General features: G+C 70.9%; 52 protein-coding genes, 1 pseudogene and 1 riboswitch (1 of these 54 running past the window's edge). Of the genes and pseudogenes, 40 read left to right on the forward strand and 13 right to left on the reverse strand.

What is annotated here, in order from left to right; translation table 11 throughout:
- Positions 1 to 779 (reverse strand): maltotransferase domain-containing protein (locus ASC99_RS16075; protein WP_157531570.1); only part of this gene is annotated, 779 nt, incomplete at its 3' end.
- A 789-nt stretch (positions 780 to 1568) separates the two neighbouring features.
- Between ASC99_RS16075 and glgP the strand changes: the two genes are divergently transcribed.
- The gene (gene glgP, locus ASC99_RS16080; RefSeq protein ID WP_057232632.1) at positions 1569 to 4232 is read left to right on the forward strand and encodes an alpha-glucan family phosphorylase; all 2664 of its coding nucleotides are present in this window, start codon (positions 1569 to 1571) and stop codon (positions 4230 to 4232) included.
- A gap of 167 nt (positions 4233 to 4399) precedes the next feature.
- Positions 4400 to 4900, forward strand: a complete 501-nt coding sequence (locus ASC99_RS16085; protein ID WP_157531571.1) for a hypothetical protein — start codon at positions 4400 to 4402, stop codon at positions 4898 to 4900.
- A gap of 66 nt (positions 4901 to 4966) precedes the next feature.
- On the opposite strand, the gene ASC99_RS16090 is transcribed toward ASC99_RS16085, so the two are convergent.
- The 3 genes from ASC99_RS16090 to glgX form a co-directional block, all read right to left on the reverse strand.
- On the reverse strand, positions 4967 to 6796 hold the full coding sequence (locus ASC99_RS16090; protein WP_057232637.1) for an ABC transporter ATP-binding protein: 1830 nt from the start codon (positions 6794 to 6796) through the stop codon (positions 4967 to 4969).
- Positions 6793 to 8562: an ABC transporter ATP-binding protein gene (locus ASC99_RS16095; protein WP_235583041.1), complete on the reverse strand. Its 1770-nt coding sequence runs from the start codon at positions 8560 to 8562 to the stop codon at positions 6793 to 6795. Before ASC99_RS16095 ends, ASC99_RS16090 begins: the two co-directional genes overlap by 4 nt.
- 172 nt (positions 8563 to 8734) lie before the next feature.
- Positions 8735 to 10930 carry a glycogen debranching protein GlgX gene (glgX, locus tag ASC99_RS16100; protein WP_157531572.1) on the reverse strand — a complete coding sequence of 732 codons (2196 nt, stop codon included), beginning with the start codon at positions 10928 to 10930 and terminating at the stop codon, positions 8735 to 8737.
- 232 nt (positions 10931 to 11162) lie between these two features.
- Between glgX and ASC99_RS16105 the strand changes: the two genes are divergently transcribed.
- The 6 genes from ASC99_RS16105 (at position 11163) to ASC99_RS16130 (ending at position 16748) form a co-directional block, all read left to right on the forward strand.
- Entirely contained in the window at positions 11163 to 12356 is a 1194-nt protein-coding gene (locus tag ASC99_RS16105; RefSeq protein WP_057232639.1) for an Ig-like domain-containing protein, read from the forward strand.
- A gap of 187 nt (positions 12357 to 12543) precedes the next feature.
- Positions 12544 to 13818 (forward strand): Ig-like domain-containing protein, encoded by a 1275-nt coding sequence (locus tag ASC99_RS16110; protein WP_235502806.1) that lies wholly within the window; start codon positions 12544 to 12546, stop codon positions 13816 to 13818.
- Positions 13819 to 14090: 272 nt separating this feature from the next.
- Complete coding sequence (locus ASC99_RS16115) at positions 14091 to 14561, forward strand: ATP-binding protein (protein ID WP_235502805.1); 471 nt, start codon at positions 14091 to 14093, stop codon at positions 14559 to 14561.
- Positions 14562 to 14894: 333 nt separating this feature from the next.
- Positions 14895 to 15611, forward strand: a complete 717-nt coding sequence (locus tag ASC99_RS16120) for an excalibur calcium-binding domain-containing protein (protein WP_082598377.1) — start codon at positions 14895 to 14897, stop codon at positions 15609 to 15611.
- Between the two features lie 61 nt (positions 15612 to 15672).
- Entirely contained in the window at positions 15673 to 16176 is a 504-nt protein-coding gene (locus ASC99_RS16125) for a DinB family protein (protein ID WP_057232643.1), read from the forward strand.
- A gap of 38 nt (positions 16177 to 16214) precedes the next feature.
- Positions 16215 to 16748 carry an NADPH-dependent FMN reductase gene (locus ASC99_RS16130; RefSeq protein ID WP_057232645.1) on the forward strand — a complete coding sequence of 178 codons (534 nt, stop codon included), beginning with the start codon at positions 16215 to 16217 and terminating at the stop codon, positions 16746 to 16748.
- A gap of 1 nt (position 16749) precedes the next feature.
- Here the strand turns inward: ASC99_RS16130 and ASC99_RS16135 are convergent, their stop codons facing one another.
- From ASC99_RS16135 to ASC99_RS16145, 3 genes are read right to left on the reverse strand one after another with little or no spacing between them, the layout of a single operon-like run.
- Positions 16750 to 17205, reverse strand: a complete 456-nt coding sequence (locus ASC99_RS16135) for a type II toxin-antitoxin system VapC family toxin (protein ID WP_057232647.1) — start codon at positions 17203 to 17205, stop codon at positions 16750 to 16752.
- Positions 17195 to 17464 (reverse strand): type II toxin-antitoxin system Phd/YefM family antitoxin, encoded by a 270-nt coding sequence (locus ASC99_RS16140; protein WP_057232649.1) that lies wholly within the window; start codon positions 17462 to 17464, stop codon positions 17195 to 17197. The genes ASC99_RS16135 and ASC99_RS16140 overlap by 11 nt, the downstream gene beginning before the upstream one ends.
- A complete protein-coding gene (locus ASC99_RS16145) occupies positions 17461 to 17985 on the reverse strand; it encodes a hypothetical protein (protein ID WP_057232650.1) in 525 nt (174 codons plus the stop codon). The genes ASC99_RS16140 and ASC99_RS16145 overlap by 4 nt, the downstream gene beginning before the upstream one ends.
- 760 nt (positions 17986 to 18745) lie before the next feature.
- Between ASC99_RS16145 and ASC99_RS16150 the strand changes: the two genes are divergently transcribed.
- Positions 18746 to 19408, forward strand: coding sequence for an HAD family hydrolase (locus ASC99_RS16150; RefSeq protein ID WP_057232652.1), 663 nt, complete (start codon positions 18746 to 18748; stop codon positions 19406 to 19408).
- On the opposite strand, the gene ASC99_RS16155 is transcribed toward ASC99_RS16150, so the two are convergent.
- The gene (locus ASC99_RS16155) at positions 19389 to 20666 is read right to left on the reverse strand and encodes a hypothetical protein (protein ID WP_057232654.1); all 1278 of its coding nucleotides are present in this window, start codon (positions 20664 to 20666) and stop codon (positions 19389 to 19391) included. The genes ASC99_RS16150 and ASC99_RS16155 overlap by 20 nt on opposite strands.
- A 199-nt stretch (positions 20667 to 20865) precedes the next feature.
- Here ASC99_RS16155 and ASC99_RS38590 point away from each other — a divergent pair, with 199 nt between their 5' ends.
- The 5 genes from ASC99_RS38590 to ASC99_RS16175 all read left to right on the forward strand — a co-directional run bounded on the left by ASC99_RS38590 (position 20866) and on the right by ASC99_RS16175 (position 22193).
- Entirely contained in the window at positions 20866 to 21042 is a 177-nt protein-coding gene (locus ASC99_RS38590) for a hypothetical protein (protein ID WP_157531574.1), read from the forward strand.
- Positions 21039 to 21266 (forward strand): hypothetical protein, encoded by a 228-nt coding sequence (locus tag ASC99_RS16160; RefSeq protein ID WP_057232656.1) that lies wholly within the window; start codon positions 21039 to 21041, stop codon positions 21264 to 21266. Before ASC99_RS38590 ends, ASC99_RS16160 begins: the two co-directional genes overlap by 4 nt.
- Positions 21259 to 21468 (forward strand): hypothetical protein, encoded by a 210-nt coding sequence (locus ASC99_RS16165; protein ID WP_057232658.1) that lies wholly within the window; start codon positions 21259 to 21261, stop codon positions 21466 to 21468. Before ASC99_RS16160 ends, ASC99_RS16165 begins: the two co-directional genes overlap by 8 nt.
- A gap of 129 nt (positions 21469 to 21597) precedes the next feature.
- Entirely contained in the window at positions 21598 to 21867 is a 270-nt protein-coding gene (locus tag ASC99_RS16170) for a hypothetical protein (RefSeq protein WP_157531575.1), read from the forward strand.
- Positions 21864 to 22193, forward strand: coding sequence for a hypothetical protein (locus ASC99_RS16175; RefSeq protein WP_057232662.1), 330 nt, complete (start codon positions 21864 to 21866; stop codon positions 22191 to 22193). The genes ASC99_RS16170 and ASC99_RS16175 overlap by 4 nt, the downstream gene beginning before the upstream one ends.
- Positions 22194 to 22254: 61 nt before the next feature.
- Here the strand turns inward: ASC99_RS16175 and ASC99_RS16180 are convergent, their stop codons facing one another.
- From ASC99_RS16180 to gcvT, 4 genes are all read right to left on the reverse strand, one after another.
- Positions 22255 to 23622: an L-serine ammonia-lyase gene (locus tag ASC99_RS16180; RefSeq protein WP_057232664.1), complete on the reverse strand. Its 1368-nt coding sequence runs from the start codon at positions 23620 to 23622 to the stop codon at positions 22255 to 22257.
- Between the two features lie 175 nt (positions 23623 to 23797).
- Positions 23798 to 25063, reverse strand: coding sequence for a serine hydroxymethyltransferase (gene glyA / locus ASC99_RS16185; protein WP_057232667.1), 1266 nt, complete (start codon positions 25061 to 25063; stop codon positions 23798 to 23800).
- 90 nt (positions 25064 to 25153) lie between these two features.
- Positions 25154 to 25528 (reverse strand): glycine cleavage system protein GcvH, encoded by a 375-nt coding sequence (gene gcvH, locus ASC99_RS16190; RefSeq protein WP_057232669.1) that lies wholly within the window; start codon positions 25526 to 25528, stop codon positions 25154 to 25156.
- A 76-nt stretch (positions 25529 to 25604) separates the two neighbouring features.
- Positions 25605 to 26723 (reverse strand): glycine cleavage system aminomethyltransferase GcvT, encoded by a 1119-nt coding sequence (gene gcvT, locus ASC99_RS16195; protein WP_057232671.1) that lies wholly within the window; start codon positions 26721 to 26723, stop codon positions 25605 to 25607.
- A 151-nt stretch (positions 26724 to 26874) separates the two neighbouring features.
- Positions 26875 to 26977: riboswitch (glycine riboswitch) on the reverse strand.
- Positions 26978 to 27094: 117 nt separating this feature from the next.
- Here gcvT and ASC99_RS16200 point away from each other — a divergent pair.
- From ASC99_RS16200 to ASC99_RS16240, 9 genes are all read left to right on the forward strand, one after another.
- Positions 27095 to 27904, forward strand: coding sequence for an enhanced serine sensitivity protein SseB (locus ASC99_RS16200; RefSeq protein ID WP_082598378.1), 810 nt, complete (start codon positions 27095 to 27097; stop codon positions 27902 to 27904).
- A gap of 111 nt (positions 27905 to 28015) precedes the next feature.
- Complete coding sequence (locus ASC99_RS16205) at positions 28016 to 28783, forward strand: enhanced serine sensitivity protein SseB C-terminal domain-containing protein (protein ID WP_057232673.1); 768 nt, start codon at positions 28016 to 28018, stop codon at positions 28781 to 28783.
- 422 nt (positions 28784 to 29205) lie between these two features.
- Complete coding sequence (locus ASC99_RS16210; RefSeq protein WP_057232675.1) at positions 29206 to 30186, forward strand: ABC transporter permease; 981 nt, start codon at positions 29206 to 29208, stop codon at positions 30184 to 30186.
- Between the two features lie 147 nt (positions 30187 to 30333).
- Complete coding sequence (locus ASC99_RS16215) at positions 30334 to 32106, forward strand: ABC transporter substrate-binding protein (protein WP_057232677.1); 1773 nt, start codon at positions 30334 to 30336, stop codon at positions 32104 to 32106.
- A gap of 119 nt (positions 32107 to 32225) precedes the next feature.
- Positions 32226 to 33224: an ABC transporter permease gene (locus ASC99_RS16220; protein WP_057232679.1), complete on the forward strand. Its 999-nt coding sequence runs from the start codon at positions 32226 to 32228 to the stop codon at positions 33222 to 33224.
- Positions 33221 to 34300 carry an ABC transporter ATP-binding protein gene (locus ASC99_RS16225; protein WP_057232681.1) on the forward strand — a complete coding sequence of 360 codons (1080 nt, stop codon included), beginning with the start codon at positions 33221 to 33223 and terminating at the stop codon, positions 34298 to 34300. The genes ASC99_RS16220 and ASC99_RS16225 overlap by 4 nt, the downstream gene beginning before the upstream one ends.
- A 29-nt stretch (positions 34301 to 34329) precedes the next feature.
- Entirely contained in the window at positions 34330 to 35361 is a 1032-nt protein-coding gene (locus ASC99_RS16230) for an ABC transporter ATP-binding protein (RefSeq protein ID WP_057232682.1), read from the forward strand.
- 207 nt (positions 35362 to 35568) lie between these two features.
- Positions 35569 to 36375, forward strand: coding sequence for a methyltransferase domain-containing protein (locus tag ASC99_RS16235; protein WP_057232684.1), 807 nt, complete (start codon positions 35569 to 35571; stop codon positions 36373 to 36375).
- A gap of 58 nt (positions 36376 to 36433) precedes the next feature.
- Entirely contained in the window at positions 36434 to 37093 is a 660-nt protein-coding gene (locus ASC99_RS16240) for a trimeric intracellular cation channel family protein (RefSeq protein ID WP_057232751.1), read from the forward strand.
- On the opposite strand, the gene ASC99_RS16245 is transcribed toward ASC99_RS16240, so the two are convergent.
- Entirely contained in the window at positions 37029 to 37850 is an 822-nt protein-coding gene (locus tag ASC99_RS16245) for an IclR family transcriptional regulator (RefSeq protein ID WP_057232686.1), read from the reverse strand. The genes ASC99_RS16240 and ASC99_RS16245 overlap by 65 nt on opposite strands.
- A gap of 107 nt (positions 37851 to 37957) precedes the next feature.
- On the opposite strand from ASC99_RS16245, the gene ASC99_RS16250 reads away from it, so the two are divergent.
- The 17 genes and pseudogenes from ASC99_RS16250 to ASC99_RS41925 form a co-directional block, all read left to right on the forward strand.
- On the forward strand, positions 37958 to 39142 hold the full coding sequence (locus tag ASC99_RS16250) for a cysteine desulfurase family protein (protein WP_057232688.1): 1185 nt from the start codon (positions 37958 to 37960) through the stop codon (positions 39140 to 39142).
- A gap of 22 nt (positions 39143 to 39164) precedes the next feature.
- Positions 39165 to 40301, forward strand: coding sequence for a tRNA 2-thiouridine(34) synthase MnmA (gene mnmA / locus ASC99_RS16255; RefSeq protein ID WP_057232690.1), 1137 nt, complete (start codon positions 39165 to 39167; stop codon positions 40299 to 40301).
- Between the two features lie 44 nt (positions 40302 to 40345).
- Entirely contained in the window at positions 40346 to 40876 is a 531-nt protein-coding gene (locus tag ASC99_RS16260) for a TIGR00730 family Rossman fold protein (RefSeq protein WP_057232691.1), read from the forward strand.
- A complete protein-coding gene (locus ASC99_RS16265; RefSeq protein ID WP_057232693.1) occupies positions 40876 to 41565 on the forward strand; it encodes an SDR family oxidoreductase in 690 nt (229 codons plus the stop codon). The genes ASC99_RS16260 and ASC99_RS16265 overlap by 1 nt, the downstream gene beginning before the upstream one ends.
- Positions 41566 to 42185: 620 nt before the next feature.
- Positions 42186 to 43316 (forward strand): cytochrome P450, encoded by a 1131-nt coding sequence (locus ASC99_RS16275; RefSeq protein WP_063857100.1) that lies wholly within the window; start codon positions 42186 to 42188, stop codon positions 43314 to 43316.
- Between the two features lie 6 nt (positions 43317 to 43322).
- On the forward strand, positions 43323 to 44486 hold the full coding sequence (locus tag ASC99_RS16280) for a cytochrome P450 (RefSeq protein WP_057232698.1): 1164 nt from the start codon (positions 43323 to 43325) through the stop codon (positions 44484 to 44486).
- Positions 44487 to 44536: 50 nt separating this feature from the next.
- Positions 44537 to 45709, forward strand: a complete 1173-nt coding sequence (locus tag ASC99_RS16285) for an MFS transporter (RefSeq protein WP_057232700.1) — start codon at positions 44537 to 44539, stop codon at positions 45707 to 45709.
- Positions 45709 to 47490: a prolyl oligopeptidase family serine peptidase gene (locus ASC99_RS16290; protein ID WP_057232702.1), complete on the forward strand. Its 1782-nt coding sequence runs from the start codon at positions 45709 to 45711 to the stop codon at positions 47488 to 47490. The genes ASC99_RS16285 and ASC99_RS16290 overlap by 1 nt, the downstream gene beginning before the upstream one ends.
- Positions 47491 to 47516: 26 nt before the next feature.
- Entirely contained in the window at positions 47517 to 48527 is a 1011-nt protein-coding gene (locus tag ASC99_RS16295) for a methionine synthase (protein ID WP_235502804.1), read from the forward strand.
- A 29-nt stretch (positions 48528 to 48556) separates the two neighbouring features.
- Entirely contained in the window at positions 48557 to 50854 is a 2298-nt protein-coding gene (gene ligA / locus ASC99_RS16300; RefSeq protein ID WP_057232704.1) for an NAD-dependent DNA ligase LigA, read from the forward strand.
- Between the two features lie 367 nt (positions 50855 to 51221).
- Positions 51222 to 52833 (forward strand): annotated as a pseudogene (locus ASC99_RS16305) (putative bifunctional diguanylate cyclase/phosphodiesterase); the annotation flags it as partial.
- Positions 52834 to 52945: 112 nt separating this feature from the next.
- The gene (gene gatC, locus ASC99_RS16310; RefSeq protein ID WP_057232708.1) at positions 52946 to 53242 is read left to right on the forward strand and encodes an Asp-tRNA(Asn)/Glu-tRNA(Gln) amidotransferase subunit GatC; all 297 of its coding nucleotides are present in this window, start codon (positions 52946 to 52948) and stop codon (positions 53240 to 53242) included.
- A 5-nt stretch (positions 53243 to 53247) separates the two neighbouring features.
- On the forward strand, positions 53248 to 54741 hold the full coding sequence (gene gatA / locus ASC99_RS16315) for an Asp-tRNA(Asn)/Glu-tRNA(Gln) amidotransferase subunit GatA (RefSeq protein WP_057232709.1): 1494 nt from the start codon (positions 53248 to 53250) through the stop codon (positions 54739 to 54741).
- On the forward strand, positions 54738 to 54977 hold the full coding sequence (locus ASC99_RS16320; protein ID WP_057232711.1) for a hypothetical protein: 240 nt from the start codon (positions 54738 to 54740) through the stop codon (positions 54975 to 54977). The genes gatA and ASC99_RS16320 overlap by 4 nt, the downstream gene beginning before the upstream one ends.
- 32 nt (positions 54978 to 55009) lie before the next feature.
- A complete protein-coding gene (gene gatB, locus ASC99_RS16325) occupies positions 55010 to 56518 on the forward strand; it encodes an Asp-tRNA(Asn)/Glu-tRNA(Gln) amidotransferase subunit GatB (RefSeq protein WP_057232713.1) in 1509 nt (502 codons plus the stop codon).
- A 163-nt stretch (positions 56519 to 56681) separates the two neighbouring features.
- On the forward strand, positions 56682 to 56876 hold the full coding sequence (locus ASC99_RS16330; protein ID WP_057232715.1) for a hypothetical protein: 195 nt from the start codon (positions 56682 to 56684) through the stop codon (positions 56874 to 56876).
- A 175-nt stretch (positions 56877 to 57051) separates the two neighbouring features.
- Positions 57052 to 57362: the 5' portion of a helix-turn-helix transcriptional regulator gene (locus ASC99_RS41925; RefSeq protein WP_235502803.1), read on the forward strand. The gene runs 2815 nt beyond the window's last position; only the first 311 of its 3126 coding nucleotides appear in the window; its start codon is at positions 57052 to 57054; its stop codon lies off the right edge, out of view.

Genomic DNA, 57362 nt, shown 5'->3' on the forward strand with positions numbered 1-57362 from the left:
TTGTTGTCGGGGCCTTTGCGGAAGGCCCGGCCGATCGGGTGGATCGGGGGGAGGTAGAGGACGTCGAAGCCCATCGCGGCGACGGCGGGCAGGCGCAGCGCGGCGGTGCGGAAGGTGCCGGAGACCGGCGGCTGGTTGCCGTCCGGGTCGATCACCGCACCCTCGGACCGCGGGAAGAACTCGTACCACGACCCGAACAACGCCCGTTGGCGGTCCACCTGGAGCGGCAGGGGGCGGGAGGTACTCACCAGTTCGCGCAGCGGATAGCGGGCCAGCAGTCCGGTGACCTCCGGGGCCAGGGCCGCGGCGAGCCGGCTGAGCGGGGGCAGCCCCGGGTCGCGCAGCGCGTCCACGGCGGCCAGTACGTGGGCTCGGCCCTCCTTCTTCGGCACCCCGGTGGCGGCCCGCTCCAGCAGCGCGGCGCCCTCCTCCAGGACCAGCGCGGTGTCGATCCCGGCGGGCAGCTTGACGGCGGCGACCTTGCGCCAGCTCGCCACCGGGTCGCCCCAGGCCTCCACCAGGTAGGACCAGCGGCCGGGCGCGGTCGGCGTCACGTACGCGCCCCAGCGGTCGGTACCGGGCTCGAGCTCGCGCATCGGAGTCCACGGGCCGCTGCGGCCGCGCGGGTCGCGGAGCACCAGGTTGGCGTTGACCGCCTCGTGGCCCTCACGGAAGACGGTGGCGGTGACCTGGAAGCGTTCGCCGACCGCGGCCTTGGCCGGGCGGCGGCCCGCGTCGATCAGGGGGGAGACGTCCAGGACGGGGATGCGGCCGATCACGGTGTCGCTCTCTGTCGTCTTGCGGGTGGCGGTCTTCGCGGGGGGTTTACGGGTGGCGGCCGTCTTCTGGGGAGCGGCGGCCTTCCGTGGGGCGGCCGTCTTCCGGGCCGCCCGGGGCGCCGGCAGTGGTGCCTCAGGTTCTGACGATGACTCAAGTCCACCGGTGGCCGTGGTCGCTTGGTCCCGCGTGTCGCCGTGCATGCCTGACTCCTGCCCGAGATCGGCGGCGGCTCCCGCCGACCGGTGCCGGGTCGAGGGAGTGCCGGGGGGACTGCATGGGTGAGGAAGGACCGGCGCCCGTCAACCTGCTCGCGTGCGTCCCGGCGCGCGAGCACTCGGGCGCGCTCCCGTAGCGACCCAACCCGAACCGGCAAACGACCGGGGGTGGGGTCAGGGCACGCCTCGGCGGCACACGGAGACCGAATGGACTAAAGGAAGTTGAGAGATCGTCGGCGGAGAGGGATCCGGACGTGGGGCGTGGGGGAAGGCGCCACCCGGATCGCACTTCCCGTCGCACCACCGACCTTTGTCCATCCTGGCACCGGCGGCAAGACCTACGGCACGGTAAGAGGGTGATTTCGGACGGTTGGCGGTAGTGAATCAGACACTGGAAACACACTCGTTCCTGAGTGTTCATGCCCGGTAGGCGTGTGCCCTGACCCGAATGCGCCCCCGCGCGCCCCTGTGCCGCCAAGTGCGCCGATCGCGATCTCATCAATGGTCCAAAAGGGTGGGTAATACGCCAGTTGACGAGCCGTCAGCCATATACCGGGGTCTAGGCTGCACGCCGTGAAGGCAATCCGCAGATTCACCGTGCGCACCGTCCTGCCCGAACAACTCCAGCCGTTGCACGAGCTCGCGCTCAACCTCCGCTGGTCCTGGCATCCCGAGACGAGGGAGCTGTTCCGCTCCGTCGATCCGGAGGTCTGGTCGGCGGTCGGCGAGGACCCGGTCCGACTGCTCGGCGAGGTGCCGGCCGCCCGGCTGGCCGCGCTCGCGGCCGACCGTCGCTTCCTGCGCCGACTGGGTGACCTGGCCGACGACCTGCGCGACTACCTGGCCGGCCCGCGCTGGTACCAGAGCGCGCCGTCGCCCGGCGACGGCGCGGGCCCGCTGCCCGCCGCGATCGCGTACTTCTCCCCGGAGTACGGCATCGCCGCCGCGCTGCCGCAGTACTCCGGCGGGCTCGGCATCCTGGCCGGCGACCACCTGAAGGCCGCCAGCGACCTGGGTGTGCCGCTGGTCGGCGTCGGCCTGTTCTACCGGCACGGCTACTTCCGGCAGTCGCTCTCCCGGGACGGCTGGCAGCAGGAGCGCTACCCGCTGCTGGACCCGGACGAGCTGGCCGTCACCCTGCTCCGCGAGCCGGACGGCACCCCCTGCCGGATCGACCTCGCGCTGCCGGGCGGCCGCACGCTGGCCGCGCAGATCTGGAAGGCCCAGGTCGGCCGCGTCCCGCTGCTGATGCTGGACTCCGACATCGAGCCGAACACGGCCGCCGAGCGCGAGGTGACCGACCGGCTGTACGGCGGCGGCAGCGAGCACCGGCTGCTCCAGGAGATGCTGCTCGGCATCGGCGGCGTCCGGGCGGTCCGGACGTACTGCCGGCTGACCGGCCACCCCGCACCCGAGGTCTTCCACACCAACGAGGGCCACGCCGGGTTCCTCGGCGTGGAGCGGATCAGCGAGCTGGTCGGTGCGGGCCTCGACTTCGCCGCCGCGCTGGAGTCGGTCCGGGCCGGGACGCTGTTCACCACCCACACCCCCGTGCCGGCCGGGATCGACCGGTTCGACCGGGAGCTGGTGACCCGTCACTTCAGCGGGGACGCCGCACTGCCGGGCGTCCCGGTGGACCAGGTGCTCACGCTCGGCGTGGAGAGCTGGCCCGGCGGCGACCCCAAGCTGTTCAACATGGCCGCGATGGGCCTGCGGCTGGCCCAGCGGGCCAACGGGGTCTCGACCCTGCACGGCGAGGTCAGCCGGGGCATGTTCAGCGGCCTCTGGCCGGGATTCGACGCCGCCGAGGTGCCGATCACCTCGATCACCAACGGCGTGCACGCGCCGACCTGGATCGACCCCGCGGTGGTCCGGCTGGCCGCCGGGGTGCTCGGCCTGGAGCAGGCCGAGGCCGCCATGGCGGCCGGCGAGGCCCGCCGCTGGACCGGCCTGGAGCGGATCGGTGACGGCGAGATCTGGGAGCTGCGGCGCGCGCTGCGCAGCCAGCTGGTGGACGAGGCCAGGCAGCGGCTGCGCGCCTCCTGGCGCCAGCGCGGTGCGGGCGACGCCGAGCTGGGCTGGGCCGACACGGCGCTCGACCCGGACGTGCTGACCATCGGCTTCGCCCGCCGGGTGCCCTCGTACAAGCGGCTCACCCTGATGCTCCGTGACCCGGTCCGGCTGCGTTCGCTGTTGCTGCACCCGACCCGTCCGGTGCAGATCGTGGTGGCGGGCAAGGCGCACCCGGCGGACGACGGCGGCAAGCGGCTGATCCAGCAGCTGGTCAGGTTCGCCGACGACCCGGAGATCCGGCACCGGATCGTCTTCCTGCCCGACTACGACATGGCGATGGCCACCCACCTCTACCCGGGGTGCGACGTCTGGCTGAACAACCCGCTCCGCCCGCTGGAGGCCTGTGGCACCTCGGGCATGAAGGCCGCGCTGAACGGCTGTCTCAATCTGTCCGTCCTGGACGGCTGGTGGGACGAGTGGTACGACGGCCGCAACGGCTGGGCGATCCCGACCGCGGACGGGATCTCCTCCACCCTGGACCCGGAGAGCCCGGAGGCCGAGCGGCGGGACGACATCGAGTCGGCCGCGCTCTACGACCTGATCGAGCACCAGGTCGCGGCCAAGTTCTACGACCGGGCCGCCGACGGGCTGCCGCACGGCTGGATCGCGATGGTCCGGCACACCCTGGTCACCCTCGGGCCCAAGGTGCTGGCCGGGCGGATGGTCCGGGAGTACGTCGAGCGGCTGTACGCCCCCGCGGCGCTGGCCCAGCGTGAGCTGGCCGGGGCCGAGTACCTCGGGGCCCGCTCGCTGGCCACCTGGAAGGCCCGGATCAGGGAGGGCTGGCCCGCCGTCAGGGTCGAGCACGTGGAGACCGAGGGCCTGGCCGAGGCGCAGGAGCTGGGCTCGACCCTGACCCTGCGGGTGCAGGTCTCGCTCGGCGGTCTTGAGCCCGGTGACGTGGACGTCCAGGTGGTCTCAGGCCGGGTGGACGAGAGCGACGGCATCTCCGACGCGGTGGCCCTCACCCTCAAGCCGGCCGGCGGCCCGGATCTGGACGGCCGGCACCGCTACGAGGGTTCGCTGGAACTCTGCCGCACCGGTCCGTTCGGCTACACCGTCCGGGTGTTGCCCGCGCACCACCTGCTGGCCTCCCCGGCCGAGCTCGGGCTGGCCGCACTACCTGCGGAGACGCCGGGAATGAACGCGGGGCTGCTGAGGTAGACCCGCCTTTCGAATACTCAGAGCGACCGAATGGCCGCCGAACTGGGGCTGGTGCTACCGCCTGTAACGGGCGCAAGGTTGAAGAGAACCTGCCACCAGAGACCAGGAGGTGAACGGCTCGGCTGGTCGCAGGATCACCGCAGCCGATATGGAAAGGACTTGGGACCATGCGACGATTCCTCACTGCCCTCATAGCAGGAATCTTCGCGGTGCTGTTGGCCGCCTCTGCGGCGGTCGCCGACAGCGCGAGATTTCACTACGCCAACGCCAGTACGACGAGCAGTGGCGCGCTCAAGGTGAACTTCAAGGAGACGGGCCTCGGCACGACCGTCTCCACCGAGACGGTCACCCTCACGGTGACGAACGCGTCTGCCGACTACCAGTGCTGGAACCACGGCGGGAAGCACCCGCAGGCCGGTAACAAGGAGACGGTGTCCACCCAGATCGTGGATCCGAACACCTTCCCGGTGCGGAACGGTCAGGTCACCGCGGCCATCACGGTGGGCCCGGCCGGACCTGGTGACTTCACCTGCCCCGGCGGACAGACCCTGTACCTGATGTCGGCCACGTACTCCGGGATCTCCCTGAGTGGTCAAGCGGGCACCATCGCGGCCACCCCTGACCCGGTCTCGACCGGTCCGATCATGATCAAGGTGAGTGGACGGTAAAACCTCCGCAAGCTGAATGCCCTGCGCAGGTGTGGCCGGATCCGGCTGCACCTGCGCAGTCGTACGTCAGACCAGACTGTCCCGCCAGGCCTGGTGCAGGTCGGCGAAGCGGCCCTGACCGGAGATCAGGTCGGCGGGGGTGCCGTCCTCGACGATCCGGCCCTGGTCCATCACCAGGACCCGGTCGGCGATCTCCACGGTAGACAGCCGGTGCGCGATGATCACGGCCGTCCGTCCGGCCAGCACGGTGCGCATGGCGCGTTGGACGGCCTGCTCGCCGGGGACGTCCAGGGACGAGGTGGCCTCGTCCAGGATCAGCACCGCCGGGTCGGCGAGCAGCGCCCTGGCGAACGCGACCAGTTGGCGCTGCCCGGCCGAGATCCGGCCGCCGCGCTTGCGGACGTCGGTGTCGAAGCCCTCCGGCAGCGCCGCGATGAACTCGTCCGCGCCGATCTCCCGGGCCGCCTGCTCGATCTCGGCGCGGGTGGCGCCGGGGCGGCCGATGCCGATGTTCTCGGCGACCGTGCCGGAGAACAGGAAGGACTCCTGGGTCACCATCACCACCCCGCGCCTGAGCTCGTCGGTGGGCAGCGAGCGGAGGTCCACGCCGTCCAGCCGGACGGCGCCCTCGGTCGGGTCGTAGAACCGGGCGAGCAGCTTGGCCAGGGTGGACTTGCCCGCGCCGGTCGCGCCGACCACGGCGGTGGTCTGCCCGGCGGCCAGCGTCAGGTCGAAGCTGGGCAGCACCACCTTGCCCGTCCGGTAGGCGAACCGGACGCCGTCGAAGGTCACCTCGCGGCCCTTCATCCGGGCAGTGGGCAGCGTGGCCGGTGCGGTGGGCTCGGCCACCGACGGCTCGTGGGCCAGCAGACCGGCGATCTTCTCCAGGGCGGCGGCGGCCGACTGATAGCTGTTCAGGAACATCGCCAGCTGGTCGATCGGGTCGTACAGGCGGCGCAGGTAGAGCACGAAGGCGGTGAGCGCGCCGAGCTCCAGGCTGCCGTCGGTGACCAGCACCGCGCCGAGCACCACCACGGCGGTGATCCAGGTGTTGGCGATCGCCCGGGAGGTGCCGACGTAGCGGGCCATCTCCAGCAGGCTGTCGGCGGTGGCGGCGGCGGACTGCCGGTTGACGGTGCCGAAGGCGGCCTCGTTGGCGGCCTCCCGGCGGAACGCCTGGACCGGGCGGATGCCGTTCATGGTCTCGGTGAAGCGGACGATCACCGAGGCGACCGCCGTCCGGGAGCGCCGGTAGACCTTGAGCGAGCGGCGCCGGAACGACCGGACGCTCAGGTACATCGGCAGGAAGGAGAGCAGTGCGGCCAGGCCGAGCCGCCAGTCCATGAACATCAGCACGATCGAGATGTAGAAGACCGACAGACAGACCGTCAGCAGCTCCTGCAGGCCCTCGGCGAGCAGTTCGCGCAGCGCGTCCACGTCGCTGGTGGCCCGGGAGATGATCCGGCCCGAGGTGTAGCGCTCGTGGAAGTCCAGGCTGAGCCGCTGGGCGTGCCGGAAGATCCGGCCGCGCAGGGTGAGCAGGATGTCCTGGTTGATCCGGCCGCTCAGCCGGATGAAGGCGCGCTGCAGCACGGTGGAGAGTGCGGCGAAGCCGAGGTACGCGGCGACCACCGCGACCAGCGGGCCCGCGTCGTGCTCGCGCAGCGCCGGGATGCCCCGGTCCATCGCGATCGCGATCAGCAGCGGTCCTGACTGCAGGGCGGCCTGCTGGACCAGGATGACCAGCATCGCGCCCACGATCCGGCGGCGGTGCGGGCCGAGCAGCTCGCCGAGCAGGCGTCGGGCGGCACCGGCCGGAACGGGGATGTCCTCGTCCTCGGCGGGATGCGGCAGCTCCTCCTCGACCGGGGCGCTCTGCACGGTGGTGGCGGTCATCGGACCAGGCTCCGTTCGGTGGCGGTCTGACCGGTCATCAGCTCGCGGTAGGCGGCGGAGCTGTGCAGCAGCTCCTGGTGGGTGCCGACGGCGACGATCCGGCCCTCGGCCAGGACAGCTACCCGGTCGGCCAGCAGTACGGTGCTCGGCCGGTGTGCGACCACCAGCGCGGTGGTGTCGGCGAGCACTTGGCGCAGCGCCCGTTCGACCAGCGCCTCGGTGTGCACGTCGAGCGCGGAGAGCGGGTCGTCCAGCACCAGGAACTCCGGGCGGCCGACCACCGCGCGGGCCAGTGCCAGGCGCTGACGCTGGCCGCCGGACAGACTCAGGCCCTGCTCGCCGACCTGGGTACCGGTGCCTTCGGGCAGCTTCTCGACGAAGTCGGCCTGGGCGGTGCTCAGGGCCGTGGCGAGCTCCTGTTCGGTCGCCTCCGGACGGCCCATCAGGACGTTCTCGCGGACCGAGGCGGAGAACAGCGTCGGCTCCTCGAAGGCGATGCTGACCAGCTCGCGCAGCCGGGGCAGCGGGATCGTGCGGAGCTCCCGGCCGTCCAGCGTGATGCTGCCGCCGGTGGTCTCGTACAGCCGGGGGAGCAGCGCGGTCAGCGTGGTCTTGCCGCTGCCGGTGGCACCGACCAGGGCCATCGTCTCGCCGTGCCGGATGTGCAGGTCGATGCCGGTCAGCAGGTCGGGGGTGTCGGCGGGCGCGTCGGGGTAGCGGAACCGGACGCCGGTGAACCGGATGCCCAGGTCTTCGGTGCGCGGGGTCTCGACGCGCGGGCGGTCGCTCGCGGCCGGCGCGTCCTCGGGCTTGTCCTCGGGCTCGTCCATCACTTCGAAGTACCGGTCGGTCGCGGTGGCCGCCTCGTTGGAGTAGGCGAGCAGCCAGCCGAGCGACTCGACCGGCCAGCGCAGCGCCAGAGCGGTGGAGAGGAAGGCGACCAGGGTGCCGGTGGAGAGGTCGCCGTCGGCGACCCGGACCACGCCGACCGCCAGGGCGACGCCGAGCGCGATCTCGGGGAGGCCGACGATCACTGCCCAGAGGTTGGCCAGCATGTCGGCCTTGTGCAGCTCGGTGCCGCGCAGCTCGGCGGTCTGCCGCTTGAACCGCTCGGCCATCGTGCGGTGCCGGCCGAAGGCCTTGAGGATCCGGATGCCGAGCACCGACTCCTCGATCAGGGTGGCCAGGTCGCCGGTCTGGTCCTGGGCGCGCCGGGCGGCCAGCGAGTACCGGTCCTCGAAGTGCCGGGTGAGCAGCACCAGCGGGAGGGCGGGCAGCAGGGTGATCAGGCCGAGCCGCCAGTCCAGCGCGAACATCATCGCCGAACCGGTCAGGAAGACCAGCGAGTTGACGATCAGGAAGACCAGCGGGAAGGCCAGGAAGAGCCGCATGGTGAACATGTCGGAGGTGGCCCGGGAGAGCAGCTGCCCGGACGGCCAGCGGTCGTGGAAGGAGACCGGCAGCCGCTGGAGCTTGGCGTAGAGGTCGCCGCGCATGGTGCTCTCGACCTTGGCCAGCGGACGGGCCACGATCACCCGGCGGATGCCGAACAGACCGGCCTCGGCCAGGCCGAGCAGCAGGAGCAGCCCGGCGAGCGGCCAGAGCGCGCCGAGGTCGTGGTCGGCGATCGGGCCGTCCACGATCGCCCGCAGCACCAGCGGGACCAGCAGCACGCTGCCGGAGGCGAGCAGCGCGGCGGTCACCGATCCGGCGATCCGCCAGCGGGCGGTGCGGGCGTACGGCCACAGGCGCAGCAGTGAGCGCACCGTGGACCGGCGGGGTGGCTTAGGTGCGGAATCTGACGCTATGTCGGGTTTGCTCAACTGCATGTTCTCGGCCATCGCCGACGAGGGTAGGCAGAGCACCTGACATTTCTCATCTGGTTTTACGCCCCTGTCGGTCCCTGTCGGCCCCGGTCGGCGAGAACCGGCCACCCGCTCAGCCGTCGGCGGCCCGCAGCAGTTGCAGGGACCGGCCGGCCAGCGCGACCTGGCCTCCGGTGTCGGGCCCGGGCGCCGCGCGGGCGGTGTCGACCAGGGTCTCGTACCGCTTGGCCCAGGGTTCGCCGGGCAGGGTGAAGGTGACCGGCTGGTGGCCCGCGTTCAGCAGCACCAGGAAGCTGTCGTCGGTCAGCGGGCAGCCGTGCTGGTCGCGCTCCGACATCGCCCGGCCGGAGAGCAGCATGCCGAGCACCGCGGTCGGGGCGAACCAGTCGGCCTCGGTCATCTCCCGCCCCCGGGCGGTGAACCAGGCCAGGTCGCTCTGCCCGCCGGGCACCGCCGCCCGGCCGGAGAAGAACGCCCGCTGGCGGAGCACCGGGTGCGCGCGGCGCAGCTTGACCAGCCGGCCGGTCAGCTCGCACAGGCGGCGCCACTCCGGGTCCTCCAGCAGTGACCAGTCCAGCCAGCTGGTCTCGTTGTCCTGGCAGTAGGCGTTGTTGTTGCCGAGCTGGGTGCGCCCGAGCTCGTCCCCGGCGGTGAGCATCGGCACCCCGGTGGAGAGCAGCAGGGTGGCCATCAGGTTGCGGAGCTGACGCTGCCTCAGCTCGGTCACCGTCCGGTCGTCGGTCTCGCCCTCCACCCCGCAGTTCCAGGACCGGTTGTCGTCGGTGCCGTCCCGGTTCTGCTCGCCGTTGGCCTCGTTGTGCTTGCGGTCGTAGGAGACCAGGTCGCGCAGCGTGAAGCCGTCGTGCGCGGTGACGAAGTTGACCGAGGCGTACGGGCGGCGGCCGCCGCGCTGGTACAGGTCGGAGGAGCCGGAGAGTCGGTAGCCGAGCTCCCGGACGTCCGGGCGGGCGCCGCGCCAGAAGTCCCGCACGGTGTCCCGGTACTTGTCGTTCCACTCGGCCCAGAGCGGCGGGAAGCCGCCCACCTGGTAGCCGCCGGGGCCGACGTCCCAGGGTTCGGCGATCAGCTTCACCCGGCTGAGCAGCGGGTCCTGGGAGACGGCGGCCAGGAAGGGGTGGTGCATCTCGATCCCGTCCGAGCCCCGGGCCAGCGCGGCGGCCAGGTCGAAGCGGAAGCCGTCCACGCCCATCTCGGCCACCCAGTACCTGAGCGAGTCGGTGACCAGCTTGATGGTGTGCGGCTGCCGGGTGTCCAGGGTGTTGCCGCAGCCGGTGTAGTCGGCGTAGCCCCGGCGGCTGCGGTCCAGCCGGTAGTAGCCCGCGTTGTCGATGCCGCGCAGGCTGAGCGAGGGGCCCATGATGCCGCTCTCGGCGGTGTGGTTGTAGACCACGTCGAGGATCACCTCGATCCCGGCCGCGTGCAGCGCCCGGACCATCCGCTTGAACTCGCCGACCTGCTGGCCCCGGCTGCCGGAGGCGGAGTACCCGGCGTGCGGGGCGAAGAAGGCCAGCGTGTTGTAGCCCCAGTGGTTGGTCAGCCCGCGTTCCTGGAGGTGGTCCTCGTCGGCGTACTGGTGCACCGGCAGCAGCTCGACCGCCGTCACCCCGAGGTTCACCAGGTGCTCGATCGCGGCCGGGTGGGCCAACCCGGCGTAGGTGCCGCGCAGTTCGGCCGGGATGCCGGGATGGCGCATGGTGAAACCGCGGACGTGCAGCTCGTACAGCACGGTCTCGGCCCAGGGGGTCTTCGGGCGGTGGTCGTCGTACCAGTCGTCGTCGTCGTGCACCACCACCGCCTTGGGCACGTACGCGGCGGAGTCCCGGTTGTCCCGGACGGTGTCGGCGACCTCGCGCTCCGGCCAGTTCCTGACGGCGGCACAGGTGGCGTCGTGCGCGGTGTAACTCCCGTCCACCGCACGGGCGTAAGGGTCCAGCAGCAGTTTGGCCGGATTCCACCGGGCGCCGGTCCACGGGTCCCAGCGGCCGTGCACCCGGTAGCCGTACCTGGCGCCGGGGCGGACCCCGGGCAGGTAGCCGTGCCAGGTCTGGAAGGTCCGCTCGGTGAGCGGGTGTCTGCTCTCGGTGCCGTCCTCGGCGAACAGACAGAGCTCGACCGCCTCGGCGTCCGGCGCCCAGATCGCGAAGTTGGTGCCGTGGCCGCCACTGTGGTCGGTGCGGTACCTGGCGCCGTGTGGCTGCCAGCTGCCCGGCCAGGGCACGGCCGGGTCGATCGCGCCGTGCTGTGCCTGCTCCTCCTCCGCCGGTCCCTGCCGCTGCCAAGCCGTCATCTGCCGCACCCTCCAGCGCAGGACGTCCCGGGCCCCGCTTAGCTCTTGTTCCCTGATCGGATACCGCTGTCACGTGACGGACCGTGCTGTGACGGACTGTGAATGATTCTGTCCTGTGCTGAGACCTTCTGGCGTCTCCTGCGTGAATTCGCTCCCACGTGTCCGGGCGGGCCCAGGGTCGTTATGCCGGACGGTTGTTGACGACAGCGGTAGGTACGTACGGAGGAACGGGATGCGCTCCCGGGTGGCGGTCGTGGTGCTGGTCGGGCTGTGCCTGCTCAGCGGCTGCGCCAGTGAACGGCAGGGCACACCCAGCTCCGAGGCGGTCGCCGCCCCGAGCCCGGCCGTCTCGAAGGCGGTGATCAGCACGACCCCGGGGGACGGCACCCAGGAGATCCCGGCCGAGAGCCCGGTGAAGGTGACGGTGGCCCAGGGCAGGCTGCTCTCGGTCCGGCTGGCCGACGACAAGGGCGGCGTGGTGACCGGGCGGATCGCCCCGGACGGCAGCTGGGCCCCGGAGGGCCGGCTCACCCTGGCCACCCCGTACACGCTGGACGCGGTGGCCGAGGACGCCGCGGGGCTCAAGGCGGCCCAGCACGTGGCCTTCGCCACGCTGGCCCCCGAGCACACCTTCGCCGCCTTCTTCACCCCGGAGGACGGCTCCACGGTCGGCGTCGGGATGCCGGTCTCGCTCCGGTTCAGCCGGGCGATCACCGACCGGGCCGCGGTCGAGCGGGCCGTCACGGTGACCGCCGACCCGCCGGTGCCGGTGGCCGCGCACTGGTTCGGCAACCGGCGTCTCGACCTGCGGCCTGACAAGTACTGGGCGGCCGGCACCAAGGTCACCCTGACGCTGCGGCTCAAGGACGTCCAGGGCGCCCCCGGCGACTACGGCACCCAGTCCAAGGAGGTGCACTTCACCGTCGGCCGTTCGATGGTCAGCACCGTCGACCTGGACGCACACACCATGACCGTCCGGCAGGACGGCAGGGTGCTGCGCACCCTGCGGATCTCCGGCGGCAGCCCGGAGTTCTCCACCTACCTGGGCACGATGGTGATCTCGGAGAAGTTCTCGGTCACCCGGATGAACTCGCAGACCGTCGGCCTGGGTGACGAGTACGACATCAAGGACGTGCCGCACGCGATGCGGCTGACCAACTCGGGCACCTTCGTGCACGGCAACTACTGGGCCGCCCGCTCGGTCTTCGGCACCGCGAACACCAGCCACGGCTGCCTCGGCCTGGCCGACGAGAAGGGCGGCTCGGACTCCTCCCCGGCGGGCTGGTTCTTCGAGCACTCCGTGGTCGGCGACGTGATCGAGGTGCGCGGGCAGCACGGCGACCAGGTGCCGCCGGAGAACGGCCTGAACGGCTGGAACCTGTCCTGGGCGCAGTGGCAGCGCGGCAGCGCGCTCGGCCTGCACTGACTCCGCACGGACCTCCCCCGGGAGGAACACCAATCTTCGCCGGTTATCCTGCACCTGCCGCGCCGTCCAGCGACTCACCGAGTGGGCGGGCGCACGTAACAACTCGGCACGACCCTCGCCCTTCGTGAAACTGAAACCGGCGCCGGAACGTGTACTGAGCGTGGATACCCGGAGGGGAGCAGACCGAGTGAAGCCGGTACAGGCGGCCGATGCCGCGATAGTCATGACCCAGGGCGCGGCCGAGCGCCGTGCCAGGCGGACCCGGCTGGCCGGGGTCGCGCTCGCGATGGGCGGCGTGCTGCTGGTCACCGCCGGCTGCTCGAGCTCCGGCTCGAAGTCCAGTACGGACGCCAAGGGCCCGGGCGGTGACGGTACGGCCTCCGCGGCCGCCAGCCCGTCCGCGCCGAAGAACTCGGCCGCCGTGCTGACCGTCCTGCCCAAGGACGGCGCCGAGGACGTGAACCCGAACGACGCCCTCAACGTCGCGGTGACCGGCGGTACGCTCACCGCGGTCGAGGTGACCGACAAGAACGGCAAGCCGGTGGCCGGTGTGCTCGCCGCCGACAACCTGAGCTGGAAGCCCAGTGCGCCGCTCACGGTCGGCATGGTCTACAAGGTGAGCGCCCAGGCCAAGGACGCCGACGGCCTGGTGGCCGCCTCGACCAGCAGCTTCACCACGCTCACCCCGGCGAAGACCGCGTCCGCCAACGACAACATCACCGACAACGGCACCTACGGCGTCGGCATGATCGTCTCGGTCAACTTCGGCAAGCCGATCAAGAACAAGGACGCGGTGCTCAAGGGCATCACCTTCGAGGACAGCAACCACACCGTGGTGAAGGGGCACTGGTTCGGCTCCCAGCGGCTGGACTTCCGGCCGGAGAGCTACTGGAAGTCCGGCACCAAGGTCACCATCCACTACCGCCTGAAGAACGTCGAGGTGTCGCCCGGCGTCTACGGCGACGTGGACCGGGACGAGCCGTTCACCATCGGCCGCTCGCAGGTCAGCGTCGCGGACGCGGCCACCCACCAGATGACGGTCACCCGGGACGGTGCGGTGAAGACCATCCCGATCACCGCGGGCGACGACCAGAACCCGTCCTGGAACGGCACCATGGTCATCTCCAGCAAGGAGAAGGTGACCCGGATGAACTCCGCCACCGTCTCCAACATCCAGGGCTCCGAGTACGACATCTCGGACGTCCCGCACGCGATGCGGCTGACCGCCTCCGGCACCTACGTGCACGGCAACTACTGGGGCAGCTCCTTCGGCAAGGCCAACGCCAGCCACGGCTGTGTCTCGATGGCGGACACCAAGGGCGGGGACGACGCCTCGACCGCGGGGAAGTACTTCGCCGACTCGCTGGTGGGCGACGTGGTGAAGATTCAGAACTCCAAGGGCAAGACGGTCTCGGCGGACAACGGCCTGAGCGGCTGGACACTGCCGTGGAGCGCCTGGTAGGCCCCTGCGGGAGCTTCCAGGAGCTGACTCCTGATCAACTGTTCGGCCCGGTTGCCCTTCTGGCGCCCGGGCCGAGCTGTTGTGCGAGCCTCTGTTCGGTCCGCGTTCGGGACGCTCTTGGCATATGCCAACCGAATAGTGATCGTTTGTTCATTGTCCGTACGCGGCCGCTTGCGTTCCGCAATGATTGGCCCATGGCGGGATGGGGCGAAGCAGAGTGGGCATCACTTCCAGGGGCCGGTCCGGCCACTGACGACCCGTCGGAAGGTGGGGTGCTCGCCCTGGAGACTCTGGAACGACTCAGCCCGCAGGAGGTCGAGCGCGAGTGCTTCGGCCGGCTCTGCGAGCAGGTGGCGGCCGAGCAGGAGGTCTTCCTGCCGTCCCGTCCCGAACTCGTCGGCGTGGCCCGGCGGGTGGTGCTCTCGGTGCTCCAGGGCTGGCGGATGCACCAGTTACTCGAAGCGGGCGAACTCCTCACCGGTGAGCTGATGGCCAACGCCGTCCGGCACACCGGCGGCCGCACCGTCGGCCTCCGCCTCACCCGCCGCCCCGGCTGGCTCCGGGTCGAGGTCCGGGACTCCTCCCGTGCGCTGCCCTGTCTGATCGTGGCCGAGCCGGGTAACGAGACCGGGTACGGCATGTTGCTGATCAGCACCATCTCGGAACGTTGGGGCGCGGATCTGCTGCCGCGCGGCAAGGGTGTCTGGTTCGAGCTCAAGGTCCGTGAGCGCACGCCGGTTTGAGGCCGGTGGTCCGTCCGGAAACAGTGCGGGGCCCCCGGTTACCGTGATGCGGTGTGGGGGCCCCTGCAGGTCACCGCGCAAGCCATGGGGGTGCGTGCCACGCGGTGCAGACGGCCGACCCGGGTCGGGGTGGCCGTAGCTCTTGACGCCTCGACTATCGCACGGTCTCAGGATGTGGGCAAAATCGAATGAAAGGTATGTAACTCACTTCACCTTCGCTAGTCGCGCGGCCGTGCATCTCTGCCTTTGATTATCCGGGCGAGGGTGTCGTGTGGCTGATTCGTGATCGTTCTGAGTCTATCGTGTGCGATTGTCACCTGATGTGATGTGCCGATGGCATATCCGTATCCCAACTCCCCTGCGCCCGCCCGTCCTTGGTGGCGACGCCCGGCCGTGCTGGTCCTCGCACTGCTGCTCTTCCCTCCGGTCGCGTTAGTGCTGATCTGGCGCGCACCGTGGGCTCGGCCGAACAGGATCGCCGCCCTGGTGATGGCCGGGTTGTGGACGCTGATCTGGCTGATCATGGTCCTGGTGGACCCGGCGAAGCCGCAGCCCGGCGGCGCTCCGAGCCCGGTGCCGGCGGCCTCCAGCGCCTCGCCGTTGCCGTCGCCTTCACTGTCGCCTTCGGTCTCGCCGACTCCCACGCTTTCCCCCACGCCGACTCCGACTCCGACGGTCGCGCCGACCACGGAGCAGCCTGCCGCTGTGGCGCCGACCACGGAGCCGGCCGCGGTCTACTACGCGAACTGTGACGCCGTCCGGGTGGCCGGCAAGGCTCCGCTGTCGAAGGGTTCCCCCGGCTACCGGGCCGGCCTGGACGCTGACGGCGACGGCACCGCCTGCGAGACCGAACGCGCTCCGGCCACCACTGCCCCTGCCCCTGCCCCGACGCAGCCCGCTCCGGCGAAGAGCACCAGCAGCGGTGGCGGCGCGGCCTACTACCAGAACTGTGACGCCGTCCGGGCTGCGGGCATGGCCCCGTTGTACCGGGGTCAGCCTGGCTACCGGTCCGCGCTGGACCGCGACAACGACGGGGTCGCCTGCGAGTGACACTCGCCGCCGGCCGATTCTCGGTCGACAGTCCGGCCCGTACCGGCCATCATTCCGGATCATGACTCGTACTGATCTGCCGCCCGTCCTCGACGAGCGCACCTCGCTCGCCACCTTCCTCGACTACACCCGCGCCACCGCGCTCGCCAAGTGCGAGAACCTCGCCCAGGAGGATGCCAACAAGGCCCCGTTGCCCGGCTCGCCGCTGATGACGATGGCCGGGCTGATCAGCCATCTGCGCTGGGTCGAGTACTGGTGGTTCGACGTGGTGTTCCTCGGTGGGGAGGACGAGGGGCCGTGGACCGAGGAGGACCCGGACCGCGAGATGCGGATCGCCGTGGACCTGCCGCTGGCCGAACTGCTCGACGATTACCGGCAGTTGACCGACCGCTATCGCGAACTGGTGGCCGCCACCGACCTGGACATCGTCGCGCAGCGCACCGTCCGGGACGGGAAGCAGATCAACCTGCGCTGGATCATCCTGCACCTGATCGAGGAGACCGCCCGGCACAACGGCCACCTCGACCTGCTCCGCGAGCTCGCGGACGGCACCACCGGGTCGTAACGGGCACTACCGGGCGGCGAGTTGGGTAGGTTGGCGACATGCTGATGACGCGTCATGTGCTGCTGCTGAGTGGAAGCCTGCGGGCCGGGTCCTCGAACGAGGCGGTGCTGCGGACCGCTGCCGCGCTGGCCCCCGAGGGCGTGACCACCACGTTCTACGAGGGGCTGGCCGAGCTGCCGCACTTCAACCCGGACCACGACACCGACCCGCTGCCCGCCCCGGTGGCCGAGCTGCGCGCCGCCATCGCGGCGGCCGACGCGCTGCTGATCTCCGCCCCCGAGTACGCGGGCACCCTCCCAGGCTCCTTCAAGAACCTGCTGGACTGGACCGTCGGCGGCGTCGAGATCAGCGACAAGCCCGCCGCCTGGATCACCGCCGCCGCCCCCGGCCGTGGCACCGGCGCCGCCGCTACCCTCGCCTCGGTCCTCGGCTACACCGGCGCGGCCGTGGCCGAAGCCGCCTGCGCCACCATCCCCGTCCCGCACGACGGCCGCGGCGCCGACGGCCTCATCACCGACCCGGCCACCCGCGACCGGATCGCCGAGGTCCTTGGGGCTCTGCTGGCGCCCTGACCTACCGTGAGGGGATCTTCGGCCTGGTCACCGGCACAACGGTCAGAACGTTCTCGAGCCCTCTGAAATCGTCGGGGTTGGTGGTGAAGAGGGGCAGACCCTCGGCGACAGCAATGGCCGCGATCATCAGATCCGCCACCCGTCGCCGGGGCTTGCGCCCGGCACCGATCACTGCTGCACAGATGCGACCGTAGATGCGGGCCGCTTCCGCGTCGAAGGGGATCGGGTCGAACTCGTTCTCGGCCCGTTGGAGGACGTCGAGCCGACTGGCGCGTTCGGCGTATTCGTCGTACTCGTCCTGCTCCTCGTTCCTGCGGACTTCGTGCGGGCCGGCGGACAACTCGGCCAAGGTGATTGCGCTGATGGCCATCTCGGCGGGGAGTTCGGCCGGGTCCACCCACTTGCGCAGAATCATGATGTTGGTGTCGAGCAGCCCCTGTGCGTACTCAGCGGGCATAGGGATCGTCCAGTTCCTGGTCGGCAGTGGCGTCCTGGTCGGTACGGAACGCATCGAGCGAGATGTCCGGTGCACTCCGTGACATGGCCGTGAACTCCTCGCGGGAGACGAAACGCCTGCGTCGGCGCAAGGGGATCAGCTCACCGATCCGGTGCCCGTCGCGCGTGACGGTGAAGGACCGACCCTCCTGCACTGCATCCATGATCTCTTTTGACCTGCTGCGCAGGTCCCGTTGCGTGATCTCTGGCTGGACTGTCACGCCATCAGTGTATGCGCTGTGCTACCACGTGCTACCTGGTAGCACGTGGTAGCTGGACTTCGGCTCGGCAGGCAGTCCGTGCACTCCATGATCCGGATGGGTGCGGGCTGCCGTTCCGAGGTGTCCGCCGAGGTGCGGATGGGTGCGGGCGGCATCTTGGCGATGGGCCGCTTGTGGGCCAACGCGCCTGCGGAGTGGACGGTTTCGGGCAGACCGGCGGTGAGGGCGACCGTGAACTGTGGCCTCGTCACCCCGCACGCCAGCCACTCGGCGGCCAGGCCCTCCAGCGCGGCGCAGTCGGCGGCCGAGAGCATCATCCGCGCATCGGCGAGGCCGAGCGAGGCCAGCGCCTCGTACGCGGCGGACCGGGCCGAGCGGGTCGGCCGGGCGAGTACGGCGGTCGTCGCCCGCCCCTGACGGTTCTGCTCCGGAAGTTGGGGAAGGTCGGGACCGCTGAGTGCGCTCTTCCGGGTGAATGTCCTGCGGCGGTCGGAAGTCCCGTGGCGGGCCTGCGGGTTCATCCGGTGCGCCACCGGCGGGGCGGCCGGCCGCGAGGAAGCGCGTCCACCAGGCGTCGCTACGAGCCGTGCGGGAGAAGTAGGTCCGGTACACCCAGCAGCTGTGGCCGTTACCGGCGTTCTCCCTGACCCTGCGCAGGTGACCGGCGGTGGAGAGGGCATTGAGCGCCGACCGTACGGCCTGTTGGCCGTAGAGCGGCTGCTCGCCGGCCAGGGTCTTGGTGTCGATGGCGGCGCCGTTCGGCAGCCGGTCGATGAAGGCCGCGAGGTACGCCTCGCGTACGGGCAGGTGTGCGAAGTCGCGCTTTCGGCGCGGGTTTTGACCTGGCGCGGAACGCTTTCCGTAGCCCGGTCCGGCCATCGGGTGGGCGTGCGGGTGTGGGGCAGCGTTAAAGTTCTCAGTAGCCACGGGATCGCTTTCGTCGATCGTGCTGGTCAAACCCCCGTCTGGTGTCGCAAGCACCGGCGGGGGTTGTTCGTTGCTGCGCACGCTACACGCTGACAGCACACCGTTGCGGCGTGGTCACGAAAAGTCATATCCCCAGGCATGCGCGGGTGTTGGGAGGGTGGGCGGGTTGTTAACCCACCCATTCCATACACAGGGCGCTCGGCCCCCGCTGCCCGAAATCTGCACCCCGAGCTCCGGCGCTGTACGACGAGCCGTCAGGCGGGGTACTGGACCTGAACAGTCCGAACCGGGAAGGTCTTGGTGAGCTTCTCGGCGCCCTCGATGGGATGTCCTACCCCTACTAGGCTGCGGCCCATGACGATCAGAGCCGTAGTGTTCGATGTTGGTGAGTGCCTTGTGGACGAGACCCGTGAGTACGGGACCTGGGCCGACTGGCTCGGCGTGCCCAGGCATACCTTCGTCGCCCAGTTCGGTGCCGTCATCGCCGAGGGGCGCGACTACCGCGAGACGTTCAAGGTGTTCGAGCCTGGCTTCGACCTCTACGAGCAGCGCGAGGCCCGCGCGGCTGCGGGCAAGCCGGAGTGGTTCGGCGAGGACGACGTCTACCCGGACGTACGTCCCGCGTTCGCCCAGCTCCGCGCTGACGGCCTGTGGCTGGCCATCGCGGGAAACCAGACCGTGCGGGCCGGGGGCCTGCTACGCGAGCTGTTCACCGGCGACGTCGACCTGATCGGCACCTCCGACGACTGGGGTGCGAGCAAGCCGGATCCGCTGTTCTTCGAGCGGGTTGCCGAGGTCACCCCGGCCGCCCTGGACGAGATCCTCTACGTCGGCGACCGCCTCGACAACGACGTGCTGCCTGCACTCGATGCCGGGATGCGCACCGCGCTCATCCGGCGCGGCCCATGGGGCTGGATCCAGCAGCACGACCCGACCGCTCAGAAGTCGACGTTCCGGATCGACTCACTCGCCGAACTGCCCGAGCTGATCGCCAAGTTCAACGCTGCAAGGAGCTGAGCGTCGCGCCCCAGCTGTAGAGCCGGTCGTCCAGGCTCCGCACCTCGGCCGTGTCCTGCCACTGTGCGAGCACCCGGCGGACGTCCCGGAGCCGGTCCATGCCGGTGGCGTACCAAGTCGTCGTGAGCTGGTCGAGCGCCTGCTCGGCCAGCTTGCACGCCGCCAGATAGTCACCGCTCGCTGCTTCGACGGCGGCCAGGTCCGCGAGCACCACGATGCGCTGCTTGCCGTCGGTGGCGGGCAGATCGTCCAGGACTCGACGCAGCGTGGTGCGAGCCTGCGGCAAGTGTCCAGCTGCGAGCTCGGTGTTCCCCTTGAACGCCGCGAGCCGGACCGGGCTGAACCAGGTGAACCAGTCCGGGGAGGCGTTCTCGTTGCCCGCTGCCAGGGTGTTCTCGGCCCGGCGGAGGAGGGTGAGCGCGCCGCGCTGGTCGCCGCATCGGGTGAGGCACTCCGCCTCTACTGCGTCCAGCCAAGCCAGCAGTTCCGCAGAGGCAGGCCCACGACGGGCATAGGTACGCGCGGCCACCATCCGCTCGACCGCCTCATCCCGACAGCCCGCCCAGCCCAGGACAAACGCGGTGTGCGCCAGGATCGCAGCCCCGAGAAGTGAATCACCCGCCTCGCCTGCGGCCTGGAGGGCCCGGAGGTAGGTGCTGTCCGCCTGCTCGGGTTGCCGGAGATCGAAGAACTGGATGCGGCCGGCCAGGAGGTGTGTCTCGGCGAGGGCGGTAGCGAGAACCCGGCGAGCGACGCCGGTGGTCTCGCCCAGGAGCGTGGTGCCCAGTGCGGCGTGCTCCACGACCGCCTGAACTAGGTTCGCCGGGGCGACACTCCAGTACAGGCGGCGATGTGCCTCGGTGACTATGGCGTAATCCGCGCCGATGGTTGGTGGCTGCTGCGGCGACGACTGAGTTGGCCGCGGCAGCGTCGCCCGGAGAGCCGACCCGCCGTGAGATGACGGGACCGCCGTTGGCTGCGGTTGCACTGGCTGGGGCGTCGGGTCCCAGGGCGGCCGAAACCCGAGCTGTTCGACGGGCAAGTGGAGCACCTGGGTGAGGAGTCGCTGGTAGTCATCCTGCGGCCAGGGCGGCGTCTCGGACTCCCAGCGTCGGATCTGACGGGTGCTCACCATGATGTGGACCATGCCCAGTTGGTGAGCGGCAGCGCTGAGGGCGTCGGCGAACGCCTGCTGGGAGCTCAGTCCCGCGGCCTGGCGGGCCGCCTTGAGCGCGACGTTTCCGGAGGGTCGGGCCACGGCGGCCTCCTGGTGAGTCTGACAGTCACTCAACCGTAGCCGCAGAGCGGACAGTTGGGGGCCGTGAGGCTCGAGGATATGTCCGGTCAGTCCGCAAGGAGTCCTCTAAGGGTCCTCGGTTCGGCCTTTAGGACGTCTGCTCTGGGGTCGACGATGAACCCAACACATCAAGTGGCCACCAGACTTACATCGGGGGATCATGACCGAGCGGGTACAGCTCACCCCAGAGCAGGCGGCCGGGAACGCGTGCAGACACTGCGGCTCCCAGGCATCGCCGCTCCACCCTGATCAGACAGTCGAAGTGCCCTACGCCCCCGGCGTGATCCAGCAGATCGTCACCGTGGTCTGCACAGCGGACCTGGAGCTCGGCAAGTGAGCGCCGTACCGCTCCCGCAGTATCACGTTGAGGACCGGTTCGTCGCCGAGCAACTCCCTGCGGACGAGAAGGGCCGGCGTCTCTGGGGCCTGCGCGACGTCGTCACCGGCGAGCTCGTCCAGGCCGGCGGCGAGACCGACCGCTGGGCCGGTCCGGAGATCGCGCGAAGCCACCGCCTCCAGTACTGGTACATCGCCCAGCGGGCGGAGCAGAGCCGTGGCTGACCGCTACGAGGCCCGGCAGCTCCCGCCGGTCGGCAAGGCGCCGGCCCTTTGGGGAGCTTGGGACCGCGAGCGGAGCGACTGGCTGCGGGTGCCCGGACCGGACCGTCGGATCGAGAGGTTCACGTCACTGGAGCGCGCCATCCTCTGGGGTATGAAGCTAGAGGCCGAGGCGAAGAAGATTCTCCGGAGGCCGCTCACGTGAGTCACAGCGTCCAGGGCAGTGAGTCCGGCTCCTACGAGACGTCTCGGTAGCGAGTCCGTCTCGCTAGAGTGGACGTGGTTGGTAGGAGCCCGTGGCGTAGTTGCCAGCCATGGCGCCGTAGGAGGAGCGATGACCGCACAGCCCAATGAACCCTACGGTGCACGTCCTCGAACGCAGGACGAGATCGGGGCGGCCTTGCCGCCCTCACAGCGGATGGCCTTCTACCGTGACATGGGGTCCGCGAGCGAGGAAGAGATCGCCGGGGTCCTCCGTCGCTGGCGGCTGCGGGTCGAGCTCTACAACGATCCCGCCACCGCCCGTGTCCACGCCGCGGTTCAGGAAGGAACGGCTCCAGGCCGGGCTCTGTCGGTTGTCCTGAGGGAGCACGGGCCGCGTTGAGCGACTGGGACGACCCGTACGACGGGGACGAGCAGCACGACCCGATCACTTTGTCGCCGCAGGTTCAGGACGTGTTCGACTACGCGGTGACGCCACCGGACGTGGTCTCGGCGATCGCCGCGTTCCTGGTCGGCCTGCGCGAGACGCTGGAGACCGGAAGGCATCCGGGGCACGCTGAGGCGATTCCCGGACTGGCGGGCGCCTTCTTGGCTCCGTTGGCGCGCGATCTCGGGCTGGTCCAGTACCACGCGACCGAGACGCCCTACGGTCCTGGGTTCTACGTTGCCAGGATCGTGCGGACGGATGACTACCCCGAGAGCTTCTGATCGGCAAGGGACCTGAAATCCCTGGTCAGCGCTTTGCGGACCAGGGATTCGGCAGGGATTCCTAGCACTCGATGACGTTGACCGCGAGGCCGCCGCGGGAGGTCTCCTTGTACTTGACCTTCATGTCGGCGCCGGTCTCCTTCATGGTCTTGATGGCCTTGTCGAGGGAGACGTGGTGGCGGCCGTCGCCGCGCAGGGCCATCCGGGCGGCGGTGACGGCCTTGACGGAGGCCATGCCGTTGCGTTCGATGCAGGGGATCTGGACCAGGCCGCCGACCGGGTCGCAGGTGAGGCCGAGGTTGTGCTCGATGCCGATCTCGGCGGCGTTCTCGACCTGTTCGGGGGTGCCGCCGAGGACCTCGGCGAGGCCGCCGGCGGCCATCGAGCAGGCGGAGCCGACCTCGCCCTGGCAGCCGACCTCGGCGCCGGAGATGGAGGCGTTCTCCTTGAAGAGCATGCCGATCGCACCGGCCGCGAGCAGGAAGCGGACGATGCCGTCCTCGTCGGCGCCGGGGATGAAGTTGGTGAAGTAGTGCAGGACGGCGGGGATGATGCCGGCCGCGCCGTTGGTGGGGGCGGTGACCACCCGCTGGCCGGAGGCGTTCTCCTCGTTGACGGCCATCGCGTAGAGGGTGACCCACTCCATCGCGTTGGCCGGGCCGATGCCCTCGGCGCGCATGGCGCGGGCGCCGGAGGCGGCGCGCCGACGGACCTTCAGGCCGCCCGGCAGGATGCCCTCGCGGCTCATGCCGGCCGCGACGCACTCCTGCATGACCCGCCAGATCTCCAGCAGCCCGGCCCGGATCTCGGCCTCGCTGCGCCAGGCCTTCTCGTTCTCCAGCATCAGGCCTGAGATGGACAGGCCGGTCTCCCGGGTGAGCCGGAGCAGCTGGTCGCCGGTGCGGAAGGGGTAGCGCAGCGCGGTGTCGTCGGGGACCACCCGGTCGGCGCCGATCGCGTCCTCGTCGACCACGAAGCCGCCGCCGACGGAGTAGTAGGTCTTCGAGAGCAGCTCGGTGCCGTCGGCGTCGAAGGCCCACAGCGTCATGCCGTTGGCGTGGTACGGCAGCGAGCGGCGGCGGTGCAGGATCAGCTGGGTGTCGGGGTCGAAGGCGATGTCCTGCACCCCGAGCAGGCTCAGCCGCTTCTCGGCCTTGATCCGGTCCACGTCCACGTCGGCCTGGTCGACGTCGACCGTGCGGGGGGAGTTGCCCTCGAGGCCGAGCAGGACGGCCTTCGGGGTGCCGTGGCCGTGCCCGGTGGCGCCGAGCGAGCCGAACAGCTCGGCGCGGATGCCGGTCGTCTGCGCCAGCAGGCTCTCGGACTTCAGGCGGCGGGCGAACATCCGGGCCGCGCGCATCGGTCCGACGGTGTGCGAGCTGGAGGGGCCGATACCGATGGAGAAGAGGTCGAAAACGCTGAGGGCCACGGGGTGACGTCCTTGTCTGGTCTCGTGGAGTGGAGGGTGGCACTCCGTCGGGTGGACGGACGCGCAACGCCGGGCATGGGACGGGGCACCGCCTCACTGTCCAGTGTGCGCGGTGCCCCGGGTGACCGGGAGGTGTGGCGGGTGTCGCCTGTCACACCTCCCGGCGAAGAACTGCCTACAGCTCGGGGTAGAGCGGGTACTTCACGGCCAGCGCGGTGACCCGGGCCTTCAGCGACTCGGCCTTGGCCTCGTCGAAGGTGGGCAGCAGGGCCTCGGCGATGACGTCGGCGACCTCGCGGAAGTCCTCGGTCCGGAAGCCGCGGGTGGCGAGCGCCGGGGTGCCGATCCGCAGGCCGGAGGTGACCATCGGCGGGCGCGGGTCGTTCGGGACGGCGTTGCGGTTGACCGTGATGCCGACCTCGTGGAGGCGGTCCTCGGCCTGCTGGCCGTCGAGCTGGCTGTTGCGCAGGTCGACCAGGACCAGGTGCACGTCGGTGCCACCGGAGAGGACCGAGACACCGGCCGCGGTCGCGTCGTCCTGGAGCAGGCGCTCGGCGAGCAGCTTCGCGCCCTCCAGGGTGCGCTGCTGACGGTCCTTGAAGTCCTCGGAGGCGGCGATCTTGAAGGAGACGGCCTTGGCCGCGATCACGTGCTCCAGCGGGCCGCCCTGGAATCCGGGGAAGACCGAGGAGTTCAGCTTCTTGGCGAACTCCTGCTTCGCCAGGATGATGCCGCCGCGGGGGCCGCCGAGCGTCTTGTGCGTGGTGGAGGTGACCACGTCCGCGTACTCGACCGGGTTCGGGTGCAGACCGGCGGCGACCAGGCCCGCGAAGTGGGCCATGTCGACCCACAGGTAGGCCTCGACCTCGTCGGCGATCCGGCGGAACTCGGCGAAGTCCAGCTGGCGCGGGTAGGCGGACCAGCCCGCGATGATCACCTTGGGGCGGTGCTCCTTGGCGAGGCGCTCGACCTCGGCCATGTCGACCAGGCCGGCCGAGTCGACGTGGTACGCGACCACGTTGAACTGCTTGCCGGAGAAGTTCAGCCGCATGCCGTGGGTCAGGTGGCCGCCGTGCGCCAGGTCCAGGCCCAGGATGGTGTCACCGGGCTGGGCGATCGCGAAGAGCGCGGCCTGGTTGGCGGAGGCGCCGGAGTGCGGCTGCACGTTGGCGTACTCGGCGCCGAACAGCTCCTTGACCCGGTCGATGGCGATCTGCTCGGCCACGTCGACGTGCTCGCAGCCACCGTAGTAGCGGCGGCCGGGGTAGCCCTCGGCGTACTTGTTGGTGAGGACCGAACCCTGTGCCTCCATCACCGCGACGGGCGCGAAGTTCTCGGAGGCGATCATCTCGAGGGTGGTCTGCTGGCGGTGCAGCTCGGCGTCGACCGCGGCGGCGATCTCGGGGTCGAGCGCGTGCAGGGACTGGTTAAGAACCGTCATGTCAGGGTCTTCCCGTGGGGCGGTGCGGGCAGTGGACCAAGGGAGAGGGCCGGCCGCCGCGCTGCGGCCGGCCCCCCGTCAACCAGTGGTTCAGGCCTTGATGAAGGCGTCGTACTCGGCGGCCGAAAGCAGCTTGTCGGTCGCCTCGACGCGGACCTTGAACAGCCAGGCCTCGCCGAACGGGTCGCTGTTGACCGAGGCCGGGTCGTCGATGACGGCCTGGTTGATCTCGGTGACCTCGCCCGTGACGGGGGAGTACAGGTCGCTGACCGACTTGGTGGACTCGAGCTCGCCACAGGTGTCACCCGCGGTGAGGGCCTGACCCACCTCGGGGAGCTGGACGTAGACGATGTCGCCGAGGGCGTCGGCGGCGTGCTTGGTGATGCCGACCGTCGAGACACCGTCCTCAGCGGCCGTCAGCCACTCGTGCTCCTCGGTGTACTGCAGGTGCGTGGGGTTGCTCATGGCGTCATTCTCCAGGATCGCAAGAGGGTAGGGCGAAGCCGTCCGCTGTGCGGACCGGTCTGAAAGGGGGTCAGGATCAGCGAGCGCGCTTGTAGAACGGCAGCGCAACGACCTCGACCGGCTCGTGCTTGCCGCGCACGTCGACGGCCACCGCGGTGCCGGGGGCGGCGTGCGCCGCGTCCACGTACGCGATGGCGATCGGCTTGCCCAGGGTGGGGGACGGGGCACCCGAGGTGATCCGCCCGATCGGGGTGCCGTCCGTGCTGACCACGTCGTACTCGGCGCGCGGAACGCGCTTGCCCTCGGAGACCAGGCCGACCAGCTTGCGCGGGGGGTTGGCCTCGGCCTGCGCGGCGGCGGCCTCCAGGGCCTTGCGGCCGACGAACTGGCCGTCGTTGGTGGTCTTGTCGAAGCGGACCACCCGGCCCAGACCGGCGTCGAACGGGGTCAGGTCGGTGGAGAGCTCGTGCCCGTAGAGCGGCATGCCGGCCTCCAGGCGGAGGGTGTCGCGGCAGGACAGGCCGGCCGGGACCAGGCCGACCGGGGCGCCGGCCTCGGTCAGCGCGTTCCACAGGTGCTCGGCGTCGGCCGGGGCGCAGAAGACCTCGAAGCCGTCCTCGCCGGTGTAGCCGGTGCGGGCCAGCCAGACCTCGCGGTCCGCGACCGTGGCGGGCAGCAGCGCGTAGTACTTGAGGCCGGGCAGGTCGGCGTCGGTGACCGAGGCCAGGATGCCGTTGGCCTCCGGGCCCTGGACCGCGATCAGCGCGTAGGCGTCCCGGTCGTCCCGGACCACCGCGTCGAAGCCGGCCGCGCGCTCGGTCAGCGCGTCCAGCACCACCTGGGCGTTCGAGGCGTTGGCGACCACCATGTACTCGGTCTCGCCGGTGCGGTAGACGATCAGGTCGTCCAGGATGCCGCCGTCCTCGCGGCAGATCATCGTGTAGCGGGCGCGCAGCACGCCGAGTGCGGAGATGAAGCCGACCAGCGCGTGGTCCAGCAGCTCACCGGCCTGAGGGCCCGTCACGGTGATCTCGCCCATGTGCGAGAGGTCGAAGAGACCCGCCTTGGTACGGACCGCGAGGTGTTCCTCACGCTCGCTGCCGTAGCGGAGCGGCATGTCCCAGCCGGCGAAGTCGGTCATGGTCGCGCCGAGCGAACGGTGCAGCGCGTCGAGCGCGGTGAGGCGAGGGGACATGGTGACTGGACTCCTTGGCAGCAAACGGGCATGCAGGGGTGGAGTCTCCCCGTCTGTCGTCACAACCTGAGAGCTTCACCGCACATCCAAGGATGGCGGCTTGCACCGTGGGTGGGCGCACGGCGCGGCCGTGTCCACTTTCCAGATCTGCCTCGCCCGGGCGGTAGGGGTGCCTGAGAGATTCCGGGGAGGACTTGCTCCTTCGGCGCCGGCCTGTGCCACGAGGGCAGTCCGGACTCTCCCGCGCGGGTTCGAGCGGCCAGTGTGAAGTTGTGGGCGGGGCCATCATGGCACGAGTCGCGGCCCCGAGGGGAGGGGCCCCGACCGCTACGCTTTCGCGCACAGACCTAGAGGGGCGGTACCAGAGGGCGATGGGTTACCCGGCGGGCGACACAGGGGCACAGACGTGGGCCGAGCCGGGCGCCGCGCCGCCCGGCGGCAGCTGGCCGGTCAACGAGCTGGAGCAGGTGCTGACCGCCGCACTCGGCGATCCGGGTGCGACGCCCCGGGTGATCGAGGTGCTGGCGCGCAGTCAGATCTGGATCCCGCTCCCCGCCGGGGCGGACCCGCAGGGCAGCGGTCTCGATCTGCCCACGATCGAGCTGGCGGGCTCCCCGTACGTCCCGGTCTTCTCCTCGCAGGAGACCTTCCTGCAGCAGGCGCCGGGGCTGGCCTGTGCGGTCGCGCCGGCCTGGGAGTTCGCCCGGGGGCTGCCGCTCGGGGTGGGCATCGCGGTCAACCCGGAGGCGCCGGTGGGCATCCCGGTACCGCCGGAGGGGGTCGGCGAGCTGCGCCGGGGGCCGCAGGGTGAGCGCTGGGAGCAGCAGCCGGACGGGGCCAGGGTGGCCCTGCGGGAGCCGGAGCCGGCCGAGGAGCCGTACGCCTTCCTTGGTGCCGCGATCACCGAACTGGCCGAGCTGCCCGGTGTGCTGACGGCCCGTCGGGCGCTGGCCGGAGTGGAGCGGGACGCTCCGGTGCTGTTCATCGGGGTACAACTGGACGCCGGCTGGCCGGCCGATCCCGGGCAGGTGAACGAGGCGCTCGGCCGGGCGCTCGGAACCACCCCGCCGCCGTGGGGCGTCCATCTGGTGCTGCTGGATCTGGTGGCCGATCCGGTGGTGGAGTGGATGCTCACCCGGGTACGCCCCTTCTACGTGCGTTCCGGAACGGCCCCCGGCTGATCCGGCGGGTGACCCACCGGTACGGGGCGGCGGTATGACGGCTGTCGGGCCGGGCCAATAGGCTTCGCTCGGAGCCCAGGGCGAGACGGGCGGAAACGGGCGGAGCGAGGTATGAGCGCGGGAGCGACGGCAGACGGCGCGATCGAGCGCGCCCTCGGCGAGGTCGCGCCCGACCGCTTCGACGCCTACGAGCGGCTGCTGTACGCGCTGGCCGAGGGCCGGGTCTGGATGCTGCTGTGGCACGGCACCCCGGGCAGTCCGGACGCCCAGTACGGAAACATGGAGCTCGGCGGCCACGGCTACGCCCCCGCCGTCACCTCGCCCGAGCAGCTGGCCGCGAGTGGCTGGGCCCGCAGTCACGAGGTGATCTCGGGCCCGGAGATCGCCAACGCGCTGTACCGGACGCGCTGGGGCCTGTGGCTCAACCCGCATGTGCCCGGCGGTGGCGTCGGGGTGCCCTGGGCCGACCTGCGGCGGATCGCCGCCGGTCTGGACCGGCTGCCGGCCGGGCCGCTCCAGCTGACCGATCCGGTGGTCCAGGCGCCGCAGTTCTACGCCCAGCTGCAGCGCGAGGCGGCCGAGGTGCGCCCGGTCCGGGCGCTCCGGCAGGCCTGGGTGCGTCCGGCGCTCGGTGAGCCCTACCTGGCGATCGGTCTCGACCTGTACGACACCTCGCCGCCCGCCGTCGAGGCGGCCAGGGCGCTGGTGCAGCGTGCGGTGCCGCAGATCCCGGCCGGGCTGCCGGTCTCCACCGTGGTGCTGGCCGACGAGTGGGACCCGGTGGCGCTGTGGATGCGCGCCTTCGCCCGCCCGTTCTTCGACCGGGAGGCCCGACCCTACCCTGCCCAGGGGTACTGGCCGCACCAGCCCTGGCAGTGAAACCCCCTGCTCCGACAGGGTAGTTGGGGTACGTCCCGATTGTTCATCTACACGCATCTTGACAGACATGTAACAGCTGTGTGAAGAGCGTTATTCGGCAAGGTCACGAGTGCATGCGGACAGATCACAGTTGGGCATCCTTCGGTTGTCAGGTCTGGCGTATGGCAACCCGAATGCCAGAGAGTCTGCCCAAAGCGGTTCAAGGGTTTGGCCGACCCGGTCCTGCAACTCCCTTGCTTTCCAGCATCCTTCGTACACCGCCGCATCAGCGGCCGGGCAGCACCGCACCGACGCACCAGCACCACCACCGCACCAGTACGCGACACCGGACCATCCTTCGGGCCCGGGCCCCACCGGGCCCGCCGCCCGTACGTGTCCGGACCGTGGGCCGGCCACCGTCGGCGAGGGGAACGAACTGAGACATGAGCACTTCCACTGAGAGCACCACCGACGCTCCGCCGCCAACAGCAGTACCGGCCAAGCGGATCGAGGGCCGTTCGCCGGGCCGGATCGCCTGGAGCCGGCTCAAGCGCGACAAGGTCGCGCTGGCCGGTGGCGTCGTCGTGCTGCTGCTGATCCTGGCCGCGGTCTTCGCGCCGGTGCTCATCGCACTGTTCGGCCATCCGGTCGACGAGCCGCACCCGGACCAGATCAACCCGGACCTGGGCCTGCCCAACGGCTCCTTCGGCGGTATGAGCGCGGACTACCTGTTCGGCGTGGACCCGACCTTCGGTCGCGACGTGTTCAGCCGGATCGTCTACGGCGCCCGGATCTCCCTCACGGTGGCTCTGTTGTCGGCCGCCCTCTCGGTGGTCATCGGCGTCCTGGTGGGCACCGCGGCCGGCTACTTCGGCGGCTGGGTCGACTCGGTGATCAGCAAGGTCATGGATGTCCTGCTCGCCTTCCCCCAGCTGCTGTTCAGCATCGCGCTGGTCTCCGTGATGCCGAGCTCGCTGCTCGGTGTCGACGGCAGCTTCCTGCGGATGGGCATCCTGGTGGTGGTCATCGGTGGCTTCGGCTGGCCCTACATCGGGCGCATCGTCAGAGGCCAGGCCATGTCGCTGCGAGAGCGGGAGTTCGTCGATGCGGCCCGCAGCCTGGGTGCCGGCAGTGTGCACATCCTGCTCCGGGAGCTGCTGCCCAACCTGGTGGCACCGATCCTGGTCTACACGACCCTGATCATCCCGACCAACATCCTCAGCGAGGCCGCGCTGAGCTTCCTGGGCGCGGGCGTCAAGCCGCCGACCCCTTCCTGGGGCCAGATGCTCTCCGAGGCCACCAAGATCTACCAGGTCGATCCGACCTACATGGTGGTCCCCGGCCTGGCGATCTTCGTCACCGTCCTCGCCTTCAACCTGTTCGGCGACGGACTGCGTGACGCGCTCGACCCCAAGGGCAACTGAGCCCCGAGGCGAGCACCAACTGCCCCATCCCGCAAGGCCGTCCGACCCCCATCGGCGGCCGGTCCACCATGCGGCCCACCCACTTGGGGGATCACAGCCCCCCGGCGGACCGCTCAGGCCCGCACTTCATCAGGAGGATCCGTACCCATGACGCGTAACAGGACGCTCGCCGCCGCCGCCCTGGTGGCAACGCTGGCCCTCACCGTCTCCGCCTGCGGCGGCTCGAAGGGCGGCGGCGCCGGCGACGGCGCCAGCAAGTCCGCCTCGAAGGGTGGCTTCAACGCCGCCGTCGACAAGGTGCACAACCCCTCCGACAAGAAGGGCGGCACCCTCAACCTGTGGTCCAGCACGGACGTTGACTCCCTGGACCCGGGTCGTGCCTACTACGCCTCGGTGTGGAACTACGAGCGCTTCTACGCCCGTACGCTGCTCGCCTTCGACGGCAAGCCGGGCAAGGAGGGCCTGAAGCTCGTTCCGGACCTCGCCGCCGCGCAGCCGGAGATCGCCGCCGACGGCAAGACCTACACCTTCAAGCTGAAGAGCGGCCTGAAGTTCGAGGACGGCTCGCCGATCACCACGAAGGACATCAAGTACGGCATCGAGCGCATCTTCGCGCAGGACGTCGTCGCCGGTGGTCCGACCTACCTGATCAACTCGCTGGACCAGGGCCAGGACTACAAGGGCCCCTACACCGACACGGACCCGAACAAGCTGGGTCTGAAGACGGTGGAGACCCCGGACGACACCACGATCGTCTTCCACCTGGCCAAGCCGGACTCCTCCTTCCCGTACCTGCTGGCGATGGGCTCGGCCTCGCCCGTGCCGCAGAAGCTGGACACCGGTGCCAAGTACGGTGACAAGCCGGTCTCCTCGGGCCCGTACAAGTTCAAGTCGGCCGAGCCGGGCAAGGGCTACGAGCTGGTCCGCAACGAGCACTGGGACCCGGCCAGCGACTCGTTCCGCAAGGCGCTGCCGGACGTCGTCAAGCTGACGATCACCACCAACGCCGACGACATGGACGCCCGCCAGCTGGACGGCACCGCCGACCTCGACTGGGCGCAGACCGGTCTCTCGCAGGCCGCCCAGGCCAAGGTCCTCACCGACCCGGCGCTGAAGGCCAACACGGACAACCCGTACAACGGCTTCATCCGCTTCATCTCGCTGGTCCCGGCGGTCGCGCCGTTCGACAACATCCACTGCCGCAAGGCCGTGATGTACGCGGCCGACACCACCGCGCTGCAGACCGCCCGTGGCGGCAACTCGGCCGGTTCGCTGTTCGGCTCGATGCTGCCCCCGAACATCCTCGGCTCGGACGACTACGACCCGTTCGGCCTGACCAAGGGCAAGCCGGACGTCGAGAAGGCCAAGGCGGAGCTGAAGGAGTGTGGCAAGCCGGAGGGCTTCGCCACCACCATCGCCGTCCGTGGCAACAAGGCCAAGGAGGTCAACACGGCCGTCGCGCTGCAGACCGCCCTGAAGGCCATCAACGTCACGGTCAACGTCGAGCAGTACGACGGCAAGCTGCTGGCCTCGGTCGCTGGTTCGCCCGACACCGTCCACACCAAGGGCTACGGCCTGATCGTGGCCGGCTGGGGTGCGGACTACCCCGATGGCGCCGGCTACATGCAGCCGCTGATGGACGGTCGCTTCATCAGCAAGACCGGTAACAGCAACTACCCGGAGACCAACGACCCGGAGGTCAACGCCTGGTTCGACCAGGCCGCGGCCGAGAAGGACCCGGCGAAGGCCGCCGAGATCTACAAGAAGATCAACCACAAGGTCGTGGACGGCGCGGTCTGGCTGCCGGTCGTCGCCGACAAGGCGCTGAACTACCGCAACCCGCGCCTGACCAACGTCTTCATCAACGACGCCTTCGGCGAGGTGGACTTCCAGGCCCTGGGTGTCTCTGACGGCAAGTGACCTGATCCGCCCCGCTTCCGTCGTTCGCTCAGCTAGTCCGAAGGGCAGGTGAAGGCTCCGCCGGGGCCGGCCGGAACTCCTACAGGGGTTCCGGCCGGCGCCCGGCGGGGTCGACCGCAATGCTCGTGTATTTCATCCGACGGCTCGTCAATGTCGTCGCCATGCTCCTGGTGGTCGCTGCGGTCACCTTCGCCATCTTCTTCATGGTGCCGAAACTCACCGGCACCGACCCCGCGCTCTACTACGTCGGCAAGATCGCCGACAAGGCCGCGGTCGAGGGCGCCCGGCACAAGATGGGCCTCGACAAGCCGATCATCGAGCAGTTCTACCTGTTCCTGAAGGGCCTGTTCGTCGGGCGCGACTACAGCACCGGCGTCAGCGTCTCGCACTGTGCCGCCCCGTGCTTCGGGTACTCCTTCAAGACCGAGCAGGCGGTCTGGCCGCTGCTGCTGAACCGGCTCGGGGTCACCGCCTCGCTCGCCGCCGGCGCCTCCGTGCTCTGGCTGGTCTTCGGTACCGCGACCGGTGTGGTCTCGGCGCTCAAGCGCCGCACCCTGCTGGACCGGATCACCATGACCACCGCCCTGGCCGGGGTCTCGCTGCCGATCTACTTCACCGGCATGCTGGCCAGCGCGATCTTCGTCTACCAGCTCGGCTGGTTCCCGCACGACTACGTCGAGTTGGGGACCGACCCGGTCGCCTGGGCGCAGAACCTGATGCTGCCCTGGATCACCCTCGCCTTCCTGTACGCCGCGACGTACGCCCGGCTCACCCGGGCCACGCTGCTGGACGTGCTCGGCGAGGACTACATCCGCACCGCGCGGGCCAAGGGCCTGAGCGAGCGGACGGTGATCGGCAAGCACGCCATGCGCTCCACCCTGACCCCGATCCTCACCGTGTTCGGCATGGACCTCGGCGGTCTGATCGGTGGCGCGGTGCTCACCGAGTCCACCTTCAACTTCCGTGGTCTGGGCTACGAGGCGGTCTACGCGATCAACTCGAGCGACCTCCCGGTGATCATGGGCGTGACCCTCTTCGCCGGCTTCTTCATCATCCTGGCGAACCTCGTGGTTGACGTGTTGTACGCCGTGGTCGATCCCCGGGTGAGGCTGACATGAGCAAGAACTCCATCATCGTGCCCGGGCAGCGCGGCGAGGGCCCCGAGGGGTTCCTCACCGTCCGCGACCTGCGGGTGCACTTCCCCACCGACGACGGCCTGGTCAAGTCCGTCGACGGGCTCAACTTCACCCTGGAGAAGGGCAAGACGCTCGGCATCGTCGGCGAGTCCGGCTCCGGGAAGTCCGTCACCTCGCTCTCCATCATGGGCCTGCACCGCACCGGCACCAAGCGCGGCGCACCCAAGATCAGCGGTGAAGTCTGGCTGGACGGCGAGGAGTTGGTCAGTGCCGACCCCGAGCGGGTGCGGCAGCTGCGGGGCCAGAAGATGGCGATGATCTTCCAGGACCCGCTGACCGCGATGCACCCGTACTACTCGGTCGGCGCCCAGATCGTCGAGGGTTACCGGGCCCACCACCCGGGCACCTCGAAGAAGGCGGCCCGCACCCGGGCGATCGAGATGCTCGACCGGGTCGGCATCCCGCAGCCGGACAAGCGGGTGGACTCCTACCCGCACGAGTTCTCCGGCGGTATGCGGCAGCGCGCGATGATCGCGATGGCACTGGTCAACGACCCCTCGCTGCTGATCGCCGACGAGCCCACCACCGCGCTGGACGTCACCGTCCAGGCGCAGATCCTGGACCTGATCCGGGACCTGCAGAAGGAGTTCGGCTCCGCGGTCATCATCATCACCCACGACCTGGGTGTGGTGGCCGAGCTGGCCGACGACATCCTGGTGATGTACGGCGGCAAGTGCATCGAGCGCGGCCCGGCGGCTTCGCTGTTCGAGTCCCCTGAACACCCGTACACCTGGGGCCTGTTGGGCTCGATGCCGAGGCTGGACCGGCCGCTGCAGGACCGCCTGATCCCGGTCAAGGGCACCCCGCCCAGCCTGATCAACGTGCCGTCCGGCTGCGCCTTCCACCCGCGCTGCCCGTACGCCGGGCTCACGGGCGGCCGGTCCGACACGGACGTCCCGACCCTGGCCGAGGCCAGTCCCGGGCACCACGCCGCCTGCCACCTGCCGATCGCCGACCGGCACCGGATCTTCACCGACGAGATCGCGCCCCGGCTGTGAGCACGTACCACCCCTCAGGAGAAGACCCCATGACGGACAGTCAGACGGCGACGGTTCCCGCGCCTTCCCCGGCCTCCGACCGTGAGCCGCTGCTCCGGGTCTCCGGACTCACCCGGCACTTCCCGATCACCAAGGGGCTGTTCGGCCGTCAGACCGGCGCGGTCCGGGCGGTGGACGGGATCGACTTCGAGGTCCGGGCCGGCGAGACCCTCGGCGTGGTGGGCGAGTCCGGCTGCGGCAAGTCGACGATGGGCCGGCTGGTCACCCGGCTGGACGAGCCCACCGCCGGCAAGATCGAGTTCGACGGCAAGGACATCACCCACCTCGGTGTCGCGGGCATGCGCCCGCTCCGCCGGGACATCCAGATGATCTTCCAGGACCCGTACTCCTCGCTGAACCCCCGGCACACCATCGGCACCATCGTCGGCGCGCCGTTCAAGCTGCAGAAGGTCGCCACCGAGCACGGCGTCAAGCGCGCCGTGCAGGACCTGCTGGAGCTCTGCGGCCTCAGCCCCGAGCACTACAACCGCTACCCGCACGAGTTCTCCGGCGGGCAGCGGCAGCGGATCGGGATCGCCCGGGCGCTCGCCCTCAAGCCGAAGATGATCGTCGCCGACGAGCCGGTCTCCGCGCTCGACGTGTCGATCCAGGCCCAGGTGGTGAACCTGCTCGACGACCTGCAGAGCGAGCTCGGCCTGACCTACCTGATCATCGCGCACGACCTATCGGTGGTCCGGCACGTCTCCGACCGGGTCGCGGTGATGTACCTCGGCAAGGTGGTGGAGATCGCCGACCGGGACGCGCTGTACGCGTCGCCGATGCACCCGTACACCAACGCGCTGATGTCGGCCGTGCCGACGCCCGACCCGCGGCGCAAGCAGCAGCGTGAGCGGATCCTGCTCACCGGCGACGTGCCGTCGCCGATCAACCCGCCCAGCGGGTGCCGGTTCCGGACCCGCTGCTGGAAGGCCCAGGACATCTGCGCCAGCCAGGAGCCGCCGCTGGCCGCGGCCAAGGCGGGGCACCAGGTGGCGTGCCACTTCCCGGAGAACGCCGTTTAGCCGAGGCTGCGGCTTTGGCAGGGCGCCCGGTTGCACTATCCAGGGGCTCGGGGAACTGCGACGAGATCTGGCGTGCGGGTCACTGCGAAAGTGCCTGACCCTTTACGCACGGATCACCTTGTACGAGGTCGGCGTCGCTGTTCCCCGAGCCCCTGGTGGTGCAAGCTGATCTCGGCACGGCCGGTAACGGTCATCTGAGGGGCAGCAGTGGTGGAGTTCGCGGAGTTCGAGCGCACTGGGTGGGCGCGCCGCAGTGGTACGTACGACGGCGGGTTCGGCGCGATGACGGCCGGGCTGCATGCCCGGCTGCTGGCCGAGGCGGAGGTGCGGCCGGGGGTCAGGCTGCTCGAAGTGGGGTGCGGTACCGGCCGGTTGGCGTTGTCGGCGATCGAACTGGGCGCCGAGGTGGTGGCCACCGATGCGGTGTCGGAGATGGTGGCCGAGGCCGGCCGGATGCTGCCGAAGGTGCTGCGGGCCGAGCTGCCGGGGCTGCCGTTCGGGGCGGACGAGTTCGACTGCTCGGTCGGGGCGTTCGTGATCAACCATGTGCCCGACCCGGTGGCGGCGGTCCGTGACCTGGCCCGGGTGGTCGTCCCCGGGGGCCGGGTGGTGCTCTCCTGCTGGGACGCCCTGACGGTCAATCGGGCCCAGGGCGTCTTCTTCGATGCGGTCGCCCAGGCCGGGGCGGCCCGCCCGGCCGGGCTGCCGGAGAGCTCGCCGTTCGCGGCGTACGCGACGCCCGAACTCTTCGCCGGGCTGCTGCGCACCGGGGGCCTCACCGAGGTCGAGGTGCACCGGGTCGGCTGGACCCACCGGGTCGCGCCGGACCGCTGGTGGCGGGCCGTGCTGACCGGCACCGTGCTCACCTCCTCGCTGATCGAGGGTCAGGACGAGGTCACGGTCGGCCGGATCAAGGCGGCGTACGACGCCCTGACGGCCCGCTGGGCCGAGCCGGACGGCACCGTCGCGCTGCCGGTGGCAGCCCTGGTCGCGGTAGGCCGCGTGGCGGGCTGACCGGCCGGTACCGGGGCGGCTGTGCTCGTACAGGTGATCGGCGCGGTAAGAATTGACGGTGACTTCGCAACTCTTCGCTCCCGATGTGCAGCAGACCCTGGACCTGATCGGCATCTTCGTCTTCGCCCTGTCCGGGGGTCTGCTGGCGGTCCGTAAGAACATGGACATCTTCGGCATCTGCGTGCTCGCCGAGGCGACCGCGCTGGGCGGCGGGGTGATGCGCGACCTGGTGATCGGGGCCACCCCGGTGGTGGCGTTCACCAACCTCGGGTACTTCCTCACCCCGCTGCTGGCCGCCCTGGTGGTGTTCTTCCTGCACCCCGAGGTGGAGCGGATCAACCGCGCCGTGCAGACCCTGGACGCGCTCGGCCTGGGCCTGTTCTGCGTCACCGGCACCGCCAAGGCGCACGACTACGGCCTCGGCGCGGTCCCCTCGATGGCGCTCGGCATGCTGACCGCGGCCGGCGGCGGGGTGATCCGGGACGTGCTGGCGCACGAGATGCCCTCGCTGCTGCGCTGGGACCGGGAGATCTACGCGGTGCCCGCGCTGGTCGGCTCGGCGATGGTGGTGGTGCTGATCGGCGCCGGGCAGCTCACCACCGCGACCGGCACGGCCTCGGCGCTGACCGCGTTCGTGCTGCGGATGCTGGCGCTCAGGTACGGCTGGCGGGCGCCGCGTGCTTGGCACCGCAACGGTTCTCGCACCAGCGAGGAGTAGGCGAGCCGCCGTAGGCGAGCGAGATCGCCTCGACGGTGCAGAGCAGTTCGGGCAGCAGCCGGCTGAGCTCGGCGATCGGGGCCACCCCGACCGGGGCGGACATCGAGCAGGCGGCGATCGCGGTGCCCTCGGGGCCGACCACCGGGGCGGCGATGCAGTTCACCGTCTCCTGGTACTCGGCCTGGTCGACCGCCCAGCCCTGGCGCTGCACGGCGGTCAGCTCGGCGCGGAACTCCTCGACGGTGCGGATGCTGGTGCTGGTCCTGGCCGGGAAGTCCTGGACGTCCAGAAAGGCCGTCAGCTGATCCTCCGGCAGATCCGCCAGCAGCACCTTGCCGACCGCGGTGGCGACCGCAGGGACGCGCTGGCCGATCCGGGCGGCCGGATCCGACCAGGTGCCGGGCCGGTCGGGGTAGCGGCTCTGCACCTTGTCCAGGTAGAGCACCTCGCCGGCGTCCAGCACCGCGAGTTGCACGGTGTGCCCGTACCGGTCGTTCAGCGAGGCCAGGTACGGGGCGGCGACCTGGCGGACGTCGATCCCCGCCAGGGCCTGCTGGGCCAGCGAGAACAGCCGGCCGCCGAGCCGGTAGCGCTGGTCCGACTGGCGGTCCACCAGGCCGTGTTCCTGCAGCGTACGGAGCAGCCGGAGGGCGGTGGACTTGTGCACGCCGATCCGGTTGGCGGCCTGTTCCAGCGAGGCGGGACCGTCGCCGAGCGAGGCCAGAATGGTCAGCGCCCGGTCCACCGTCTGCGACATTCCGCCCCGCCCCCTTGTCCGTTGAGCTGAGCCAGGAGGCTAACGGCGCGTTGCAGAGGGTGCAATGGCCAAATCGTGACCAGTAGGGCCCCTACACTTGTGCCGCTATGCCTTATCTCGACCACGCGGCCACCACCCCGATGCTGCCCGAGGCGATCGCCGCCATGAGCGCGCACCTCGGGGTGGTCGGCAATGCCTCCTCCCTGCACGCGGCCGGCCGCCGGGCCCGCCGGGTGGTCGAGGAGTCCCGCGAGTCGCTGGCCAGGTCGCTCGGTGCGCGGCCCAGCGAGATCGTGCTGACCGGTGGTGGCACCGAGTCCGACAACCTCGCGGTGAAGGGCCTGTACTGGGCCCGCCGGGATGCCGATCCGGCCCGCCGCCGGGTGCTGTGCAGTCCGGTCGAGCACCACGCCGTGCTGGACGCGGTGCACTGGCTCTCCGAGCACGAGGGCGCCGAGGTCGAGTACCTGCCGGTGGACGGCTACGGACGGGTGCATCCCGAGGCGCTCCGCGAGACGATCGAGCGGGACCCGGCCTCGGTCGCCCTGGTCACCGTGATGTGGGCCAACAACGAGGTCGGCACCCTGCAGCCGATCCACGAACTCGTCGCGGTGGCGCAGGAGTTCGGCATCCCGATGCACGCCGACGCGGTGCAGGCGCTGGGCCAGGTGCCGGTCTCGTTCGCCGATTCCGGCCTGGACGCGCTGACCGTCACCGGGCACAAGATCGGTGGCCCGTACGGGGTCGGCGCGCTGCTGCTCGGCCGGGGCGTCACGCCGGTGCCGCTGCTGCACGGCGGTGGCCAGGAGCGCGACGTCCGTTCCGGGACGCTGGACGTGCCCGCCGCCGCCGGGTTCGCCGCTGCCGCCGAACTCGCGGTGCAGCGCCGGGCCGAGCACGCCGTGACGGTGGCCGCGCTCCGGGACGAGCTGGTCGCCGAGGTGCTCCGGGCGGTCCCTGACGCCGTGTTGAACGGCGATCCGGCGGCGGCCGGCCGGCTGCCCGCCAACGCGCACTTCTCCTTCCCCGGCTGCGAGGGCGACGCGCTGCTGATGCTGCTGGACGCCCAGGGCATCGAGTGCTCCACCGGCTCGGCCTGCTCGGCCGGCGTGCCGCAGCCCAGCCACGTGCTGCTGGCGATGGGTGCCGACCCGCTGCTGGCCAGGGCCTCGCTCCGGTTCTCGCTGGGCCACACCTCGACCCGGGACGACGTGGCCGCGCTGGCCGCCGCGATCGGCCCCGCCGTGCTGCGGGCCCGGAACGCCGGACTCGCCGCCGCCGCCCGTCGCTGAAACACGTACCCTGGACGGCATCATGACTGACTTCCCCGGTGCTCCCGTGTCCCCTGGCAATGGCCGGCTCCGCGTGCTCGCGGCGATGTCCGGCGGCGTCGACTCGGCGGTGGCCGCCGCGCGGGCGGTGGAGGCCGGGCACGAGGTGACCGGTGTGCACCTGGCGCTCTCCTCGAACCCGCAGTCCTTCCGGACCGGCGCCCGGGGCTGCTGCACCATCGAGGACTCCCGGGACGCCCGGCGGGCCGCCGACGTGATCGGCATCCCGTTCTACGTCTGGGACCTGGCCGAGCGGTTCCGCGAGGACGTGATCGACGACTTCGTCGCGGAGTACGCGGCCGGGCGGACCCCGAACCCGTGCCTGCGCTGCAACGAGAAGATCAAGTTCGCCGCGCTGCTGGACAAGGCGATCGCGCTCGGCTTCGACGCGGTCTGCACCGGGCACTACGCCCGGATCGTCGATCTCCCGTCCGGGGAGCGGCAGTTGCACCGCGCGGTGGACATGGCCAAGGACCAGTCCTACGTGCTCGGGGTGCTCGACGCTGACCAGCTCGCGCACGCGCTCTTCCCGCTCGGCGACACCACCAAGGACCTGATCCGGGTGGAGGCCGAGCAGCGCGGCTTGGCCGTCGCCCAGAAGCCGGACAGCCACGACATCTGCTTCATCGCCGACGGTGACACCCAGGGCTTCCTGGCCAAGCACCTCGGCACCGCCACCGGCGACATCGTGGACGCAGACGGCAGCAAGCTCGGTGAGCACGACGGGGCGTACGGCTTCACCATCGGCCAGCGCAAGGGCCTGCGGATCGGCACCCCGGCCGCCGACGGCAAGCCCCGCTACGTGCTCGACATCTCGCCGGTGAACAACACCGTCACGGTCGGCCCCGCCGAGGGCCTGGACGTGCTCGGCCTGACCGCGATCCGTCCGCGCTGGTGCGGGGAGGCCCCGGCGGGCCAGGGCTCGTACACCGCCCAGCTCCGGGCACACGGCGAGGAGGTCCCGGTCACCGCCACGCTGACCGACGGCGAGCTGCACGTCCGGCTCGCCACCGCCGCCCGGGGGATCGCCCCCGGCCAGGCCGTGGTGCTGTACGACGGCACCCGGGTGCTGGGCTCGGCCACCATCGCGAGCACCGAACGGCGCCAGGTCAGCGCGTAACCAGGTGGGGCGGTGGGCGGTGCACCTGGTAGACCTAGGGCACTATGAACATCACTGTTTTCTGTTCCGCGTACTCGCTCGACGAGAAGTACACCGCCCCCGCCGCCGAGTTCGCCCGCCTGCTCGGGGAGGGCGGGCACACCCTGGTCTGGGGCGGCTCGCACGCCGGGCTGATGGGGCTGCTGGCCGACGGGGTCAAGGAGGCCGGCGGGCGGCTGGTCGGGATCTCGGTGGAGTTCCTGGCGCACAAGACCTACGAAGGCGCCGACGAGCTGGTGATGACGCGTGACCTGGCCGAGCGGAAGGCGCAGCTGCTGGCCAGGGCGGACGCCCTGGTGGTGCTGGTCGGCGGGCTCGGGACGCTGGACGAGATCACCGAGGTGCTGGAGCTGAAGAAGCACGCGCTGCACGACAAGCCGGTGGTGGTGCTCGACACCGAGGGCTTCTACGGCGGGCTGCGCACCCAGCTGGAGCGGATGGACGTCGAGGGCTTCCTGCCCAGGCCGCTGGCCGAGCTGATCACCTTCGCGGCCGAACCGGCCGAGGCGCTGGCCCTGTTGGAGGAGAAGAGCTGATGGGTGCTCACCTGATCACCGGAGCCGGCTCGGGCATCGGCGCGGTCGTCGCCGAGCGGCTGGCCGAACGCGGCGAGCAGCTCTGGCTGGTGGCCCGGGACGCCAAGCGCGGCGCCGAGCTGCGGGCCCGCTTCCCCGGCAGCCGGACGCTGGTCGGCAACCTGGCCGACCCGGCGAAGCTGTCCTGGGCGCTCGGCCAGCAGGAGCTGCCGATCGAGCTGGACTCGATCCTGCACATCGCGGGCGTGGTCCAGCTCGGCGAGATCGGCGAGCTGCCGGTCAAGGCCTGGCAGGAGCAGCTGAACGTCAACCTGGTCGCGCCGGCCGAGCTCACCCGGCTGCTGCTGCCCTCGATCCGGCAGGCCCGGGGACACGTGGTCTTCGTGAACTCCGGGGCCGGCCTGCGGGCCGATGCCACCTGGGGGGCGTACGCCGCAAGCAAGTTCGGGCTGCGGGCGCTGGCGGACGCGCTGCGGGCCGAGGAGCACGGGCACGGGGTACGGGTCACCTCGGTCTACCCCGGGCGGACGGCCACCGCGATGCAGGTGAAGGTCCATCAGCAGGAGGGCAAGGAGTACGACCCGTCCCGCTGGATCGCGCCGGAGTCGGTCGCCACCGCGATCCTCACCGCGCTGGACCTGCCCCGGGACGCCGAGATCACCGAGATCACCGTCCGCCCGGGCGGCTGACCGAGCGTTCGTTCTGTGAAGCCCCTGGGGCGGAACTGTGGTTCCGCGCCAGGGGCTTCGGCATGCCCGGAGCGCGGTCGGAGTGCCATCGGGCCTCTCACCAGGCTTGATGCGCACGGGTCAGATCGGATACGGCGGGTCCGGTTGCAGGAAGGGTGCTTCGGGGCCGAATCGCCGAGCCGCGAAACACGTTGGGTGAGGCGCGGCCGGGCCGGGCCGGCCGACCGCTCCACCGGGTTTGCCCGGATTGCCCACGAATGACGGGACGGCGGATATCGGGCATATCAGGGCTGATGGCCGGGCAAACCTGCTTTCGGCATTCGCTCGGCATGACCCTGGGTGATCTCCTGCGATCAATTCCGGACAGCGTCGGCCGATCCCAAGGAGTGGGCTCGAATTGACAGTTGCGACGGCTGTCGAGGCGAGTGATAGTTGGGGCACGGCCACCGGCGGGGAATTGAATGCACGGTGGTCACCGGCCCGGAGAGGGGGGTTCGACATGCGTTACGACTACTGATAACTCACGGCGTGGCCCGGGCTGATGGGCCACGCGCCTGTCTTCTTCAATAAACTTCCGAGGGGACGCTCACGTGCCTGACTATGACCCACTGTCGACGGTCATGGTGAATGACCCTTATCCGACGTACTCCGAACTCCGGGACGGCGCACCGGTGTTCTGGAGCGATCGGCTCGACTCCTGGGTGCTGACCAGGTACGAGGACTGCCGGTCCGTCCTGGGTGACGCCGCGAACTTCGCCAGCGACTGGCGGCGGGCCGGGCACGAGTCGGCCTCGACGGTGATGAGTATGCAGGCACTCGACCCGCCGGACCACACGCCTATTCGTCGGCTTTTCACGACGGCATTCCGGGATCAGGATCTGGACCATATCGGCGATATGGCGGCGATCGAGACGACGGAGCTGCTGGAGAAATTCTCGACCGCCCCGGAATTCGATTTCACCGCCGAACTGGCCCGCCCCGTGGCACTGTCGGCGGTCTGCCGGCTGCTGGGTGTCGACCCGCCGCCGGTGGCTGATTTCGCCGCCCTGTCGGATGCGCTCGTGCACGGAATGGACGCCGGGCTGCGGCCCGAGGTGCGGGAGTCGGCGATGGCCGCGCGCAAGGAGATCAACGAGCTGATCGCCGGGTGGCACGGCGCCACCCGGGGGCCGGGCCTGCTGACCCAGGTGCTGGCGGGCGCGGCTGCGGCGGGGGTCTCCGAGGGCGAGATCTGGAACAGCTCCCGGGTGCTCTTCCTGGCCGGATTCAGCACCACCGTCGGCGCCGCCGCGAACGCGGTGCTCGCGCTGCTGGAGCGGCCGGAGGCACTGGAGCGGCTGCGCGACCCGAAGCTGCTGGAGACCGGGGTCGACGAACTGCTCCGGTTCGACAGCCCGGTGCAGGGCACCACCCGGGCCTGCGTGCGGCGGACCACCGTCGGCGGCGTCACGGTCGAGCGCGGCCAGCTGGTCCTGATGCTCTTCGGCGCCGCCAACCGCGACCCGGCGCAGTTCGCCTCGCCCGACGAGCTGGTGCTCGACCGCAGCCCCAACCGGCACCTCTCGCTGGGCTGGGGGCCGCACGCCTGTTCCGGCGCGATGCTCGCCCGGATCATCATCCGCGCGCTGGTGACCGGCCTGCTCCGGGCACCGCGTCCGCCCCGGCTCGCGGGCCCGCCCGTGCGCGAGACGCGCGCCACGCTGCGCTACCCGGACCGACTGCCCGTCACCTTTCGAACTGCTGGGAGCTGACCCCTGATGACCAACCTGATCGACACGTACGACCCGCTGGACCCGGAGACGCTGAAGGACCCCTACCCGACGTACGAGGCCCTGCGGGCCCTGGGCGGCCCGGTGTGGAGCGAGCGGCTGGACAGCTGGGTGCTCACCTCGTACGAGGACTGCAAGCGCGTCCTGCTCGACCACGAGAACTTCGCCGCCGACTGGCGGCGGGCCGGTGAGACCGTGCCCGACGTCTCGCTGAGCGTGCACACCTTCGACCCGCCCGAGCACACCGGGATCTACGGGGTGCTGGCCCACTCGCTGATGGGGATGGCGAGCGACGACCTGGCGAAGCGGGCCAGGGCGGAGATCGCGGCCCGGCTGGACGCGCTGCCGGCCGGGCCGGTCAACCTGGTCCCCGAGTTCACCGAGCCGCTGGCGCGCTGGTTCATCCCGCAGGCGCTCGGCCTGCCGGAGTTCGAGCTGGAGGTGATCCGGCCGATCGCCGCGGCAATCACCCAGGCGATGGACGGCGGTCTGGTGCCGTCGGCCCGGAAGCCCGGCGTCGAGGCTCAGGGCAAGCTCGCGGACCTGATCGAGACCTGGGTGGAGGAGCTCGAACCGGGCGCCCCGCTGCGCGAGTTGGTGGACCGGGCGACCGAGGCGGGCATCCCCAGGGCGGCCACCATGAACTCGCTGCGCACCCTGGTGGTGAACGGCTTCACCGCCGTGCCCGCCTCGCTCGGCAACGCGCTGCACGCGCTGGCCCGCGACCCGCGGATCCTCAAGGAGCAGCTGGGCGACCCGGTCACGCTGGACCGGGCCCCGCACGAGTTCTTCCGCTTCGAGGCCCCGATCCAGGGCACCACCCGGCTGGCGGTGCGCGACACCGAGCTGGCGGGCGTTCAGGTCCTGCGCGGCCAGGGCGTGTTGATGATGTTCGCGGCCGCCAACCGCGACCCGGGTCACTTCACCGAACCGGACCGGATCGACCTGGAGCGGTGGCCCAACCACCACCTGACGTTCGGATACGGCGCACACGCCTGTTCAGGCTCGATCCTCGCCCATATGCTGCTGCGCGAGGTGCTGGCCGTGCTGCTCGAACGCGGGGCCGTGCTGCGGCTCGCGGAGCCCGCCACCTACAAGAAGCTCGCCACCGTGCGCACGCTGGAATCCCTTCCGCTGGAGATCACATTCTGACCACGTCCGGCCGTTACCGCGACGCTCTCGCCGTCGGCGAGTTCCGCGCGGTGTTCCTGGCGCACGTCATCTCGATGTCGGGCACGGTGATCGCGAACTTCGCGCTCACCGTGCTCGTCTACGCGAAGACCGGTTCGCCGCTCCTGGCCTCACTCGTCTTCACCCTGATCCTCGGTCCCTACCTGCTGGCCGGGACGCTGCTCTCGGCGCTGGTGGACCGGCTGCCACCGCGCCGCCTGCTGGTGGTCTGCAACGTGCTCTCCGCGCTGCTGGCCGGCGCGATGGCGCTTCCCGGCACTCCGTCAGCAGCCATTCTGGTGCTGGCCTTCGTGCTCGGACTGGTCGAGCCGGTGTTCTCCGGCGCCCGGGCGGCGACCCTGCCGGACGTGCTGCCGGGGCCGGTCTACGTGCCCGGACGAAGCCTGATGCGACTGGTCAGCCAGGGCGCCCAGATGGGCGGATTCGCGCTCAGCGGCGTACTGCTGACGGTGGCTTCGCCGAGCGTCATCCTGCTCGGCAACGCGGTGAGCTTCCTGGTCTCCGCAGCGCTGCTGCAGTTCGGCACCCGGGAGCGGACCGTCGAGGACGTCAAGGACGCGCCCCGGCCCGCCCTGCTGAAGGACTCGCTGGGCGGGCTCGGCGCGGTGCTCAAGGTCCGGCCGCTGCGCCGGGTCCTGCTGCTCGGCTGGGCGGTCCCGATGCTCGGGGTCGCGCCCGAGGCGCTGGCGGTGCCGTACGCGGGCATACTCGGCGCGGGCAGCGTCGGAGCCGGGCTCCTGCTGACCGCGAACCCGATCGGCACCGTGCTGGGCGAGCTGCTGAGCAACTGGCGGCTCTCGGCGACCGCGCAGGTCCGCCTGATCGGGCCGGCCGCCGCACTGGTCTTCGTGCCGCTGATGTTCTTCCTGTTCAGCCCCGGAGTGGCGCTGACCGCCGTGCTGCTGGTGCTCTCCGGGCTCGGCTCCAGCTTCCACTTGGGGCAGGACCGGGTGCTGTTGGAGGTCGCCCCGGAGAACCTGCGGGCCCGGGCGCTGAGCATCCAGACCGCGGGCCTGATGTTCTGGCAGGGCCTGGGCTTCGCGGCGGCCGGTGCCGCCGCCGAGTTCGCCTCGCCCACCGTGGTGATCCCGGTGGTGGCGGGTGTCGGCCTGCTGGCCGTACTGCTGCTCGCGGACCGGGCGAAGTCGCGCCCGAAGTCCGAGACCTCCGAAGGAGAGCTGTGATGTCCGAGACCGAACGCTGGCAGTCCCGGCTCCGGGCGGCCCGGGTCGGCCTGCCGGTCTGGGCCCGGGACCGGCCGGAGCGCTGCGTCTACCGGTCCAACGCGACCGGCACCTGGGAGATCCACGCCTGGGACCGGTCGACCGACACCCACCGGCAGGTCACCCGGCGGCCGAACGGCACCCTCACCGGCACCATCGACCCGAGCGGTCGGTGGCTGTGGTGGTTCGCCGACACGGACGGCGACGAGTTCGGCGTCTGGATGCGCCGCCCGTTCGACGGGGACACCGACACCCCCGCCGTCCCGGGGCTCGAACCGGCCTATCCGGCCGGGCTCGCGCTCGGCGCCGACGGCCTCGCCGTGGTCGGCCGTACCGGTGCGACGGGCAGCTCCGTCCAGCTCTGCCGGCCCGGCGCAGAACCGGTGACGCTGTACCAACACCGGGAGGACGCCCAGCTGGTGGCGCTCTCCGCCGACGACTCGCTGGTCGCGGTCGGGCACAGCGAGCACGGCGACAGCCGGCACCCCGCACTGCGCGTGCTGGCGGTCGACGGCTCGCCGGTCGCCGAGCTGTGGGACGGCCCGGGGCTCGGACTCAAGGCGGTCGGCTTCGCCCCCGTCCAGGGTGACCCGCGGCTGCTGGTCGAGCACGAGCGCCGCGGCCGGCCCGAGCTGCTGGTCTGGGACACGGTCAGCGGGGCCGAGCAGGAGCTGGTCCTCGACCTGCCCGGTGAGACCGGCGCCGACTGGTACCCGACCGGCGACGCCCTGCTGGTCTCGCACTCCCACCACGCCAGGGACGAGCTGTACCGCTACGACCTGGCGAGCGCGGAGCTGACCCGGATCCCGACCCCGCGCGGCACGATCGGCTCCGCCACGGTCCGGGCGGCCGCCGTCCGCCCGGACGGCAGCATCGAGTTCGCCTGGTCCTCCGCCGCCGAGCCGCACGTGATCCGGTCCACCGCCGGGCACGTGGTGCTCGCCCCGCCCGGGCCGGCCGCGCCGCCTTCGGTGCCGGTCGAGGACGCCTGGATCGACGGCCCTGGCGGTCCGGTGCACGCCCTGATCTCCCGGCCGCCGGGCGGCGAGGCGCCGTACGCCTGCGTCTTCGAGGTGCACGGCGGCCCCACGGGGTACGACGCCGACGCCTTCGACCCGCTGGTGGCGGCCTGGGTCGACCACGGGTTCGCCGTGGTCCAGGTCAACTACCGGGGCTCGACCGGCTACGGGTCGCCCTGGCGGGACGCCATCGAGGGCCGGCCGGGCCTCACCGAGTTCGAGGACGTCAAGGCCGTCCGCGACTGGGCGGTCGCCACCGGCCTGGCCGACCCGGACCGGCTGGTGCTGGCCGGACGCTCCTGGGGCGGCTACCTGACCCTGCTCGGGCTCGGACTGCACCCGGGCGACTGGGCGGTGGGCATCAGCAACGCGCCGGTGGCCGACTACCTGACCGCCTATCAGGACGAGATGGAGGCGCTCAAGGCGTACGACCGGTCGCTGTTCGGCGGATCGCCCGAGGAGGTGCCCGAGCGCTACCTGGCCTCCTCGCCGCTCACGTACGTCGAGCGGGTGTCGGTGCCGGTGCTGGTGATCGCGGGGGAGAACGACCCGCGCTGCCCGATCCGGCAGATCGACAACTACGTGAACCGGCTGGCCGAGCTGGGCAAGGAGCACGAGGTCTACCGCTACGACGCGGGGCACGGTTCGCTGGTCGCTGCGGAGCGGGTCAGGCACCTGGCAGCGACCATCGGCTTCGCCCGCAAGCACCTCGGCGGGTCCTGACCAGGAAGTGCCCTAGGCTCGGCCGGGTGAGCACTCAACTGGGTTTCCCCGAGCTGGTCGGCGCCGCGACCGGGATCGGTTCGCTGCCGGGTACGGACGCACGGGAGGCGGCGAAGACCGCCGTCGGCGCGCTGGAGTTCCTGCCGTACCTCCCCGAGCTGCCCGCGCGGGGGCCCGGCGCGGACATGATCGGGCGCGGAGCCGGCCTGCTGGTCGAGCTGTTCGCGCAGACCGAGCCGAGCGGGTGGCGGTTCGCCGACCGGCCGGGGCGGGACACCAAGCGGGCGCACTCCTGGCTGGGTGAGGATCTGGACGCGTTGGAGGAGCACACCCAGGGGTACCGGGGTGCGCTCAAGGTGCAGGCGGTCGGGCCGTGGACGCTGGCAGCCTCGATCGAACTCCGCAACGGCGAGAAGGCGTTGCGCGACCGGGGTGCCTGCCGGGGGATCGCCGACTCGCTCACCGAGGGGCTGCGCCGGCACCTCGAGGACGTCCGGCGGCGGATCCCCGGCGCGCAGGTGGTGCTCCAGCTGGACGAGCCCTCGCTGCCCGCCGTGCTGGCCGGTGACGTGAAGACCGCCAGCGGCTTCCAGCGGCTGCGGTCGGTGGACCGACAGGTCGCCGAGGAGGCGCTGCGGGGCGTGATCTCGGCGCTGGACGTCCCGGTGGTGGTGCACAGTTGCGCGCCGGGAGTGCCGATCCCGCTGCTCCGCCGGGCCGGGGTGGCCGGGATCTCGCTGGACTTCGGCCTGCTGACGGAGCGTGATGACCAGGACCTGGGCGAGGCGGTGGAGGCCGGCACGGTGATCCTCGCCGGTGTGGTGCCCTCCACCGACCAGGGAATGACGGACCCGGCCGGTAGTGTCCAGGGGGTCAGGACGTTGTGGCGCAGGTTGGGGCTGTCCCCGGAGCTGCTGGGCCGCCGGGTGCTGGTGACACCGACCTGCGGGTTGGCGGGGGCTTCGCCCGCGTACGCGCGGACGGCGCTGTCACTCAGCGCGAGGGCGGCGCAGAGCCTGGTGGACAACCCGGAGTAGGCCGCGCCGATTTTTCACTGGAGGACGCGGTGTCGGTCGAGGGCTGGGAGGACGTTCCGGCGGAGGTGCGCAAGCGCCACGTCGAGCTGGCGGCCGAGGTCGAGGAGCACCGGGTCCGGTACTACGAGCAGGACGCGCCGACCGTCACGGACGCCGAGTTCGACCGCCTGATGCGGGAGTTGGAGGCGATCGAGGCCGAGCACCCGGTGCTGGTCACGCCCGACTCGCCGACCCAGAAGGTCGGCGGCGCGCCCACCGAGCAGTTCGCCGAGGTGGAGCACCGCGAGCGGCTGCTCAGCCTGGACAACGCGATGGACGACGAGGAGCTGGCCGCCTGGGCCGACCGGGTCGCCCGCGAGCTGGACGGTCTCGAGTACCACTACCTGTGCGAGCTCAAGGTGGACGGCCTGGCCGTCAACCTCACCTACGAGCACGGCCGGCTGGTGCAGGCCGCCACCCGGGGCACCGGCCGGGTCGGCGAGGACATCACCGCCAACGTCCGCACCATCAAGGAGATCCCGCACCAGCTGAAGGGGGATCACCTCCCCGCCCTGGTGGAGATCCGCGGCGAGGTCTACCTGCCGACCGAGGCGTTCGCCGAGCTGAACGCCGCGCTGGCGGCGGAGAACGAGCGCCGCCAGGCGGTCAACGAGCAGCGCGAGAAGGAGGGCAAGCGCCCCGGCGCCCTGCTCCGGCTGTTCGCCAACCCCCGGAACGCGGCGGCCGGTTCACTCCGCCAGAAGGACCCGCTGGTCACCGCCTCCCGCCCGCTGCACATGGTGGTGCACGGCATCGGCGCCCGCGAGGGCTTCGACATCGACTGCCAGTCGCACGCCTACCAGCTGCTGCACGACTGGGGCCTGCCCACCGCCCGGCACAACCGCGTGGTGGGGACGCTGGACGAGGTGCGCGCCTTCATCGCGCAGTTCGGCGAGCAGCGGCACTCGGTCGAGCACGAGATCGACGGCGTGGTCGTCAAGGTGGACGAGATCCCGCTGCAGGGCCGGCTCGGCGCCACCTCCAAGTCGCCGCGCTGGGCGATCGCCTGGAAGTACCCGCCGGAGGAGGTCAACGGCAAGCTGGCCAAGATCGAGGTCGGCATCGGCCGCACCGGCCGGGCCACCCCGTACGCGGTGCTGGCCGAGCCGGTCAAGGTCGCGGGCTCGATGGTGCAGTACGCCACCCTGCACAACCAGGAGATCGTCAAGGCCAAGGGCGTGCTGATCGGCGACACCATCGTGCTCCGGAAGGCCGGGGACGTGATCCCGGAGATCCTCGGCCCGGTGGAGGACCTGCGGGACGGCTCCGAGCAGCCCTTCGAGATGCCGACGCACTGCCCCGAGTGCGGCTCCGGGCTGCGCCCGATGAGCGAGGGCGACATCGACCTGCGCTGCCCGAACGCCCAGGGCTGTCCGGCCCAGATCCGGGAGCGGATCGCCTACCTCGGCGGCCGCGAGTCGCTGGACATCGAGGGGCTCGGGTACGTCGCCGCCACCGCGCTGACCCAGCCGCTGGAGCCCAAGCAGCCCCCGGTCGGCAACGAGGGGGACATCTTCGGGCTGACCATCGATCAGCTGCTGCCGATCAGGGTCCGGGTGCTGGAGCCGAAGACCGGCATGCCCAAGCTGGACGACAAGACCGGCAAGGAGAAGGAGGTCTCCTTCTTCGCCAATCTCAAGGGCGAGCCGAAGAAATCGGCCACGGTGCTGCTGGAGAATCTGGACAAGGCCAGGGACCGGCCGCTCTGGCGCTTCCTGAACGGTCTGTCGGTCCGTCACGTCGGCCCGGTCGCCGCTCAGGCGCTGGCCAGGGAGTTCCGTGACCTGGACCGGATCTTCGCCGCGACCGAGGAGGAGCTGGCCGCCGCCGAGGGGGTCGGCCCGATCATCGCCAAGGCGATCAAGGAGTGGTACGAGGAGGAGTGGCACCGGGAGATCCTGGAGAAGTGGCGCGCCGCAGGCGTCCGCTTCGTCGAGGAGAGCACCGGGGACGAGGGCCCCCGCCCGCTGGAGGGGCTGACCGTGGTGGTCACCGGCACGCTGGCCGGGCACACCAGGGACGGTGCCAAGGAGGCGCTGACCTCGCGCGGGGCCAAGGTGACCGGCTCGGTCTCGAAGAAGACCGACTTCGTGGTGGCCGGTGACAACCCCGGGTCGAAGTACGACAAGGCGGTACAGCTCGGGCTCGCGGTGCTGGACGACGCCGGGTTCGCCGTCCTGCTGGCGCAGGGGCCGGAGGCGGCCCGGGCCCACCTGGGGATCGAGCCGGCCGAGGAGAGCCCGGCGGCACCGGCCGAGAGCGTCGAGGAGACCCCGGCCGAGGGCTGACGCGCCGTTATCTTCCTGATGCCTCGTCAGCGGGGTCTGTCCGAAAGAAACCGGGCATTCTGTCAGTGTGCGGCATCCCGAAGGGATGTTCCGGCGTTGGCGTGTCCAGGGTTGTCCGAAAGTCCGCCTTACCGGTCGGACACCGGCTTACCCTTAGGGCGACACTGTGTCAGCAGGGGCGGTCGGCACCGGGGTTGCAGCCGGTACCACTGGGGGACCCCTCGCTCGCTGACGCCTGCCGGCTCTCCGGGTGTCGCACCGAAAGGCGGCCTGAACGGGGCGGGCCCGACGGAGGACAGGGCTTATGGATCGTACGACCGGCGGCGCACCCACACGCCCGCCGCAGGGGGTGGCAGGTGCGGTCCTGCTGCTCGGCGTGCTGTTGGCCGGTGCGGCGCCGCTCATCCCGCTCGCCGTCCTGGTGTACCGGCACGAGCCCGAGCTGTTACCGCTGTTCGCGGTGCCGCTGGCGGTGCTGGTGGCCGCCTGGCGGATCGCCCGGGACCGGGCGCGGGACCAGCTCACGGACCCGCTGACCGACCTGCCGAACCGTCATGCCCTGCTACTGGCCGCCCAGGAGGCGATCGCCGAGCACGGCGACGACCAGGACTGGAACGTCGGTCTGATCCTGCTCGACCTGGACAGGTTCAGGTCGCTCAACGACGCGCTCGGTCACACCGCCGGGGACCGGCTGCTGGTGCACATCGCCCGCCGGCTGCACCGGGCGCTGCGCTCGGGCACCCACAACCCCGGCCGGGACGACCCGGACGACGTGTTCTCCAGCCTGCCGCCGCCGGTCCAGCAGAGCCTGCGCCCGGTGGTGGCCCGGATGGGCGGCGACGAGTTCGCCGTCCTGCTGCCCGGGGTCGGCCGTCCCGACACCCTGGAGCGGGTCGCCAGGGCGCTGATCGCCGAACTCGCCGCGCCGATCCGGCTGGACGGGCTGCTGCTGGTGCTGGAGGCCAGCGCCGGGGTCTGCGTCTACCCGGCGCACGCCCAGGACGCCGAGGCACTGCTCCGCCGGGCCGACGTGGCGATGGCGCACGCCCAGCGCCGCCGGACCGGGGTGGAGCAGTACGACGAGACCAGGGACCTCGACACGCCGTACCGGATCGGCCTGCTGGGTGACCTGCGCCGGGCGCTGGAGACCAGCGAGGTGCAGCTGCACTACCAGCCGAAGGTCGCCTTCGACGGGCGGGTGGTCGGCCTGGAGGCGCTGCTCCGCTGGGAGCGGCCGGGCCAGGGGCGGGTACCCCCGGACGAGTTCATCGGCCTGGCCGAGTCCAGCGGTCTGATGCCCCGGCTGACCGACTACGTGCTGGAGACGGCGGTCGGCCAGCTTGCGATCTGGCGCGCCCAGGGCCTGGAGGTCCAGGTCGCGGTCAACGTCTCGCCCCGGGACGTGCTCAACCCCGGCTTCGCAGACCGGGTGGCCGCGCACCTGACCCGGCATCACGTGCCCGCCGCCGCGCTCCAGCTGGAGATCACCGAGCGGCTGCTGCTCGACGACTCCCGGCTGGCCGCCGACACCCTGGCCGAGCTGCGGCGATACGGCGTCGGCATGTCGCTGGACGACTTCGGCACCGGCCACTCCTCGCTGGTGCGGCTGCGCTCGCTGCCGGTCGGCGAGTTGAAGATCGACCGGTCCTTCGTCTCCCGGATGGTGGCCGACGACCACGACGCGGCGGTGGTCCGCTGCTCGGTCGAGCTGGCCCACTCGCTCGGCCTGACCGTGGTCGCCGAGGGCGTCGAGGACGACGAGACCTGGGAGAAGCTGCACAGCATGGGCGTGGACGCGGTGCAGGGCTGGCTGGTCTCCGCCGCCCTCCCGGCCGACCAGGCCACCGCCTGGCTGATGGTGCACCGCACCGGCGCTCCGGCGGTCGAGCTGCTCGCCCCGCCGCCGGCCCTGCCGCCGGTCGCGGCCCCGACCACCCCGCAGTAGCCCCGTTCGACGGCTGTCCCGACGCCCGTCCTGACATATGTCGGGACGGGCGTCCGCCGTGCTCCCCCTAGGATGGGCTCCACAGACAGAGGACGGGCACGTCACCATCCGCCCGCCCGACCAGAACTCACCTTGAGGATCGCTGCATGCCTGGCATCACGCGCGAGGAGGTCGCCCACCTCGCCCGGCTGTCGCGTCTGGAGCTGCAGGCCGAAGAGCTGGACCACTTCGCCGAGCAGCTCGACGTGATCATCGGCGCGGTCGCCCGCGTTTCCGAGGTCGCCGGACAGGACGTCCCGCCGACCTCCCACCCGCTGCCGCTGACCAACGTCATGCGCGCCGACGTGGTGCGACCGTCGCTCACCCCGGAGCAGGCGCTGTCCGGCGCCCCCGCCGTCGAGGAGCAGCGTTTCCGCGTCCCGCAGATCCTCGGGGAGGGCTGATCACCATGACCGAACTGATCAAGCGGACGGCCGCCGACACGGCCGCCGCCATCGCCTCCGGCGAGGTCTCCGCCGTCGAGGTCGCCCAGGCGCACCTGGACCGGATCGACGCCGTCGACAAGAAGGTCAACGCCTTCCTGCACGTGGACACCGAGGGTGCGCTGAGCGCCGCCCGCGCGGTGGACGAGAAGCGCGCCAAGGGGGAGAAGCTCGGCCCGCTGGCCGGCGTCCCGCTCGCGCTCAAGGACGTCTTCACCACCAAGGGCGTCCCCACCACCTGCGGCTCCAAGATCCTCGAAGGCTGGATCCCGCCGTACGACGCCACCCTGACGACCCGTCTGAAGGACGCGGGCGTGGTCATCCTCGGCAAGACCAACATGGACGAGTTCGCGATGGGCTCCTCCACCGAGAACTCGGCCTACGGCCCGACCGGCAACCCCTGGGACCTCTCCCGGATCCCCGGCGGCTCCGGCGGCGGCTCGGCGGCGGCGCTGGCCGCGTACCAGGCCCCGCTGGCGATCGGCACCGACACCGGCGGTTCGATCCGTCAGCCCGGCGCCGTCACCGGCACGGTGGGCGTGAAGCCGACCTACGGTGCGGTCTCCCGCTACGGCCTGATCGCGTTCTCCTCCTCGCTGGACCAGGGCGGTCCGTGCGCCCGTACGGTGCTGGACACCGCGCTGCTGCACGAGGCGATCGCCGGCTACGACCCGCTGGACTCCACCTCGATCAACGCGCCGGTCCCGGCCGTGGTCGAGGCCGCCAAGCGCGGCGAGGTCCGCGGCATGCGGATCGGCGTGGTCAAGGAGTTCGCCGGCGAGGGCTACCAGGCCGGCGTGATGCAGCGCTTCAACGAGTCGGTGGAGCTGCTCCGTGAGCTCGGCGCCGAGATCGTCGAGGTCTCCTGCCCGTCCTTCACCCTGGCGCTGCCCGCCTACTACCTGATCGCCCCGAGCGAGGCCAGCTCCAACCTGGCCCGCTTCGACGCGATGCGGTACGGCCTGCGGGTCGGCGACGACGGCACCCGCTCGGCCGAGGACGTCACCGCCCTCACCCGTGAGGCGGGCTTCGGCGCCGAGGTCAAGCGCCGGATCATCCTCGGCACCTACGCCCTCTCCTCGGGCTACTACGACGCCTACTACGGCTCGGCCCAGAAGGTCCGCACCCTGATCTCGCGCGACTTCGACGCCGCCTTCGCCGGTGTCGACGTGCTGATCTCGCCGACCACCCCGACCACCGCCTTCCCGATCGGCGAGCGCGCCGACGACCCGATGGCGATGTACCTGGCCGACCTGTGCACGATTCCGTCGAACCTCGCGGGCAACGCGGCCATGTCGCTGCCCTGCGGGCTCGCCCCGGAGGACAATCTCCCGGTCGGCCTGCAGATCATCGCCCCCGCGATGGCGGACGACCGCCTGTACCGCGTGGGCGGCGCCGTCGAGGCCGCACTCAACGACAAGTGGGGACACCCCCTGCTCGAGGAGGCACCGGCACTGTGAGCAGCATCGAGAAGGCCAAAGGGTTCAAGCACTCGAAGCCCGGTCTGTGGCTGTCCATCGGGACGAGCGCCTTCGGCGCGGTCTCGATCGTCAAGGACGTCAAGAAGGCCCGCGGCGACAACGACACCCTCAAGCTGATCAACGCCCTGGTCGGCGCCGCCGCGCTGATCACCGGCACCGCACTCCTCGTCCGTGAGCTCAAGCGGCTCGGGGACGACGACGTGCTGCTGGGCTGACGGACCTCCAAGACTCAACTGAAGGGGACGCTGTGAGCGTCATTAGCCTGGTCTCGTACGAGGACGCACTTGCCTCGTACGACCCGGTGATGGGCCTTGAGGTCCATGTCGAGCTGGGTACCAAGACCAAGATGTTCTGCGGCTGCTCGACCGAGCTGGGCGCCGAGCCCAACTCGCAGACCTGCCCGACCTGCCTCGGCCTGCCGGGCTCGCTGCCGGTGGTCAACGCGATCGGTGTGGAGTCGGCGATCAAGATCGGTCTCGCGCTGAACTGCGAGATCGCCGAGTGGTGCCGGTTCGCCCGGAAGAACTACTTCTACCCGGACATGCCGAAGAACTTCCAGACCTCGCAGTACGACGAGCCGATCGCCTTCAACGGCTACCTCGACGTGCAGTTGGAGGACGGCTCGACCTTCCGGGTCGAGATCGAGCGCGCCCACATGGAGGAGGACACCGGCAAGTCCTCGCACATCGGCGGCGCGACCGGCCGGATCCACGGCGCCTCGCACTCGCTGCTGGACTACAACCGGGCCGGCATCCCGCTGATCGAGATCGTCACCAAGCCGATCGAGGGCGCGGGCGAGCGGGCTCCGGAGGTGGCGAAGGCGTACGTGGCCGAGCTGCGTGAGCTGATCAAGGCGCTGGACGTCTCCGAGGCCCGGATGGACAAGGGCCAGATGCGCTGCGACGTGAACCTGTCGCTGCGTCCGCACGGCCGGGAGAAGTTCGGCACCCGCTCGGAGACCAAGAACGTCAACTCGCTGCGCAGCGTGGAGCGGGCGGCCCGGTTCGAGATCCGCCGGCACGCCACGGTGCTCGACGAGGGCGGCACGATCATCCAGGAGACCCGGCACTTCCACGAGGAGGACGGCTCCACCACGGCCGGCCGGATCAAGGACAACGCCGAGGACTACCGGTACTTCCCGGAGCCCGACCTGGTCCCGATCGCGCCCGCGCGCGACTGGGTCGAGGAGCTGCGGGCCGGTCTGCCCGAGCTGCCCCGGGTCCGCCGGGCCCGGCTGCAGGGCGAGTGGGGCCTCTCGGACAAGGACATGCAGTCGGTGCTCAACGCCGGTGCGGTCCAGCCGATCCTGGACACCATCGCGGCCGGCACCAACGCCGAGCAGGCCCGGAAGTGGTGGATGGGCGAGGTGGCGCGCAACGCCAACGAGACCGGCACCGAGCTGAGCGAGCAGCCGATCACCCCGGCCCAGGTCGCCCGGATCGCCGCGCTGGTCGCGGAGGGCAAGCTCAACGACAAGCTGGCCAAGCAGGTCATCGCGGCCGTGCTGGCCGGCGAGGGCGAGCCGGACGCGGTGATCGAGGCCCGCGGCCTGGCCGTGGTCTCGGACGACTCCGCGCTCGGCGCGGCGGTCGACCAGGCGATCGCCGAGAACGGCGCGATCGCCGACAAGATCCGCGACGGCAAGATCGCCGCGGTCGGCGCGCTGGTCGGGGCGGTCATGAAGACCACCCGCGGCCAGGCCGACGCGGCGAAGGTCAAGGACCTGATCCTGGCCAAGCTGGGTGTCGAGGCCTAGGTATACCTAGACCCTCAGGGGCCGCTGACGACCGCCCGCTCCGTACCTCGGAACATGCGGCATGCTCCCGATGTGGTGACCCCCCTCAGCGGAGGAAGCTCTTAGCAGGACGAAGGACCGGCCGACGGAGGCCGGGACGGTCCGCCGAGAAGGGGTTACCACCATGTTGGAGTACGAGCTGATCCAGGCCCGCTCGCAGGAGCTGCAGCGGCTGGCCAGGCACGACGCACTGGTCCGGGAGGCGCTGGACGCAGTGCAGCGCGAAGGTCGCCCGAGCCTGCGCAGCGGTCTGCGGAGAGCACTGCAAAACCGCCGGGTACGGGCACTCAGTCCGCGCCCCCAGCTCAACCAGTGCTGAGACCCTCCGGTGGTTGGGGGGCGGCGTCGCGGCGCCGAGGCACGCACCTCGACGGCTTCTCGTCGGTCGCCGATGCTCCGCATGGACTCCCTCCTCGGCACCGCCGAGGCACGCACCCCAACACCGCTCCTTCACCCACCCCCCAACCGCCGGAGGGTCTGAGCTGGTGGTACGAATGCTGACAGACCCTCACAGCCCGGCCGCCGCCCGTCCGATCAGCGAGATATCCGCTCGGACGGTGTCGGCGGCCTGTGGCATGCTCAGCGCCATGGAGCAGATATCGGTGAGCCCGGTCTTCGTCGGACGCGGCACCGAGATCGGCACCCTGGACGCCGCGTTGCGCCGGGCGGCGGCCGGCCAGCCGCAGGCCGTGCTGGTCGGTGGCGAGGCCGGGGTCGGCAAGACCAGGCTGATCGAGGAGTTCCTGACCGCCGCCTGCGGCCCCGGCGTGGTCACCACCGTGGGCGGCTGCCTGGAGGTCGGCGC

Origin of the sequence: Kitasatospora sp. Root107, assembly GCF_001424875.1 — a bacterium.
Classification (GTDB): Bacteria; Actinomycetota; Actinomycetes; order Streptomycetales; family Streptomycetaceae; genus Kitasatospora.

Coding starts and splice junctions, on each gene's coding strand:
- ASC99_RS16085 (WP_157531571.1), top strand. CDS start 4,400: ATGCGACGATTCCTCACTGCCCTCATAGCAGGAATCTTCGCGGTGCTG.
- ASC99_RS16090 (WP_057232637.1), bottom strand. CDS start 6,796: ATGACCGCCACCACCGTGCAGAGCGCCCCGGTCGAGGAGGAGCTGCCG.
- glgX (WP_157531572.1), bottom strand. CDS start 10,930: ATGACGGCTTGGCAGCGGCAGGGACCGGCGGAGGAGGAGCAGGCACAG.
- ASC99_RS16105 (WP_057232639.1), top strand. CDS start 11,163: ATGCGCTCCCGGGTGGCGGTCGTGGTGCTGGTCGGGCTGTGCCTGCTC.
- ASC99_RS16120 (WP_082598377.1), top strand. CDS start 14,895: ATGGCATATCCGTATCCCAACTCCCCTGCGCCCGCCCGTCCTTGGTGG.
- ASC99_RS16125 (WP_057232643.1), top strand. CDS start 15,673: ATGACTCGTACTGATCTGCCGCCCGTCCTCGACGAGCGCACCTCGCTC.
- ASC99_RS16130 (WP_057232645.1), top strand. CDS start 16,215: ATGCTGATGACGCGTCATGTGCTGCTGCTGAGTGGAAGCCTGCGGGCC.
- ASC99_RS16135 (WP_057232647.1), bottom strand. CDS start 17,205: ATGCCCGCTGAGTACGCACAGGGGCTGCTCGACACCAACATCATGATT.
- ASC99_RS16145 (WP_057232650.1), bottom strand. CDS start 17,985: ATGAACCCGCAGGCCCGCCACGGGACTTCCGACCGCCGCAGGACATTC.
- ASC99_RS16150 (WP_057232652.1), top strand. CDS start 18,746: ATGACGATCAGAGCCGTAGTGTTCGATGTTGGTGAGTGCCTTGTGGAC.
- ASC99_RS38590 (WP_157531574.1), top strand. CDS start 20,866: ATGACCGAGCGGGTACAGCTCACCCCAGAGCAGGCGGCCGGGAACGCG.
- ASC99_RS16170 (WP_157531575.1), top strand. CDS start 21,598: ATGACCGCACAGCCCAATGAACCCTACGGTGCACGTCCTCGAACGCAG.
- glyA (WP_057232667.1), bottom strand. CDS start 25,063: ATGACGGTTCTTAACCAGTCCCTGCACGCGCTCGACCCCGAGATCGCC.
- gcvH (WP_057232669.1), bottom strand. CDS start 25,528: ATGAGCAACCCCACGCACCTGCAGTACACCGAGGAGCACGAGTGGCTG.
- gcvT (WP_057232671.1), bottom strand. CDS start 26,723: ATGTCCCCTCGCCTCACCGCGCTCGACGCGCTGCACCGTTCGCTCGGC.
- ASC99_RS16200 (WP_082598378.1), top strand. CDS start 27,095: ATGGGTTACCCGGCGGGCGACACAGGGGCACAGACGTGGGCCGAGCCG.
- ASC99_RS16205 (WP_057232673.1), top strand. CDS start 28,016: ATGAGCGCGGGAGCGACGGCAGACGGCGCGATCGAGCGCGCCCTCGGC.
- ASC99_RS16210 (WP_057232675.1), top strand. CDS start 29,206: ATGAGCACTTCCACTGAGAGCACCACCGACGCTCCGCCGCCAACAGCA.
- ASC99_RS16215 (WP_057232677.1), top strand. CDS start 30,334: ATGACGCGTAACAGGACGCTCGCCGCCGCCGCCCTGGTGGCAACGCTG.
- ASC99_RS16220 (WP_057232679.1), top strand. CDS start 32,226: ATGCTCGTGTATTTCATCCGACGGCTCGTCAATGTCGTCGCCATGCTC.
- ASC99_RS16225 (WP_057232681.1), top strand. CDS start 33,221: ATGAGCAAGAACTCCATCATCGTGCCCGGGCAGCGCGGCGAGGGCCCC.
- ASC99_RS16230 (WP_057232682.1), top strand. CDS start 34,330: ATGACGGACAGTCAGACGGCGACGGTTCCCGCGCCTTCCCCGGCCTCC.
- ASC99_RS16245 (WP_057232686.1), bottom strand. CDS start 37,850: ATGTCGCAGACGGTGGACCGGGCGCTGACCATTCTGGCCTCGCTCGGC.
- ASC99_RS16250 (WP_057232688.1), top strand. CDS start 37,958: ATGCCTTATCTCGACCACGCGGCCACCACCCCGATGCTGCCCGAGGCG.
- mnmA (WP_057232690.1), top strand. CDS start 39,165: ATGACTGACTTCCCCGGTGCTCCCGTGTCCCCTGGCAATGGCCGGCTC.
- ASC99_RS16260 (WP_057232691.1), top strand. CDS start 40,346: ATGAACATCACTGTTTTCTGTTCCGCGTACTCGCTCGACGAGAAGTAC.
- ASC99_RS16265 (WP_057232693.1), top strand. CDS start 40,876: ATGGGTGCTCACCTGATCACCGGAGCCGGCTCGGGCATCGGCGCGGTC.
- ASC99_RS16275 (WP_063857100.1), top strand. CDS start 42,186: ATGGTGAATGACCCTTATCCGACGTACTCCGAACTCCGGGACGGCGCA.
- ASC99_RS16280 (WP_057232698.1), top strand. CDS start 43,323: ATGACCAACCTGATCGACACGTACGACCCGCTGGACCCGGAGACGCTG.
- ASC99_RS16290 (WP_057232702.1), top strand. CDS start 45,709: ATGTCCGAGACCGAACGCTGGCAGTCCCGGCTCCGGGCGGCCCGGGTC.
- gatC (WP_057232708.1), top strand. CDS start 52,946: ATGCCTGGCATCACGCGCGAGGAGGTCGCCCACCTCGCCCGGCTGTCG.
- gatA (WP_057232709.1), top strand. CDS start 53,248: ATGACCGAACTGATCAAGCGGACGGCCGCCGACACGGCCGCCGCCATC.
- ASC99_RS16330 (WP_057232715.1), top strand. CDS start 56,682: ATGTTGGAGTACGAGCTGATCCAGGCCCGCTCGCAGGAGCTGCAGCGG.